Origin of the sequence: Paenarthrobacter sp. CAP02 (assembly GCF_040137855.1) — a bacterium.
Taxonomy (GTDB): domain Bacteria; phylum Actinomycetota; class Actinomycetes; order Actinomycetales; family Micrococcaceae; genus Arthrobacter.
This window is the reverse complement of record NZ_JBEEII010000001.1, coordinates 529,062-584,186: the sequence shown is the minus strand read 5'-3', so window position 1 is coordinate 584,186 and position 55,125 is coordinate 529,062. Positions and strand designations below refer to the sequence as shown.

Genomic DNA, 55,125 nt, shown 5'->3' with positions numbered 1-55,125 from the left:
GCCGGGCCGGTTCCGGGTGCTGCAGCGAGGGAGTCCATAATGCTTACCTTCCGAGTATGAGGCTCATGGCCTCGGCGCGGGTGGCCGGGTCATGGAGCTGACCGCGCACCGCGCTGGTGACGGTCTTCGCGCCGGGCTTGCGGATGCCGCGCATGGACATGCACATGTGCTCGCATTCGACGACGACAATCGCCCCGCGCGGGTTCAGGTGCGTGACAAGGGCCTCAACGATCTGAGTGGTGAGCCGCTCCTGCACCTGGGGACGCCGGGCATAGATATCCACCAACCGCGCCAACTTGCTAAGCCCAGTGACCTTGCCGTCATGTGACGGAATATAACCGACATGCGCGACGCCGTGGAAAGGCACCAGATGGTGTTCACACGTCGAGTAGAAGGGAATGTCCTTCACCAGGACAAGCTCTTCATGGTCGAGGTCGAAGGTGGTGGACAGGACCTCCTCCGGGTGCTGGTGGAGGCCCGCGAAAACCTCGGCGTAGGCCTTGGCCACCCGCTTTGGCGTGTCCTGCAGGCCGCCACGCTCGGGATCTTCCCCAATGGCAAGGAGAATCTCCCGGACCGCCGCTTCAATGCGCGGGCGATCCACTTTTTGGCCGTGCTTGGAGCCCGCGGCAGAACCGTGGGCGGCGGCGAGGTCGTCGTCGTCGTCGAAATGAGTCACAGCAGAAAGCTTAGCCGTGATGCGGGTGGTCGGGGCCGCCGTTGGGATTCGGGGCCTCGAAGGACTCCTGGCTGCTGACGCCCTGGGCATGCGGGGCCACGACGTCCAGGGGCTCGTCCAGGCGGGCCTTCTTGGCTTCCTCCTGGGCCTCGCGCTCAGCCTTCTCGGCACGGCTTTCGACCGGCGGGATCGACTGGACCGGGCGGGATTCCTTGGAAAGCCAGATCTCGCGGAAATCGCGTTTCCGGATGTCGTGGAAGATCTCCGCGATCTCAGCCTGGTTCAGGGTTTCCCGTTCCAGCAGTTCCAGCGCCAGGCGATCCAGGACATCGCGGTTCTCCGTGAGGATGGCGTAGGCCTCGTCGTGTGCCTGATCAATGAGCCGGCGCACTTCCTCATCCACAACGTAAGCGATCTGGTCCGAGAAGTTCCGTTCCTGGGCGGCGTCGCGGCCGAGGAACGGCTCACCGCCACCCTGGCCGAGCTTGACGGCTCCGACACGCTCGCTCATGCCGTATTGCGTGACCATCTTGCGGGCCGTGGAGGTGGCCTTCTCGATGTCGTTGGAAGCACCAGTGGAGGGATCGTGGAACACGATTTCCTCCGCCACACGACCGCCCATGGCGTACGCCATCTGGTCCAACAGTTCGTTGCGGGTCACCGAGTACTTGTCGTCCTCGGGGATCACCATGGTGTAACCCAGGGCGCGGCCACGGGGAAGGATGGTGATCTTGGTGACCGGGGCCGAGTTGCGCAGTGCCGCAGCAACCAGCGCGTGGCCGCCCTCGTGGTACGCGGTGATCTTGCGCTCAAGTTCCTTCATGACGCGGCTTCGCTTCTGCGGGCCGGCCATGACGCGGTCGATTGCCTCGTCCAAGGCGCGGTCGTCAATCAGGTTGGCGTTTGAACGCGCAGTCAGCAGTGCAGCCTCGTTGAGCACGTTGGCCAGGTCAGCACCGGTGTAGCCGGGGGTCTTCTTGGCAACAGCCCGGAGATCGATGCCCTGCGCCATCGGCTTTCCCTTGGCGTGCACATTGAGGATCTGTTCGCGGCCGATCATGTCCGGGGCTTCCACGGTGATCTGGCGGTCGAAACGGCCCGGGCGCAACAAGGCGGGGTCCAGGACGTCCGGACGGTTGGTGGCGGCGATCAGGATGACGTTGGTCTTGACGTCGAAGCCGTCCATCTCCACGAGGAGCTGGTTAAGCGTCTGCTCGCGCTCGTCATTACCGCCGCCGATACCGGCGCCACGGTGACGGCCCACGGCATCGATTTCATCGACGAAGATGATGGCCGGAGAGCTTGCCTTGGCCTGCTCGAAAAGGTCGCGGACACGGGAAGCACCAACACCGACGAACATTTCCACGAAGTCTGAGCCGGAAATGGAGAAGAAGGGAACACCGGCTTCGCCGGCAACAGCACGGGCCAGCAGGGTCTTACCTGTACCTGGAGGGCCGTAGAGCAGCACACCCTTGGGGATCTTGGCGCCAACTGCCTGGAACTTAGCGGGTTCCTGGAGGAATTCCTTGATTTCCTGGAGTTCCTCGACGGCCTCGTCTGCACCAGCAACGTCGGCGAAAGTCACCTGCGGCATGTCCTTGTTGACCAGTTTGGCCTTGGACTTACCGAACTGCATGACCTTGGAACCGCCACCCTGCATGCGCGAAAGCAGGAACCAGAACAGGACGCCCAGCAGCAGCACCGGGATGAGAAGCGAGAACAGCCCGGAGAACCAGTTGTTCTCGACCGGCTGGTCCGTGAAGCCCTTGTCCGGGTTGGCGTTGGTAACAGCCTTCACCACATCAGGACCGCGATCCGTGACATAGAAGAACTGGACATTCTTGCCCTTGTCCTGGCCATCCAGGTTCAGGTTGTCCTTGAGTACCAGGTCAACGCGATTCTCGGCGTCGAAAATCTTGGCCTGCTCAACCTTCCCGCTCTGGGAAAGGAGCTCGAGGCCTTCCTTGGTGTCAATGCGCGTTGAACCGCCCGGAGCCAGTGTCGCGAATGCCACCAGGAGCAAGCCAACAACGACAACAATCCAGATGCCCGGGCCCTTGAAGAAACTCTTAGCTTTCATCTGATCGGGGTTTTGCCCCGTCCCTCCTGGTAGTGCTGCAAGGCGCAACTTCTGCGCGCGAGTGGTGCTGCTTCAGTTTCAAGCTATACACCGTTCCCAGTAATTCACGCACTGGAAAGTCCAAAAGTTCCCTCTGGGCGTACACAGGATACTCGTGTCCAAGGCGGCGCGACAGGCTTTTTGGCTACCGCAGCACGGGGGCGGCCTGCGGGGCGCACCCTTTTGCGCCTCCCGCCCCCGTAACACCTGGGGCGCTGGGCGGAACGGGACGCGTCGTGAGCCACACTCGGGTGCGCAAGGCGCGAAGGGGTGCGTCGCCAAGCACCCGTCGTTATCCACATACGCGTTGTCGCCGCTCGTGGGTCCGTGGCTGCAATGAAAGCGTTGGGCTCATGGCAGCCTACGAGTTGATTCTCTCTTCAGATGTGGCGCGGATCGGACAGGACCCCCGGCTCCTCGCCAAGCGCTGCAAACGCGGCGAGGTGGTCCGCGTTCGCAGGGGCGCTTACGTTCCCGCTGCTTACTGGGCCGGCCTGAACAACCGCCAGCGCCACGGACTTCAAGCGGCAGCACTGGTCAATACAACATTGATGCCGCCCACCTTCAACCTGCAAACGGCCGCACTCCTCTGGGGGCTGGGCTTGGTGGGGACACCAAGCCGACTGTGCACCGTCACGCCGGACCCGAGGGGAGGACGATCGAAGCACGGCATCCAAAGAACCCTCGGATCCTTGGATGATGGGGTGACGCAGTTGGGTGGCTTTCGCGTCACGGATAAGGTCCGGACAACCGTTGAACTGGCGTCGAGATTGAACTTCGCTGAAGCCTTGGCGGTGGTGGACACCAGCCGACGGATACACACGACGGGGGACTCCGTGGACGCCGGCGACTGGGATAAGGACAAAGCATGGGGTCCAGCGTCAAGCGCAGAAGACTTGCGGGCCGCTGCTTCCGGGCTTGCTCACCGGACGGGACAACGACGTGTGGCCGGAGTTCTCGAACTATCAACAGACAAGTCCGAATCCGTGGGCGAATCCATCAGCCGGGCGCAGATGACTCTGCTCAACTTCCCCGAACCCAAACTCCAGGGCTCGTTCACGTTGAGGAACGGACGAACCGCGCGAACCGACTTTTGGTGGCCGGAACTCGACCTCGTGGGTGAGTTCGACGGTCAGGGAAAATACCTGCGCAGCAAGTTGCGGGGCCAACAAACCATTCAGCAAGCAGTGATGGCCGAAAAGGCCCGTGAGAACGCGCTGCGGGCCCTCGGCCTGACCGTCATTCGCTGGGACTGGACGGAAATGATGAATCCTCGAACCTTCGCCCGGATCTTGAATGATGGTGGGCTGAGATCCCGGCGGGCGGCGTAAGTGGCTCCCTAACCGCTGACGGCGCCAACCGGCAGCACCAGCAAGTAGCCCGTGGGCAACTGACTGCTCCAACGCCGGGGCTCACGGACCACGAACTGGGTGGCCAATTGCGCAGGACTGACCAGGCTATTGGGTTCCGGGGATGGCCCCCACTGACCGGAACCGTACGGATACAACGGATCCAGAACACGAACCCCCATGACCGAGAAGTCAGCGAAGACCCGAGGATCCCCCATGGATTCGAAACCGCTCATCACCCAGGCATGCCGGCCACTCCACATCACCAAGCCCACGGGTCGGCCGGTTTCGGTGATCGCCTTGGCCGCGGTCCGGAGTGCGTCATCGTAAAGGGCTACGCTCACCACTTTGTAAGGACCCATTCCAACCTCAGTGAGTACCTGCGCCCAGCCAAAGGGGTTGGCCCCGTTGAACGAATCCGATGATCTCGCCCTGGCCATTTCCCACAGCTCTCCTTGCTGCGCAGAAGCAGTCCATGCGCCACCGCCCGTGTCATCCACCAGGTTGTGAGCCATCTGGATGCTTGCTGCAACGCACCATTCGAACGTGTACTGCGGCACGAAATCGCCCTCCTGGTACAGGTTGAGGGCAAACGGCTGGGGTACGGCGGGCGGGGCCGGGGTTGCGGGCGGGGCCGGCGATGACGGTGCGGGCCCGGGCTGCGGCTGGGTTGTTGTCTGCGAATCGCCCGGGAGCGGCGATGACGGTGCGGGCCCGCCCTGCGGCTGGGTTGCCGTGATGGATGCCTGCGGCTGAGCGGAGACGATTTCCCCGGTACCGGAAGAAGGAGTGCATCCCGTAAGGATGGTCGCCACGACGACGAGCCAAAGGAATGGACGGGCGGGGGCACCGGTCATATTCCAGTTTAGCGCCGCGCAGCGCCGCAATCCGAGGGCGGAAACAGCTCAATCAAGCGCCCTTTGCCGCCCAGCGCACCCGTTAAGCGCACACGCCGCACCCTTTGCCGCCCAGCGCACCAGTGGTTGTGGGTGCGGAAAGCGGCAAGTGGAGCGGCGGTGAGAAGTGGTGCGGCGCGGTGTTGTCTACTCGTAGACGTGCGGGGCCAGCGTGCCGACGAAGTCCAGGTTGCGGTACTTTTCGGCGTAATCGAGGCCGTAGCCCACGACGAATTCGTTGGGGATGTCGTAGCCGACGTACTTGACGTCGATTTCCACCTTGGCGGCGGTCGGCTTGCGGAATGCCGTGCAGATCTCGACGCTGGCCGTGCCGCGGGATTCGAGGTTGGACTTGAGCCAGGAAAGGGTCAGGCCGGAATCGATGATGTCCTCGACGATCAGGACATCCTTGCCCATGAGGTCAGTGTCCAGGTCCTTGAGGATCCGGACCACGCCGGAGGACTGCGTTCCCGAACCGTACGAAGAGACGGCCATCCAGTCCATGCTGACGTGGCTGTGCAGCGCGCGTGCCAGGTCAGCCATGACCATCACCGCACCCTTGAGGACGCCGACGACGAGGATGTCGCGGCCTTCGTAGTCCTTGTCGATCTGCGCCGCGAGTTCCGCGATGCGTGTCTGGATCTGCTCTTTGGTGTAAAGAACGTGCTTGAGATCTGCCTGGACGTCGTTTGAATCCACCAATGGCTCCTGTTTTGATGCTCGGGTGCGGCTACTGTTGGGACGGTTTCTGATGCCGGAATACTAGCTTCCCACAGCGGGCGGCATCGCGGGGACCGGCTCCGGCCGAATCCGGGCCCGCGGAGGTGGTCGCGGCCCCCCGAGCGGCAGGCGCAGAACCTGGAAGATCCCGCCGCTCCTGTTCCAGATCGCTGAGGGATAAACGGAATACGCTGACGTGCCCGGGGAGTTCCACCGGACCGGCGGATCCCTTCCGACGAAGCAACGCTTCCGCGGCTTGGAGCCTTCCGTAGCCGGGTTGCTGGCCCCCGACGTCGGACGCAGCTTTGGCGACGACGCGGAACCTCAGGGCCGCCGGCAGTTCCCGGACGGCGTCCTCGGGTAACCACACGTCCCCATCCTCGCGCCGGACAAGTGAGAGATAGGTCTCGTTGGCCAGGTTCTCCAGGAAATCTGCGTCCTGCTGAAGGATAGCGGCCGTCCGGGCAAGGGACTCGGCCACTCCCGGCCCAAGTTTCTCTTCCAGGACAGGCATGACCTCCACCCGCGTGCGCGAACGGGCATAAGCGGGATCCGCATTGCTCGGATCATGCCAGGGGTCCAGTTCTTCGACCTCGCAGATCTCCAGTGTCTCTTCACGACGAAGGCCCAGGAAGGGCCGGAGCAGGCGGCCGCGGGAGGGCCGCATTCCTGCCAGGGAACGGGTTCCGGAACCCCGGGCCAGCCCCAGGAGCACCTGTTCTGCCTGGTCGTCCAAGGTGTGGCCCAGGAGGATTGCAGCACAACCGAGGTCGTCGGCGGCGGCGTCGAGGGCTGCGTGGCGGGCGTCCCGGGCAGCGGCCTCGGGCCCAAATCCGGTGGCAGCGACGTCCACCGTGCGCACTTCCACCGGCGCGAGCCCCAGCTCACGCAATACCGAGGCGGTCCGGGCAGCGACGTCAGCTGAGCCGGGCTGTAACTGGTGGTCGACCACCACGGCTGCTACGGATACCGGACGGCCATCCACATGTCCGCGCCGGGCAAAGTAGGCAGCGACCGCTGCGAGCGCGAGCGAATCCGGTCCGCCGCTGCATGCTACGAGCACACGCTCGGGGTAGCCTGCAGCGACGAGGGCGTTTTGCAACTGCTTCCGCGCCTTGCCGACGACGGGCGCCAGACGCCCTGGCCGCCGTCGCCCCCTACCAGGGCTGGCAACCGGAGGGTCGCCCGCCGTGTCAGCAGAGGCGGCCAATTCATGGGAAAAGCTCAAAGCCCCATCCGCTCCAGCCACAGCTTGGAGTTATGGATTTCCTCTTCGGTGGGAAGATGTTCGGCCGCGTCCCAGACCCTGTTGAAGCCCTCCATCCCGGCCACGGCAACAACTTCGCGGACGAACTTGGCGCCGTCCGTGTATTGCCGCATCTTGGCGTCCAGGCCGAGGAGGTTGCGGATGAACTTCTCCACCACGCCACGTTCCTTGCCGCGGTCGTTGAAGCGTTGGCGGATGGTCCGCACGGACGGAACGATGCTGGCGTCCACGGCGTCCATCACCACGTTGGCGTGACCCTCGAGGAGGCTCATCACGGCGGTGATGTGGGACAGGGAGGCCTTTTCCTCGGGGTTCTGGAGCAGGTCCAGGATGGCCCCACGGCCGGGCACTTTGTCTGAGGGACTGCGATCCTTAAGCGATTTGGCGATGGCCCCGGCCCGGTCCACCAGGGAGTCCATGTTCCCCAGCAGGTTGCCGCTGAGCTTTTCGATCTCATCCAGCATGTGATGCCTGAGCCACGGCGCCGCGGCAAACTGTACGCGGTGGGTTTGCTCATGGAGGCAAACCCAGAGCCGGAAATCGTCGGGGTGGATGTTGAGTTCGCGCTCCACGGAGATGATGTTGGGTGCCACCAACAGGAGCCGGCCGCCCGGAGGAACGTTGGCGCCCGGGGCAAGGGCCGCGAAGGGGTCGTATTGCCCCAGGACCTTGCTGGAGAGGAATGCGAGGACGGCCCCAAGCTGCGTGCCGGTGATGGCGCCACTGGCGGCTGCGGCTGCAGGGGTCATGGCCACGCTGCTGCGGCTCTCCAGCATCTTCTGCAGCGCGGGCTGGAGCATCACGGCGAAGCTCTGCGTGTTGGCCTTGGACCAAGAGGCACGGTCCACCACCAGGACGTGGGAGTCCCTCAGGTCCCTCGCAGCGTCCAGGCCGGTGATGTCGTGCACGTGGGGGACGGAGATGTCCGCGTTGAAACGCAGGTTATCCACCGCCTTGCCGATCTCCCCTGCGCTGAGCTCAGGACCTGGAGGGGCAAGCCGGCCAGCCGTAGAGGCGGCCAGGTCCCAGTTGATCAGGGACTGGGCCCCTGCTGACGAATCGCGGGCAGATGACACCATACGGACCATCACACCACACGCGGCTGACAATGGGCCCTTAAGTTCGCTGGACGCGGAGCTTCAGCCGCGGCAGCCGCACGAAGCCAGGCCTGACGCTGCCCGGTCCATGGCCACCTTGTTTCCGGCGGCACCCGGTTCGAGCCCGTTGCCGATGAACGAGAACACCAGCAGGCGCCCATCCGCATCCACCACGTACCCACTCAGGGCGATCACGGAATTCAGCGTCCCGGTCTTGGCACGGACCAGGCCAGCACCAACGGCCGTGCTGGCGTCCACGTACCTGTTATCCAGGGTTCCGGTCAGCCCTGCGATCGGGAAGCCGTCCAGTGCCGCCCTGAGGGAAAGGTTCGGGCCGCTGGTGATTGCACGGACGACCTGGACGAACTGCAGGGCGCTGACCTGGTTTTCCAGGGCAAGGCCGGATACGTCAGCCAACTGCATCGAATCCGTGGCGATTCCCAGCTCCGCCAGCCTTTGCCGCACGGCCGCCGTGGCGCCGTCGTACGTGGTTTCCTTGCCGGACGCGGCTGCGGTCATCCGACCCAAGGCTTCGGCGAGGAAATTATCCGAGGTCTCCAGCATGAGGTCCACCTGCTCGCTGACGGTGGCGGACTCAGCTTCAGCCAGCACCTTGGCAGGCAGGCCCTTGCCGCGTTCGACGCCGGGACTCACCGCGACGCCGGCAGCGGCCAGCTGCTCGGCGAAGGCCTGGGCGGTGGTGACAGCGGAATCCTGTGGACGGGGCCCGGTCATCACGGTTGGCGAGTATCGGCCCGAATTCAACGCGAGCGGAAAGAGGGGTGCGGTCTCGCCGGCGGCGACGTCGTCCAGGCTCCAGGCCGGGTTAAGGGGTGCGCCGCTGAACAGGGTGTCGTCCACCTGGACGGTGACGGGCCCCTTGACTCCGGCGGCCGTCAACGCGGTGGCCGTATCTGCGGCCAGGGATGCCAGGCCGGCCCGGCCCAACACGGCGTTGGGATCGGAGGCGGAAGCACCCAGCAGCACGTCCCCTCCCCCAGTCAGTACAACCGTGGAGGGATTTGCGGATCCCAGTACCCGCGTGGTGAAGCGCGTGTCCGGGCCGAGTGCTTTTAGTGCTGAGACGGCGGTCAGCAGCTTCATGTTCGACGCCGGGATCCGGTTGGCTGCCGCATCACGGTCAAAGAGGACTTTGCCGGTGGAAGCGTCCATGACCACCCCGCTGATGCTGCCCGCGCCGTCCGGTTTCAACGTTGCATCGAGGAGTGCCGTGACTTCGGCGGACGTCGGGAGCGGGGCGTTTGCGTCCAAGGGAAGGACCCCGCTGGCGTTGGAAAGATGGGCGGGTTCCAGCTGCCAGGCGGGTGTTGACGGCACCGGCTTGGACCCTGAAAGCAGCCCTGGCATCATTCCGGCCACCACAACGGCACCGAGGAACAGCAGGACTGAGGCCAAAAGCACCGGCCATTTCAAGCGCCCCCACGTCGCGGATAAGCCCGCGCGGGCATCCCCGTTTTTAACGCCCATCATGGAAGTTGCTTGATCCTGTCAGTCCTGAATTGTCCCCGCCGGTTCAAGAAACCCGGGCCTCTCGCTATATCCTCAATAGTAGTCGGCGGCACCGGCTGCAATTTTGCCTGCCGCCAGCCCCGGGCTGAGCAGCCTGCCTGAGGCACCGTCACCCGTGACGGCCGCTTCGGCGGAGCGACGCCCCACCCACACCCGTCAAGGAGCATTCCATGAAGCACGACGTGACCATCGAGATCCCCAAGGGATCGCGCGTCAAGTACGAAGTTGACCACGAAACCGGCCGTGTCCGCCTGGACCGCGTCCTGTTCACCTCCATGCAGTACCCCACGCACTACGGTTTCTTCGAGAACACCCTGGGCGAAGACGGCGATCCGTTGGACGCACTGGTGCTCCTGCAGGACTTCGACCTCCACCCGGGCGTCATCGTTGAGTCCCGCCCGATCGGCGTCTTCAACATGACCGACGACGGCGGCGGAGACGCCAAGGTCCTCTGCGTCCCGGTTGACGCACGCTTCGACCACATCCAGGAAGTCAGCGACGTCAGCGAGTTCCTGATCAAGGAAATCGAGCACTTCTTCACGCGCTACAAGGACCTGGAGCCCGGCAAGTGGGTCAAGGCCGAGGGCTGGGGCGACCGCGCCGCTGCCGAAGCCGAGCTGGAAGCTTCCATCAAGCGTTACGTTCCGGCTGCGGGACACTGATTTAGCGAACGACGGCGGTTGGTGCGGTTCCCCGTGAACCCCACCAGCCGCCGTCGTTCTTTAACGAATGGATGGGCACCGCTCCCCATCGCGACATGCCGTTGGTCCCTTTAGGCTGGGACGAGACTTTTCACTGCATGTAAACAGGGGGTTCCTCATGGCTGGGTTCTACGGTGCGGACATCGCACAGCTTCGCAGTCTGGCAGGCGTCATGGGCAAAGCTGCCGACGCCATCAGCCTGCAGGGCACGCAATTGTCCAATGCCATCAACTCCACGACGGCGTGGCAGGGCAGGGACGCCACAGTGTTCAAGGGCGAGTGGAACAGCCAGCACCGGCAGAGCCTGATGAAGGCCGCAAACATGCTGCGCGAAAACGCGAGCCAGCTGAAGAAGCACGCCAACCAGCAGGAATTCGCCAGCCACAACGACGGCTCCGGTACGTCTGTGGGAGTCCTGAAGGACGTCTACGACAGCGGCATGGGCGTCAAGGACCTGGCAGCCCAGCTCTGGACGGCCTACAAGTACGGCAAGCTGGGCCACGCGGAATGGGTCAAGACGCGCGAAGTCCTCACCAACTGGCGTGCCGGCGGAACTGTTGTCCGCGATGCCATGACGGCCTTGCGGAACGGTGAGAAAGTCACCGATGTCCTCACCGATCTCAAAGCCAACATCCCTTACAGCCAGGCGTTCCAGGACGCGAGCAAGTTCTCCAAAGGCCTTCGCGTGGCGGGCGCCCTGGCCGCACCGCTGAACATCGTGGGCGGCATCAGCGACATGATCAACCCCGAGCACGACGGCTGGCGCGGTACCGGCGACCGGGTAGCCGGAGGCCTGTCCGTGGTGGGCGGCGTGGGCAGCATCATGCTCATGACCGCCGGCGGTGCTGCGCTTCTTGGACCCATCGGTGCCCCGATCGTGATCGGGGCCGGAATCGTTGCCGGAGCCTGGGCGCTGGGCAACCTCGTAGCGGACAACTGGGACTCCATCTCCAACTTCGCGCGGAACCCCGGCAGCTACATAGCCGACGGCGCCAAGGAGGTGGCGGGTTTCGCCAAGGACGTAGGCAGTAAGGTGGCAGACGGGGTCGGTAATGCCGCCAAGTCAGTTGGAAACTTTGTCGGAGGGATATTCGGATGACCACCAGCACCATGAAATGGACCCAGCGGGACATTGAGGCCGCCGCCAAGGTACTGGCATCAGCCACTGCCACGGGAACGCCGCTGCCCACGTTGACCGACGAAGAAGTGGTGGCCCTGGACGGCGTTCAGCATGAGCAACTGGTGGCCACGCCCTGGCTCTCTGCCCAGGATGCCAACAAGGAACTGATGTGTGCCATCGCTTTGCGCGGGCTGCTGGCGAAGGAGCTCGTGTACCCGGTGATTTTTGAGGGTGAGACTGAGCCCTCCCGTCTCCATGCAACAGAGGACATCACCGGCGCCCTGACCCTGCGGCGCAGCGGCAGCAGCGTGATCTCCATTGAGCGCACCGTATCCACCGGCAAGCGCTGGCTGTACGGCTACCTCCATGACGACGGCGCCCTCCTCGAAGAAGTGGATGAAGGCGGACTCCACGGCTTCACCGCCGTGACCCGCGAACAGCTAGTGCCCCGGTTGGCCGAATTCGTGGACCCGGAGAAGGCAGCCCAGCGCGACACCGCCCCGACCGTGTACACGGAACCCCAGTTCGAGGAGCACGCGGCCACCGCACTTGCAGACACCCAGGCTGCCAGCAACGTGGTGGCATTCAACGCCGACACAGACGAGTTTCCCACCGTTACCGTCTACACGGGCCCGTCGGGCGTCCATGTCCTGACACCCCGGGTCACGGGCGAGACCGTCACCCTTGAGCTGAAGGAAACGTCCCAGGCATCCCTGGCCGGCGTCCTGGGCGGGCTCGCCGGACCGGCCTGACGATTCCTCCCCACGCTGCCTACCGCCGTCGAGCCGAAAGCCCCTCATGAGCAATCCGAAGTCCACCACCGCCACCGGACTGGTTGACGCCGCCAACGGCCGTGCCGTCCGGCGCCACACCGACACCGGGGCGTACTTCGTCAAAGCCTCGGGGACCGCGCATTTCTGGGGCCGGGTCCTGGATGCGGTCGTATTCCTGGTGGGGTACTCCGTGCTGGCGGTCATTGCTGCCGTAGTGCGTCAATCCATGATGAACAGCGGCTCCGCCCTGGGCTACAACGACGGCGCCTGGCTGACCATCTACGTGGTTCTGTGGTTCGTTGGCCTGTTCGTCTACGGCATGATCTGGGGCACCGTGGGAAGCGTCGGCGACGCCGCTGCGGGTATGCGCTCCGTCCGGATCAAGGACGGCACGACGGCGGGCGCCTGGTTGGGTGGTTGGCGGGCCATTTGCTGGTCCTTCTTCCCGTTCTTCGTGGTGATGGTCATCGCCGCAGCCTTCAGTGGCGGATCGGGCGACACCTGGGATCCCAAGTTCGCCGCCGTCGACCGCCGCTCCGGCCTGGCCCAAGGAATGCCGCCAATCCCGGACCCCAAAGCTGCCGCCGCCCAAAAAGCCGCAGCCGAGGAACAGGAAGGCCTCCCCAACCTTTACGGCCAGCGGCCGGATGCGCGGCCGTAACTGGCTGGTCCGCCGCGTTGAGCGGCGGCTGGAACCCCAGCTTGGGCGGCTCGGCTACGTAGCTTCTTCCCGGCGCATCTTCTGGAAGGTCCTTGTTCCCTGCCTGGTGGTGGGGTTCGTATTCGGGGCCATCGCTGAGTTCGTCAGCCCCATCCGCTCCACGCGGGAGGCCGGCCACTTCAACGATCCCCTCTTCTATGTCCTCACCAGCATCCTCACCGGGCTTGTGCTCTGGTCCATGACGTTCCTGGGCAGCTTCCGGAAGCTCCTGGTGTTCGACGGCGGGATAGTCGCCAAATACTCGCAAAAACACACCCTGCTGCTGTTCCCCTGGGCTGACATAGCTCCCGCGTCCCTCAAAGTGGTGACCACCCTGGACGGCACTGATCCGGAGCGGCGCCTGGTGGCGAAGCAGAAGGTTTCGCTGGGAGCCGGCGGAGTCAACGCATTGGTGTTCCGGGCGCGCGAAACCTTCTGGGTGTTCGCCACCAACGAAGACCTGGAAGCCATGGTGGGCGCGGTCCACACCTGTTTGCGCCAGGCCGGAATACCCGGCGCCGGCCTTGCAGCGGCGGGCGCGCTTCCCGCCGTCGTGCTGACCGAACGCACCGCACTGGGCTAGCCGGAAGCGCCGCTCCGGACAAAGTAACAGGCAAATTTTCCCCTTGCAGAGCCGCTACCAGCCGGTAGCATGTGATCCACTATGTTCACTCTCACCATCAACCAACGCGACAGCCGCCGCGACGGCGACCTTGTGCCCCAGTTGCTCAAGGACCTTCGCCACATTCCGGCGCGGTTGGATTTCGACCGTTCGGTGGAGGATGAAGTGCAGGGCATTGTCGAGTCCAGCCATCAGGCGGTGGAGACGGCGTTGATCGCCCTCCGGTCCAGCCAGTGGTACGTGGGGATCGGGGTGGGGCCGATCAACGAGCCTTTGCCCAACCTGGTCCGGGATGCTTCCGGGCATGGGCTCGTCTATGCCCGACGGGCTGTGGACCGTTTGCGTAACGGCAAGGAACGCATTCCGGTGGCGGTGGACGGCCCCCTCACGGCGCTGGCCTCCGAAGCCGAGGCTGTGCTGCGGCTCCTCGGACACATCGTGCAGCACCGAAGTGCCGCGGAATGGCGCGTGCTGGACCTGTTGACGCCCGGGGTGCGCGGCCAGCAGAAGACGGTTGCGCAGGAACTTGGCATCTCCACCCAGGCGGTCAGCAAGACGCTGGCCCGCGCGCAGTGGGCCGAAGAGCATGCAGCCCGCCCGGCCGCCGCACGTTTGCTGCAAATGATCCTGGAAGTGCGCTGACGCACCCCCTAAAGCAGAACTGAGTGACAGCTAACGCCCTTCAGAACGGTCAGAAGGGCGTTTGCTGTCACTCGCTTGGCTAAATCAGCGGACTACTGGTTGCTGATGTTGTCCTTTGCTGCGGTGGCGCGGTCCTGAACGTCGGCGGCCGCGGCCTGCCCTTCGTCCTTGACGTTTGCCGCTGCTTCGGTGGCGCTGTCCTTGACGTTCTGCATCGCGTCCTGGGCAGGTTCCTTGAGGTGCTCGGCCACTTCCTGCGCAGCGTGGCTCAATTCATCGGTGAGCGGCTGGGCCGCGTCCTTAAGGGCGTGGGCGGCTTCGCGTTCCTTCTCCGACGGCGGGAACAGCGCTGACACCAGGAGGCCTGCACCGAAGGCGATGAGCCCCGCGGCGATCGGGCTGCCTTGGGCCTTGCTCTTCAACACCTGCGGTGCGTCGCCCAGATCCGAGACGGCACCGGAGACATTGTCAGCGACGCCTGAAACGGCATCCCCGGCCCGGTGCGCGACGTTGCCTGCAGCATCAGAGACGTCGTCGCGGGCACCGAACACGGCCGTCTTCATCCTGTCCACCCGGCGGTTGACGATGTGCGACGGGGTGACCTTATCCGCCACGGCGTCAACGTTGGTGCTCAGCCGCCGGCGAGTTTCTTCGATATCGGCGCGCAGGGCGTCGGGGTTCTGCGTCATCGTGTCTCCTCAGTGTTCGGTTTCAAAGCGGGGGGTATTTCCTTGACGGTTTCGGCCGTACGCGGCATGCCGTTGATGGTCTTCAGTTCCTTGCGGCCCATGGAGGCCAGCACGGCAGCGACGATTCCCCAGATAACCGCCACAACAACGGCGGACCATCCGAGGCCAATGAGCTGGCCCAAAGCCCACCAGAGGGCAATGGACAGGAAAAGTACGGTGATGTGGCCGGCGTAAGCTGCACCGCCCAGCATTCCCGCGCCCTTGCCAGCCTTGGTGGCGGACTCCTTGAGTTCCGCCTTGGCCAGCTCCACTTCCTGGCGCATCAACGTGGAAACGTCGCGCGTCAGGTCGCTCAACAGCTCGCCCAGGGGAAGGGTTTCAGCCTTCTCGTGCGCGGTTGTTGTGGGAGGCAGGTCGGCAGGACTACTCATCGGTGACCTCCGTACTGGGGATCGTCGGGGCGCTCAAGGCCGTCGGGATCAAGGGGGCCAGCCAGCGGGTCGCCCTGCGCCTTGACGCCGCCGGCGTCGGTCTCCGGGTAGGGAAGCGTGGATCCGTCGTAGCCGCCCGTGGTTCCAGCGTCGTATCCGGTGGTTCCGGCGTCGTATCCGGTGGTGGTGGCCGAACCGTATCCCGCGGTGGTAGTGGTGGGTCCCGGCAGGTCAACAGCCGGCGGGGTAACGGCGCCGCCCTGGGAGGGCACGCCCTGGGTGGGGTAATACGCAGCCCGCGGCGTCCCGCCAGCAGCAGTGCCGCTGGTTGAGGCGGATTCGGTGGCGTCCCCTGCCATGCCACGACCCAGACGACCGGCGAGGACACCGGCTCCGGCGGCCAGCAAGAGGAAAGTTCCGGGCTTGCGGCGGGCGAAGCCCTTGACTTCGTCCAGCAGGGAACCGGGATCCCGGCTCTCCAGCCACTGCGCAATCGAGGACGAACGCTGGGCCGCCTGCTGGACCAAGTCCGTGGCGACACCACCGCTATTCGTCGAATTGGCCATGGTGGACAGTTCGTCGGAGATGGAGCGCAGGCCTTCGGCAACGCGCTGCTGCTGGGCCTGTGCTTGGTCGGTCAGCTCGCCCTTGGTCTGGGTGAGCAGTTGCCGGGCGTTAACCTTGACCTCCTGGGCCACGTGGCCAGCCTCGGTCTTGGCGGTATCGACCACTCCCCCGGCAGCGTCACCGACGGTGCTGGCCACTTCCGCAGCTTCCTGCTTTGCGGCGTCAACCTTGCCGGAGTTGTCACTTCCGGTTCCCGAAGCGGTTGTTCCTGCTGTGTCGAATTCCACGTCCGGCGAGTCCAGGTAGCTTCCGGTAAACGGTTCGGTACCTGCGGTGCCGCCGTTCCTTGGTGCCGCGAAGCTTCCGTCCTGCGGCGATTGGCTCTCAGTCATTGTCGCTCTCTTTCCACAGTTGGCAGGCTGCGGACAGCAGCCGGGATAGTAAGTATCGTTACTATCAAAGGGTTGTGTACCCGCTTGCCACTGTTCTAATCGCGCAATTTTGAAAAGATGGTCTCGCTACATGCAGCACGGTCCCGCTCGACACTTCCGGGAATACCTGCGAACGTTGGATCGATGAGCCCCATGCCCATCAGGCGGCGGCTGATTCCCGCGCTCCGGAAAACCATCACCAGACACCGGCTCCTGTTCGCCGCCAAGACAGCGTTGGCAGCAGGTCTTGCCTGGTGGCTTGCACCCTTCATGCCCGGTCCCGCCGCGGCCTACCCATACTATGCGCCGCTGGGTGCGCTGGTCAGCATGCACCCCACGGTGGCGGACTCGGCCAAGCACGGGCTGCAGAGCCTTGCCGGGCTGGTCCTTGGGATCGGGATGGCTTTTGTTGTCACTTCCTTTGCCGACCCAAATTCCTTCTCCGTTGCCCTGGTGGTTGGGCTGGGAGTGCTGATCGGCGGCCTGCCACGCCTTGGATCGGGGTCGGACTGGATCCCCATGGCTGCACTGTTCGTTCTGGTGCTGGGCGGCTCGAATGCAGAGGGGTTCTCCTTCGGGTACGTCCTCCAAATGGCCCTTGGAGTGACCGTGGGGTTTGCCGTGAACTGGCTTGTGATTCCGCCGCTGCACCTGGACGCGATCGACCCCGCCATCAGCGGGCACCAGGTCGCCCTCTCCCGGCAGCTCAAGGACATGGCCCGGGCCATGGAGGAATCGTGGCCACCCAACCATGAAGCGTGGGCCAGCAGGAGTGACGAGCTTTCCCTGACGGCCGCCGAAGTCCGGACTGCTGTCCACAAGGCCGAACTGAGTGCCAAGGCGAACCCACGCTCTCGCCGCTTGGCAACCCGTTTGCCTGGGGACCTGGCTGGTTTACGGACACTCGAACGGCTCACGTTCCACGTGCAGGACATCACCGACGTCCTTGCGAGCGCCATCTGGGAGAGGGACGCGGGGACGGTCATCCCCGACGCCGTGGTGGGCTACCTTTCGGACGCATTGGAGTCCACGGCCCTGGTCATTGACCATTGGCGGGACGGCGAATCGGATGAACTCGGCACTCTGTTGACGGAGGCGAAGGACTCGATATCCGCGCTGAGCGATGCAGTGGCCGAGGCCGCCGCGGGACAGTCACCGGTGAACGCACCGGCGTCGGTGGCCATGAGCCTGCGGCGGATCCTCACCGTGGTGTTGTCCGCCGAGTAAGTCAGCGGGGCTTGAGCGGCGGTGACGCTTTCCGACCCTTCCCCGTCCCCAGCCCGTCCAGCATTTCGGCCAGGGATTCCAGCGATGAATGCTTCGGCGACCAACCCAGCAGCCTGCGTGCGCGTCCGGTGTCCATGATGGGCGCGTTCGCGGCCATGTCCACCCAGCCGCCGTCGGTCGCCTGCAGGCGGAGCCGCCAACTGGCCTCGACGACGGCGCGCAGCACCGGAAGCGGGAACGGCAGCAGCCGCCGGGCGTTGAAGATCCATGCCAGGGCATTGGGGTCGATGACAGGCTCTGCGGCGATATTGAAGGCGCCCTCCGCCGTGCGCTCGAGGACGCGCCAATACGCGTCGGCGACATCGGACGCATGCACCGCCTGGAACACCAGTTCCTTGGGAAGGGCCAGCACGGGCAACCACGGTTTGGGCGGCACCAAGCGTGACAGGAGCCGTCCCAGGAAGTACCGCCCTACCTCGCTCCCCGCTCCTGCGCTGAACGTCAATGCCGGACGAAGCCGGGCCACCACAATCTCCGGATTGTCCTTGGCGAAATCGTCCAGCAGCCGCTCCTGCGCAGCCTTATCCACACTGTAGTGCGACTTCGGAATCCCCGCCGCGGGCCAGCCCTCCTGGGTTCGCTGGTCCTTGGGAGCAGGCGAGTAAGCGCCCACCGAGGACGCACAAACGACGTGCCGCACACCGGCTTTCCGTGCCGCAGCCAAGACATTGGCTGTTCCTTCAACGTTGGTTTGCCGGAGCATTTCCCGGTGGTGGTTCGGCTGGATCAGCCAGGCAAGGTGCACCACGGCATCCGCTCCGGACAGCGCAGCCTCCAAGGCCGGCTGGTCCACGCCTGCCCCGATGTCCAACGTGCGCCAGTCGACGCCACGGTACGGGGCAGCGTCCTGGTCAGGGTGGCGGCGGACCACGCCCACCAGTTCAAGATCGGCGCCTTCCTCGGAACGGGCCGCTTGCAGCCGCTTCAGGACCTCCGTACCGACGTGTCCGGTGGCTCCAGTGATCACAATGCGCATGGCGGAATTCCTCAGGGTTGCGGGTTGTCGCCCGTGGAGCGGATGCGTTCCAGTACGGCCGTGGTGGAGTGCTCGGGCACGTAGTCCAGGATGGTCACGGTGCCGCCGCAACGTTCCACAGCCGCGGTTTCTGCCAACATTTCCGGCGTGTAGTCACCGCCTTTGGCATAGACGTCCGGCCCGAGGAGCTCGATCAACGGAATGGGCGTTGGAGTGTCGAAGACCGTTACGTGGTCCACGCAGCTCAGGGCAGCAATCACTGCGGCCCGGTCGGCTTCATGGTTGACGGGCCGGTCCGGTCCCTTGAGCTGCCGCACGGATGAGTCACTGTTCAGGGCGACCACCAGCACGTCCCCTAGTTGCTTGGCCTGGTTGAGGTAGCGGGTGTGGCCCCGGTGCAGGACGTCGAAGCAGCCGTTGGTCAGCACGATCCTGCGGCCCTCACGGCGATGCTCTTCAACATGCCGGGCCAACTCCCCTGCCGTCAGCGCTGTATCAGCGAACCCGCTCAAGTGCCGCGTCAGTTCATCGGTGGTGCACACCGACGTCCCTGGCCGGTGGACCACGACGTCGGCAGCGGCCTGGGCAAGGTCGACACTGGTGGTCAGCGGCAAACCGGCCGCCCGGGCCAGGGTCAAGGCAGCCACGAAGGTATCGCCCGCACCGGAGGCCTGCTTCTCGGCTTGCGGACGGGCCCAGGTCCGGTGGGTGGCAACCTCGTCGGTGTCGGGGCCGGACTTCACCGTCAGCGTCCCCTCCCGGTCCAGTGTCACGACGACGGCGGACGCACCGGAGGCGCGCAGGAGCTTCTCCGCATGTGCCTCCACGAAGGGGCAACGCGCGGCACCTCCCGGGAATTCGACGCCGAGCAACCGCGAGGCCTCCTGGGCATTCGGGGTAGCGAGGTGGGGCTTCAACCCTGCCCAGGCACCGGGATCGTGGGCATCAACAACCACCAGCCTGTCCTGGCGCTTGGCGGGTGCCAGGCTGTCGAGGAGCGCCGAGCGGACGGGCCCTGCCAGGGCCCCCGCCCCGTAATCGCACAGCACCACAGCGGCAGCGCCTCCAGTGGCCTCGGGCACCAACGCGGCCATCACCTCGAGTCCCTCTGCCGGCAACCCGGTGGCTGTGTCATCCAGGCGCAGCATCACTTGTCCCCCGCTGCTGACCCTGTATTTGGTGGTGGTGACCATCTCCGGATGCGATACGACGTGGGAAACGTCAATACCGGCATCCTCCAGCTGCTCGAGGAGCTGGAGGCCCGCGGCGTCCTCCCCCACAACGGAGACGAACCGCACTTCCGCTCCCATCGCCGCCAGGTTCATGGCCGTGTTGGCGGCCCCTCCGGGCGCAAAGTCGCGGCGCTGCACTTGGACCACCGGGGCAGGCGCTTCGCGGCAGAACCGTTCAATGGTTCCATCCCACCAGCCGTCCAGGATGGAATCGCCGATGACTGTCACAACAGGACGTTCCTGGGCCAAGCGTGCTGGCAACCAGTCAGCCAGGCCTTCTTGATTGGAGAGGCGTGCCATGGGGTACCTTCCGGTTGGATGACAGTTTCCTGTTCCCGACAGGTACCCCGCGGCACGGGCTTTACACGCCGGCCCTGGAGTTTCCGCTATTGACGACGAAGGGAAGTTCTCATGGCCATGGCTCCCACACCCGGAATCGGACCGGTGTTGAAAAAATTCTGCGACGTCAGGCGGATCGCCGTCCTAAGGGGTGGGGGTTTGGGGGACCTGATATATACCTACCCGGCCCTGCATGCCCTGAAGATCGCCTACCCGGATGCCACCATCACACTCCTGGGGACACCTGTCCATGCCGCAGTGGCGGGCGCAACCACGGGGCCGGTGGACGACGTCGTGATGTTGCCTGTGGCGCGCGGCGTCCACGACGGTCCCCGCAACGGCGAGCGGTTCGACGACGACGCTGAGGACGTTGCCGCCCAGGAACAACTCTTTGAGGCAATGCGCGCAGAAGCGTTTGACCTGGCCGTCCAGATGCACGGAGGTGGACGGTTTTCCAATCCTTTCCTGCTCAAGCTGGGCGCGCGGCACACCGTCGGCACGCGCACCAAGGATGCCCAGCCCCTGGAGCGGAACCTCGATTACGTCTACTACCAGAACGAACCGGACCGATGGCTGGAAGTGGCGGGCCTCGCCGGGGCACCCACCGTGGTCCCACCGCTGCTGCAGCCGCACCCGGACCACCGGCAGGACGTTGCCGGCCTGCGGGACCCAGCCCGGAGTTCCTTGGTGGTTATCCACCCGGGTGCCACCGATCCCCGGCGTCGTTGGCCGGCGTCGAACTTTGCCGATGCCGCTGCCGCCTTGGCGGCCGAAGGTGCGCAGGTGCTGGTGGTGGGCGACCGCTCAGAGAAGGCTTTGGCCCAGGAAGTCGCGGAGCTGGCGGTTCGCCAACTCCCGGCGACGGACCGGCAGGCACTGCGGTCAGTGGCCGGCGAATTGGGCATCGGTGAATTGGCGGCGCTCCTGGCCGAAGCAACGGTGATGCTTGCCAGCGACAGCGGTCCGCGGCATCTGGCGCAGGCCGTGGGCACCCCGACCGTTGGCATCTATTGGGTGGGCAACGCGTTCAATGCCGCACCGCGGGGACGAGGCCTGCACCGCGTCCACATGTCGTGGGTGACCACCTGCCCACGCTGCGGCGCGGATGTAACGCAAGTGGGCTGGACCGCTCCGCACTGCGGCCACGACGACACCCTGATCAGGGGCGTCGCCGTGGCCGATGTTGTTCAGGACGTGTTGGACCTTACGGCCACGAGCCTTCTTCTGCGGGGGTAATCAGGAGTTCGCGGACCTCGCTGCCGAACGGCTGCGAGAGTGCGAAGACCACTGCTTGGGCCACGTTGGCGGGGTCGTTGAGCTTGGAGTCGTCCTGCGGCTTGTACTGTTCGTCCCGATCGTCGAAGAAGTGGGTCTTCATGCCGCCCGGGATGATGGTGGTGACGCCAATGACTCCACCGGTCTCCGCTGCGAGCGCCCGGCTGAAACCGATCACGCCGAACTTCGAAGCACAGTAGGCGGTGGCGTCCGGCAAGGCCCTGAGGCCCAGCGTCGACGCGATGGTGATTGCGCGGCCGCGGGATCCCTTGAGGTAAGGCAGGGCCGCACGGATGGTGGAAACGGTACCCAAGAGGTTCACTCCGATGACCTTTTCCCATTCCTCGGCAGCGACGTCGCCTAGCTTCCCGCAACGATCGATCCCTGCCGCGGTGACCACCCCGTCCAGGCCGCCCAGGCTGTCGGCGGCTTCCTTGACGGCAGCTTCCACTGCTTCGCGGTTGGAAACGTCCACTTCCAAGGCTTTGGCACCCGAGACGTTGCTGACGTCGCGGTCGAAGACGAACGGCGTACCGCCGGCGTCCCGGATGGCTTCCACGATTGCTGCTCCCAGGCCGGAGCCGCCTCCAGTGACGATGACGCGGCCAGGTGTTTGCGTGTTCATGCGGTTCCTTTCGTTGATTTCCAACTCGTGGGTCAGCTGACTTTGGCCAGTGCTGCAGCCAGGCCGCTGGTGGAGCGTGCCGGGTGGAAGGGCACAGTGACGCAGCGCCCTCCCCAGCCCGCGACAAGGCGGGCCTCCGGCAGTTCGTCGGGTTCGTAGTCGCCGCCCTTGACCCAGATGTCGGGCCGGATCCCCTGGAGGCAGGCCTCGGGGGTGTCTTCGTCGAAGACCACTACGGCGTCGACGCATTCAAGTGCAAGGAGCAACTCCGCGCGGTCCTCGACGCTGACGATGGGGCGGTGTGCGCCCTTGAGCCGGCTGACGGATTCGTCGGAGTTGAGGCAGACAATCAAGCAGTCGCCCATGTTCCGGGCGGCCGCCAGTGTTCGGGCGTGACCGGCGTGGAGCAGGTCGAAACAGCCGCCGGTTGCCACCACCGTTCCGCCCGCCTCCCGGATGGATTGGGCGAGTTTCACGCCGTCGCGGATGTGGATGTCAGGGCGGATCGGTTCGAGGTTGTTAAGTCCGACGGCGGGACTCACCGCCGGCGCTTCGGGCAGCGCCGCCGCGCCTCCCTTGGCCAGGAAGGCCGACGCATCCTCCACGGCCCTCGAGGCGGCTTCCTGCAGTTCGAGCCCCAGGCCCAGGTACACGGCCAGGCTTCCCGCGAGCCGGTCCCCTGCACCGCACGGATCGCTCACCGATGTCCTGGGCGCGGGGATGTCCACGGCTCCACCGGATGTTTCGACCAACACCGCCCCGTCTTCGCCCCTGGTCACCAACACGGCATTGCTCTGCCATTTTTCCCGCAGGTGCTCGGCGGCTTCGCCGGCACCGGTCCGTGAGGGTTTCAGTCCTCCCGCTTTGGCGGACGCGAGCGCTTCGGCCAGGTTCGGGGTCACAACGGCGACTCCGGGCACGGGTTCCGAACCGGCAGGATGCGGGTCCCACACCACCGGGAGGCGGCCGACAACCTCCGCCAAGGCCGCCCGAATCCCCGGGTTGGCGGTGATTCCACGGCCATAGTCGGCCACGACCACCGCATCGGCGGAAGTGATTGCCGCGAGCATTGCAGGGGTGCAGGACGGAACGGGGGCCGGCGCACACCCTTCGTCGAAACGGACCATCGGGTGGCTCCCGATCCGCACACGGGTCTTGGTGGGCGTAGGGGCCAGCGGGTCGCCGGCGAGCACCGACACACCGGCCAGTGCGCGCCTGAGGTGGCTTGCGCCGTCGTCGTCCGATACCGCGGTGACCAGCGTGACGTCGTGGCCATCCTGGGCAAGGACGGTGGCCACCAGGCCGGCTCCGCCCGCACGGCGCCGGATGCCTGCGACGTCCACCACGGGCACGGGGGCGTCGGGGCTGAGCCGGGTCGCGGCACCATTGATATCCACGTCAAGAAGGACGTCGCCCACCACCGTGATCCTCATGGCTGGCCGCCTGTGTAGGGACCGGACCGCCGTGCGATCTCAGCGTCGAAGGCCCGGCAGACGGCGTGCACCGCGATCAGGTGGCCTTCCTGCGCGTTCGCGGCGATCGCGTCCACGGTGATGGCCTGGTCGCAGGCGTCGGCCAGGGGGTTGGGACCGGTTCCGGTAAGGGCCCAGGTGGTGATACCGCGTTCCCGTGCGGCGCGCACTGCTTTGAGCAGGTTGGGGCTGCGGCCGCTGGTGGACAGGAGGACCAGGATGTCGCCCGAACGGCCGTGGGCCCTGACCTGGCGGGCGAACACTTCCTCGTAGCCGTAGTCGTTGGAGAGCGCGGTGACGGCAGAGGACTCGGCGTGGAGTGAGATGGCCGAGAAGGGAGCCCGCTCGTCGTCGAACCTGCCAACAAGCTCAGCTGTGAGGTGCTGCGCTTCGGCAGCTGATCCGCCGTTGCCCGCAGCCAGCAGCCGCTGGCCCGACAACAGCCGGATGGCGAGTTCGGTACCCCATTCGCACAACCGCCCTGATTGCGAGCGCAGGGATTCAAGCGCGGGCAGGACGTTGTCCAGATGCGTTGTCACCGCCTTTTGGTGCGTGGGCCCGCCGGTTTCGGGAGTCCACCGTGCCGGGGCTGCCACATGGCTGTTGATGGTCACAGGGCTTTTGATGGTCACAGTGCCGTTCCTTCCAGTGATTCCAGGCCATTGCCAGCCTGCCGGGAGAGACCGGCGGCCAGGACCGAGCGATAGGCCTTCTCGGTGTCCGCGGCGATCCTGTCCCAGGTGTAGCGTGAGCGGGCACGGCGCGCGCCGGCGCGGCCCATGTCGGCCCGCAGGGCGGGATCGGCGAGCAGCTTCCCCACAGCTTCGGCTATCGCTTCCGGGTCCTTTGGCGGGACATGCAGCCCCGTTTTCTGGTCGACGACGGTCGCCCGGAGTCCGCCCACGGCGGCCGCCACCACCGGCACCCCGCACGCCATGGCCTCGAGAGGCACGATCCCGAAAGGCTCATACCAGGGGGTGCACACCACGGCATCGGCGCTGCGGAAAATACCGGGCATCGCGTCCCTGGGAACCTGTCCGCGCATGGTCACTTTGTCTTCGACCCCAAGTTCCTTGGCCAGTGCATGGAGGCGCTGCGCTTCGGGGTCTTCCTCCAGGGTGAGGGCGTCACCGGAACCGCCCACAATCAGCAACTCCACATCGTTGAAGCCTGCGTCCGCCAGGAGAGGGAGTGCGCGGATGATCAGGTCCACCCCCTTGCGTTCCACGAGGCGTCCCACGCTCAGGATCCGATGCGTGCGCGAGGTGGGTTCGGCGTCGGACGTTCCGGGGAACAGCGTCAGGTCCACGCCGCAGGGGGCAATGGAGATTTTGGATCGGCTGATACCCAGGGCCTTGAGTTCGAAGACTTCATCGGGGCAAGTGGCGATGACCCAGTCTGCGGTGCGGCCCACCCACGGCTCCAACCAGGCCCGGGCCGGTGGGCTGGTGTCCGCGGAGCCCTGGTGGCGGCGCTTCACCGAACCAAGAGCGTGGAAGGTCTGGACCACGGGCACGGGATCGGCGGCTCCGGCACGTTTGGACGCCTGGATCGCGGCCAGTCCGGACATCCAGAAGTGCGCGTGCACGACATCCGGGAGGTCCTCGCCCCAGTCCGCACAAATCCCGTCCGCCAGCTCGCCCATGAACGGCAGGAGGTCGTCCTTGGGGATGCGCCGGGCGGGCCCCGCATCGACGTGCACCACAGTGAGTCCAGGCCCCACTTGCACCTTCGCCGGCAGATCGGGGTCATCACGCCGCGTGTAGACCGTGACGTGGTGGCCGCGGGCAGCCAGGCTGGACGAGAGCGCCGCTACGTGGACGTTCTGTCCACCGGCGTCGACGCCCCCCAAGGCGGCCAGCGGACTGGCGTGTTCGGAGACCATGGAGATTTTCATGGGTGCATCCTCTCGGTGTCATGGCTGGCCTGGGTGTGGTGGCTGAGCGGTATGAGCCCGGTTTGCGGGCGCTGTCCATGCTTGGCGGGAAGATCGGCGAGGAGCTCGTCCCAGGCCCGGAGGAACTTGCCCAGTCCGTAACGTTCCAGCGCTGCTTGGCGGGCCCTCAAACCGATCGCGTAGGCGTCGTCCGGGTCGTCCAGGAGGCGCTGGGCGAACTTTTGGAGATCGTCGACGTCATTGGACACCAGGCCGGTACCGTGCGGGACTGCCCGGGCTGCTTCGGTGGTGGCCAGCGCAACGACGGGCATGCCCAGGTGCATGGCCTCCAACAGGGCAAGTCCCAGCGAGGTCCAGCGCAGCGGGTGCAGGTAGAGACGGCATCTGGCCAGTTCCCGGTGGAGGCGGGCGGCAGGAACGTCACCCGAAATCCGGAGACGATCCCCGTCCAGGCCGTGGCTGCCCAGGTCCAAGGCAGACGGCAGAGCGTCCGTCCCCATTCCGAACACCCTCAGCGGTCCAACCCGGGCGAATCCGGGAAGCAAATCCGTGCCGGTGACCCGTCCACGCCGGACGGGCTCGTTGACCACCACGCCCATCTCCTCCTGGACACCGGTATAGAGGTGCCCTGGATCCGGAATCCCGTGCTCGATCACTGCAGTGGGGGCCGAGCCCGTGTCCCAGAAGAGCTGGTTGAAGTGGGTCACGTGGACCACCGGGATGCTGCGTTGGTCGGCAAGCGGATGGAGCGAAAAGGGGACATCGCCCTTGGGGGTGTTGTGTTCCAGGTAGACCGCAGGAACGTCCACTCCCGGGCGGCGGCCCAAAGCCTTGGTGACGGCTGCGATTTCCTCCGGCCGTTGCAGCACAACGGCGTCCACACTGTCCGGGTCCAGCGTGCCCAGGTCCACTTCCTTGGCGGCGACCGGCCAGTCACGACCCCCGCGCCCCAAACCCCAAGGGCCGCCGTCGGGCAATGTCGGCAGGAGGTATTCGTGCCGGCCCCGGACGAACGCTTCCATCCAGCCGCCGTGGACGTGCCACACCAGGATCCTCATGGTTTCCAGACCTTCCGTCGGGTGGACAGCGACGACACGCCACCCAGTAACCGTCCGACAGCTTCCACGACCTGCTCCGGCGTGACCGAGCTCAAGCACGGATGCCCCGGCACCGGACAGGTCCGGGCCCTGGTGTTCTTGCACGCTGCTTCCTGGTCGCCCAGCAACTCCATGGGTACGCCGTAGGGTGCCCAGCGGATCGCCGGAACCACTGGCGCGAACAGGCAAACCACCGGGGTGCCCACCGCGGCGGCCAGATGGGCGGGACCCGTATTGCCGGTAACCACGACGGCGGCGCCCGCGAGTACCGCTGCGAGCGTGCGCAGGTCGGTCGCGCCCCCGAGGTTCCTGGCCGAAGGTCCCGCAACAGTTGCCGCGAGCGATGCTTCGGCCGGTCCCCCGGTAACCACCACCCGGTGCCCGTAGGCCTGCAGGAGTTCCACGGTTGCTGCGTTGTGCAGTGCAGGCCAGGCCCGTGCGGGGGCCGTGGCGCCGGGGTGGACCACAATGTACGGGCCTTCGCTGGCCAGTTCCTGGGCTGTTTTGTCCGGATCCGGGCTGGGCGTGATCCGCAGTTTGCCGTCGTCACCGTTGGGCAGGACATACCCTCCGGCATCGGCGAGCGCCAGGGCACGGACGGCTTCAGGCTGGTCCTCCGGGAAGTCCTCGCCCGGCTTGAGCCGAACGTCCAGCAGCGAGCCGGCATAGTCCGTGGAGGCGCCCGTGATCTTCTTGACCCCAGCCAGACGGAGCAACAACGCCAGCGGGAGTGGTGATTGGTGGAAAGAGGTGAGGATCAGGGCTTCCTCAATGCGGGCACTGCGGACAAACTCGATCAATGCGCTGGTGCTGTCTTCAGTGACAGAGGGCGCGGGATTCACAATCCAGGGGCAGGCCCATGTGTGCACTTGGGTGACACCGGGCAGCATCCCGCCCGCGCTTGCGCCTTCAGGTCCGCACAACAGGACCACGTCATTGGGCCGGCTCCCATCGGGCCGGCTTCCGTTCGCCACAGCCCGCAGGGCAGGCCCGGCCAGGAGGACATCGCCCATGCTGTCCAGCCGGGCCACCAAGACCCGGCTCATACACGGGTGTCCTGTTCTTCAAGTGCCCCAGACAGTATGAGGTCCACTGCTTGGCCCAAGTCCTCGGCAACAAAGCGGGCGGCGGCGATTTCTTCGCGCCGGGTCACGTCCGTTGGCACCAACACACTCCGGGCACCCGCTGCGGCGGCCGCTTCCATGTCTGCACCGATGTCGCCAACGAAAGCGACTTCCTCCGGCAAGAGACCCAGCGTGCTGCAGGCTCCCAGAATCATGCCGGGGGCGGGCTTGCGGCAGTCGCATCCGTCCTTCGGGCCATGTGGGCAGATTTCCCACACATCGAACGGGCCCAGGAGTTGATCCACCCGCTGATTCACTGACATGACCTGGTCCAGGGTCACCAGTCCACGGGCCACGCCCGATTGGTTGGTTACCACTCCGGTGGCCAGTCCCGCCCGACGCACTCTCTCGAGGGCGGACACGGCACCATCCATGGGCTGCACCAGCTTCGGGTCGCCATTGTACGGCACGTCAACGACGAGTGTTCCATCGCGGTCAAACAGGACCGCCTTCAACGTTCCGGTTCCTCCCATACCCGCAACGTTCCCCAGTTCTCCGGACGCTAAACAGTGCGGCCGTGAGAAGTTTCATGCGGCTAGACTCCTAGCGGGAGGCCTCCATGGACACTGTCGATAGCACCGAACAACCCTTGCTGCTCGCCCTGCGCGCCCTGAAGCTTGGCGACCTCCTGGTCGCTGTTCCGGCACTCCGGGGACTGCGGAGGGCATTCCCCGACCACCGGATCCTGTACGCCGCGCCGGCCTGGATCGCTGAAGCTTTGGAGCTGGTTGGGGGCATCCACCACCTGCCCACGCCGGGGCTCGACGATCCCCTCACGGTCCCGCGGGGCGCGGTGGACATCGCCGTGAACCTGCATGGAAACGGGGCCGAGAGCCGCACGCGGATTGATGAGTTGCAGGCCCGGCGGGTGATCGCCCATGAATCGCCCGGCCTTGAGGGGCCTCCTTGGTCCACCGGGTTACCCGAGCGCGAGCGTTGGACCAGGCTGCTGAATTGGCATGGGATTGACGCCGACCCCTTGGACTTTCGGCTGCACCGCCCCGCCGTTCCTTCGCCAAGTCCCGGCGCCACAGTGATCCATGTGGGCGCTGCGTACGGCAGCAGGCTGTGGCCGGTGGAGCGATTCGCCGACGTCGCGGTCCAACTCGCCGCGGCAGGGCACCGGATTGTCCTCACGGGCGGCACGTCGGAGCGCGGGCGCGCCGAGGAGACGGCTGCCCTGGCCAAGCTCAAAGGAGCAAACCTCGACGACGGCCTGCTGGCTGGGCGGCAGGGGCTCGCAGAGTTTGCGGCCACCATCGCAGAGGCGCGCCTGGTGGTCTCCGCTGACACTGGGGCGGCACATCTTGCCTCTGCCTACGAGCGCCCGTCCGTCGTTCTGTTTGGTCCCGCGCCCGCGGAGGAATGGGGTCCGCCGCCGGGCCCGCACGTGGTGCTGACCGCCGTCGAACTTCGCCGCGGCGACGTCTTCTCCGCAGACCCGGACCCCGCACTCCTGGCGGTCAGCGTGCGCGATGTCCTGGACGCCGTGGAGCGCCTGGACTGCTAGCTGCCCGTGGCCGTGTGGCTAAAGGGCTGTTCCGTCCCGGAGCCGGACTTCGTCGTCCAAAAGTTTGGTCTGGAGCGAGACGAGGACCTTGGAAAGCTTGCGTGAAACCTGCATCTGGGACATTCCCAGGGCCTCAGCAATGGTGGACTGCGTCTCTTCGCGGTAGTAGCGCCGGTACAGCAGGTGGCGGTCCTCAGGCCTTAGGTCACGAATCGCATTCCGGAGAGCCAGCACATCCTCCAACCGGTCAGTGGGGCAGCCAAAAGCAGACAGGGAACCCTGCAACCCCTCACGGCCTTCCCCCGCGGGAGCGTCCAGGGAATCCGGACGCTTACTGGTGCCAGCCATCAGCGCTTCGCGCACCTGGCAGGGTTCCAGCCGGAGGTCCTCTGCGACTTCCTCCGGGGATGGCGTCCGTTGCAGCACCTGTGTCATTTCCTCCGTCCGGGCCAACACCTGGCGACGAACGTCCTGGATGGTGCGGGGCGGCCTGACAACCCAGCAATGGTCACGGAGGTACCGCTTGACCTCGCCGGCAATGGTGGGGGCGGCATAGGCCGGAAAACTGACGCCCTTGGACTCGTCGTAGCCTCGGGAGGCCTTGATGAGGCCCATGTAGGCGACCTGCCTGACATCATCCAAGTCGTGCGTATGGGCGGAATACCTGGCCGCAATGGATTTGGCCAGATTGAGATGGTCCAGGACCAGGCTGTCCTGGAAACTTTGGCGGATGCTTCCTTCAGGGGCAACCGGAGGCCTGGTACTTACGTCGAAAGGTCGGGTTTGACGCATGGGCTTCAATCCTTTGACCGGATGAGGGGTGAGCCCACGGCAAGACTCCTTAAAAAGAGAAGCACACTTACTATTGGCTTTCAACGGGTGCCGGAGGTTAGTCTCGAAAGGTAGCCACCGCCACGGATCGGAGATACACATGGAAGACCCACAGCTCCTCGAGCCGAATTCCGTGGTGGCTGAGGTTCAGGACTTGCTGCTCGCCACTCCTGACGTCGAGGACTTTCTCCATGAGTTGGCCCGGCACTCAGCTGCCATGTTCAGCACTCCCGAAAAGGATGTGTATTGCGGCATCACCCTGATGCGGCAGCGCAACGCCGGCACCGTCGCCAGCAGCAGTGAACGCGCGCGCCAGCTCGACGAGATCCAATACTCCTTCGCGGACGGGCCCTGTCTTCACGCCTGCCGCGAGGCCACGCAAGTCCACATCCCGGATTTCGAGAAGGACAACACCTGGCCCGAGTACAACAAGGCCATCACAGACCACGGTGTCCGCGCCGTCCTGGCTGTTCCATTCCCCCTGTCCGAGGGGGTCGCCATGGCTGGCCTTAACCTCTATTCAGACCGGCCCCACGCCTTCGACCAAGCCGCCGTGCAGCGTGCCAACGACTACGTTCAACAGGCATCCAAGGGCCTCCAGCTCGCCGTGCTGATCGCGCAACACAGCCAAACCGCCGCCAACCTGAGGGCCGCCATGGAATCCCGGACGGTGATCGACGTGGCGACGGGCATCATCATCGCCCAGAACCGCTGCACACAGGTCGAGGCCATGGAACTCATCAAGAAAGCCTCCAGCAACCGGAACGTCAAGCTCCGTGTAGTGGCGCAGGCCATCGTTGATTCAGCCGGGGGCGGACCGATCCAGACCGTGTTCAAGTAGGCTCCGGGCTTTCTGGCGCGGGCCACGCCCACCCCTGGTCCCGGCCTTCTTCGCCACGCCCACCGTTCAACGGCGTGCCCGACCAACAAGGCCGGGAGGCCCACGCCCCCACCAGTCCTCCCCAGCTCCTGTTTTGCACATAGGGACATCAGGGCGGCCGGATGAGTCGCTTTCTGCCTCAGTGTTCTCGTATGGACATTCCTTCCGGGCTCATCGAGACACCCGCAATCCTCCGCTCCGGAGGCAGAACCGACGCCGTGCACAGCAGCTTCATGGCCGGCAATCTTGTGAGGATCCGGCGCGGGTTCTACGTACCAACTTCCCAGTGGGTCGAGGCCAAGCCTTGGGACCGGTTCGCATGGACCCTGGCGGCCGCCACCCGAGCTATACCTGGCCTCGTTCTTTGCCGCGAAACCGCAGCATTCGCCGCAGGGTTACCAATACTTCAGACGCCATCCCATGTGGAATGCTTGACGCCCCATCCGAGCCGATCCGGTAGCCGACGCCCCACTTTCTTAGCCCACCAAGCCGCTGATCATGATGGTCGCGTCGTAAGGGAAACTGGTTACCCGTTGCGGTATCACCTTGGCCAGGAAGGACATCGGGAAACCCACGGAGAATTTACCTGCACTGGACTTCTGCGAACAGTCCTTGATGTGGCCTTCTCCTCCAAACTGAGCCAGTCATTGGTAGTCACCGATGGCGCAGCCCGGAAGCTGTGGCTCCGCGGAGAATTGGAGCCCGGCGTCAGCTTCCTGGAGCACCAGGAGCTCGCCGCTGCCGTTCGCTCACACCCGCACGCGGCGGCCCGGCATCGTGCCGAACTCGCACTGGCCCTTTCGAACCCCTTGGTTGAGTCCGCCGGGGAGTCCTACAGCCGTGCAGCCTTTCACTATCTGGGTTTTGAACAGCCCGAACTGCAGCACGGCTTCAGCGATCTTGATGGCTTCATAGGCCGGAGTGACTTCTGGTGGCCTGGTCAGGACGGAAGGAAGGGTGTAGTCGGGGAGTTCGATGGCAAGGGCAAATACACGGACGCCATGTTGAGAAGAGGTGGCAGTCCGGAGGAGACCCTCTACCAGGAAAAGATCCGCGAAGACCGTATCCGGGCACTGGGCTTTGCCTTCGTCCGATGGGGATGGTCGCATGTCCGGGATCCGGAACGGCTGCGCAGGAAACTCATCGCGGCCGGGTTGTCTCCCGCGGGAAAGTCCGCGCTACTGAGAACCGTTTCCACATGAACTGGCGCCCAATCCGGCCCTTGTTGGCCTGCCGGCTCGTACTCCGGCGGGATATTCGTACATGTCCGGGATCCGGAGCCTGGAACGAGTCGGCGAGCACAAAAAAGAAGGGAAATATTCCCTTCCATATTCAATGTATAACCCACACGGGGGCTTGCGGCAAGGCCCCCTGCATGCCGAACAATGGGTCGACGTACCCCCATCACCACAGAAAAAGGGAGTCGTGGGATGCCCGAAACCAGCCCTCTGAAATCCATTGCTTTCGCCCTGCCCGAGCACCTTGACCGCAAAGCCAACCCCAAGCTGATTGGCAGCGATGAGCAACACTTTGAGGCACTTGCTGAGACCCTCGCGGAGTCCATCGCCGATTTGTCCGACCGTCTGGAGGAGACCCGCAAGCAACCAGCCGGTCGCGGCCAACGCGCGTTGGACCGCGACCAGGAGATCCACCGCCTGACTGCCCGCCTCCGTGCGCTCCGCCGCTTTGGGCTGGATCTTTGCTTGGGCCGGATGGTCCCAGAAGACACTCAGGAGCCGGTGTACGTTGGCCGTTTGGGCCTGAGCGACAAGCGTGGACGCCGTCTCCTTGTCGACTGGCGTTCGCCGGCTGCAGAGCCGTTTTTTGGTGCAACACATGCCAATTCCATGGGCTTGGTGAGCCGTCGCAGATACCGCTGGACCCGGGGCAGGATCAGCGATTACTGGGACGAGGTGTTTACGGCCGACGGGATGGAGGGAAACGAGGCCCTCGATGACCAGTCCGCGTTCATAGCCAGCCTGGGCACCAGCCGCTCCCCACGGATGCGGGATGTGCTGGGGACGATCCAGGCTGATCAGGACGCGATTATCCGGGCCGGCTCACGGGGTGCCCTGGTGGTGGATGGAGGTCCAGGCACTGGCAAGACGGTGGTTGCACTCCACCGCACGGCCTATCTGCTGTATTCGGATCCCCGCCTGGGCCATCGGAGCAACCACCGGAAAAGCGATGTCCTTTTCGTCGGCCCGCACCAGGCCTACCTGGCGTACGTCGCCGATGTCCTCCCCAGCCTGGGAGAAGAGGGAGTGCAGACGTGCACACTCAAGGACCTCGTCCCGGAAGGAGCCGGCGCCGGGGATGAACAGGATCCGGAGGTGGCGCGGCTCAAGTCGTCCGTGAAAATGGTGAAAGCGATCGAGTCGGCGGTCCGGTTTTACGAGGAGCCGCCATCGAAGGGGCTGACGGTCGAAACTCCGTACGCGGACATCCGGGTGAGGGCTGAGGACTGGGCGGAGGCTTTCGATGCCGCCGAACCCGGTACGCCACACAACGAGTCCCGCGACGAAGTGTGGGAGGCGCTGCTCGCTATCCTCATCGACAAAATGGAGGATCACGACATTCCTGAGGACATCCTGCGCCAAGCCTTCTCGCAGAATGCAGAACTGCGCAATGCCTTCAACCGGGCGTGGCCGCTGCTGGACTACAAGGGCCTGGTGGGAGACCTCTGGAGCGTTCCCGCCTACCTGCGCTTGTCGGCACCGTGGCTGAATGCCGAGGAAATCGCCGCCTTGCAACGCGACGAGCCGGCCGCGTGGACCACCTCCGACCTCCCCCTGCTGGATGCAGCCAGACTGCGGCTGGGTGACCCTGAATCGTCGCAACGCAGACGACGGCGGCAGCTCGCCTTGGCTGCCGAGCGGCAACTGATGGACCGGGTAGTCGATGACCTGATTGCGGCCGACGACTCCGAACTCATGGAGATGTACATGCTGCGCGGGGACGACATGCGGGAGAAGCTCGTGGACGAGGATGGCCTGGAGGCGGCCGATCCCGATCTTCTCGCCGGTCCATTCGCGCACATTGTGGTTGATGAGGCGCAGGAGCTGACCGATGCGGAATGGCGGATGCTGCTGCTTCGCTGCCCTTCGCGAAGCTTCACTGTGGTGGGCGATCGCGCCCAGGCCCGGCACGGATTCACCGAATCATGGGAGGAACGCCTGAAGCGCGTGGGAATGGGAACCGTGCAGATGGCCACACTCAGCATCAACTATCGGACGCCGGAGGAGGTCATGGCAGAAGCGGAGCCCGTGATCAAGGCAGTCCTCCCTGACGCAAACGTGCCTGTTTCGGTCCGCAGCACGGGGATTCCCGTGCTGCACCAGCACGCGGACACGCTCCATCTGGTCCTGGACACCTGGCTCGAGACGAACGCTGAAGGAACAGCGTGCGTCATCAGCAAACAAAGGCACTCCTACGCCGGTCCTGACGAGGGCCGCGTCTACTGGCTCACTCCGGAATTGGCGAAGGGGCTGGAGTTCGACCTCGTCGTCCTGGTCGACCCGGAAGAGTTCGGCGATGGAGGCGCGGGCCACGGCATGGAAGGCGCGGTGGACCAGTATGTGGCGATGACCAGGGCAACCCGGCAGTTGGTAGTCCTCCGAAGCACCCACAATGTTCCGTGATGACCGTTCAGTGATGACTGTTCACGGTCCGTTAATCCCGTGCTGTGGCGCCGGTCCTAGTTCAGTGTCGGGGATGTCTGCTGTACTGGAAGCATGACTATTCTGACTGATACTCCAGTTGCTGGCATCGATGACCAGCTCAACAACAACAACAAACTCATGATCGCTTTGGACGTCGACGGCACACTCGTCGATCACGACGGCCACATGTCCCCGGCTGTCCGATCCGCTGCACAGGCCGTTGTGGCCAGCGGGCATGACGTCATGATCGCTACGGGCCGCTCACTCAATGCCACGCTTCCCATCATCGAACAGATCGGCCTGGAGCGGGGTTACGCGGTCTGCTGCAACGGCGGCGTAACGCTCCGGCTGGACCCCGCAGTGGAGTCCGGCTACGAGATCATCCACAAGGCCACGTTTGATCCCGCTCCGGCACTGCAGGCACTGCGGAAACGGCTGCCTAACGCCAAGTACGCGCTCGAGGATGAGGACGGAAACTTCCTTTCCACCGAACGCTTCCAGGATGCCAGCTTCGGCGTGGAGTCCATCGGCGTCGACTTCCAAACGATGCTGGATGCTACCGCGGTCCGCGTGGTGGTTTTCAGCACCGACAACACCTCGGAAGAGTTCAACGAGGCAATCCGGCACATTGGGCTGTCCGGAGTGACCTACTCCGTGGGCTGGACGGCCTGGTTGGATATCGCTGCTGAGGGCGTCACGAAGGCCAGCGCACTGGAAGCGCTGCGGCAGAAGCTCGGCACGGACCAGGCCAACACAGTGGCCGTGGGCGACGGCCGCAACGACATCGAGATGCTCACGTGGGCCGGCCGCGGCGTTGCCATGGGCCAGGCTCCCGATGAGGTTCTCGCCGTTGCTGATGAGGTCACCGCGTCAGTGCTCGACGACGGCGCAGCCTTGGTTTTGCGCGGCCTGCTGTAGCTGCCACTCAACAGCTAAACCCGCCCTTGTTGGCCTCACAAGCCGCACAAGGGCGGGCTTAGCGAACAAGTGCGGGTCCGTAGCTGCCGCGAATGAAAACCCTAGAGAACGGGCAGGACCTCGAGTCCGCCAAGGTACTTTTGCAGCGCCTTGGGAACATTGACCGAGCCGTCCGGGTTCTGGTGGTGCTCAAGGATGGCCACGATCCAACGCGTAGTGGCCAACGTACCGTTCAACGTGGCCACAGCACGGGTGCCCTTGGCGACACCTTCGTCGTTGATCACGCGTTCACGGATGTTGAGCCGGCGCGCTTGGAACGTGGTGCAGTTGGACGTTGAGGTGAGCTCGCGGTAGGCGTTCTGCGTGGGGACCCAGGCTTCGCAGTCGAACTTGCGGGCTGCGGACATGCCCAGGTCTCCGGCTGCGGTGTCGATCACGCGGTAGGGAAGCTCGCACTTGGCCAGCATTTCCTCTTCCCAAGCCAGCAGGCGCTCGTGTTCCGCTGCCGCCTCTTCAACGGTGGTGTAGATGAACATCTCCACCTTGTTGAACTGGTGCACGCGGATGATGCCCCGGGTGTCCTTGCCGTGCGAACCGGCCTCGCGGCGGTAGCAGGAGCTTTGGCCCGCGTAGCGGATGGGGCCTGCGGAGAGGTCCAGGATCTCGTCTGCGTGGTAGCCGGCGAGGGCCACTTCCGAGGTTCCCACAAGGTAAAGGTCGTCTTCAGCGAGACGGTAGATCTCGGCGTCGTGCTTTACATCGAAACCGGTGCCCTGCATGGTCTCCGGACGCACCAAAGTGGGGGTGATCATGGGGACGAAGCCCGCGTCGATTGCCTGTTCCATGGCCATCTGCAGCAACGCCATTTCCAGCCGGGCGCCAACGCCGCGGAGGAAGTAGAAGCGCGAGCCGGAGACCTTGGCGCCGCGTTCCATGTCGATCGCGCCGATCAGTTCGCCGATTTCCAGGTGGTCCTTCGGCTCGAAATCGGTGAATTCACGGGGAGTGCCGACGGTCTTGACCACGACGTAGTCGTCTTCGCCGCCCTCGGGCACGCCGTCCACAACGAGGTTGGGGATGACACGCAGGAGCTCCTCCTGCTTGGCCTGGGCTGCGGCGGCTTCAGCGGAAGCGGCCTTGACCGAGTTGGCGAGCTCCTTGACCTCGGCCAGCAGGGCCTGCTTTTCCTCACCCTTGGCCTGGGCCACCTTCTTGCCGAAAGCATTCTGCTCGGCGCGGAGTGTTTCGTGGCGGATCAGTGCTGCACGGCGATCGGCGTCAGCGGAGATGATCGCGTCCACAACGGACTCATCGGCACCACGGGCGCGCTGGCTGGCACGGAACTTGTCCGGATTTTCGCTGAGGTCTTTTACGTCGATCACCACACAAGACTATCGAACCGGCCGCGATTTCCCGGTGCGCCGGCGTCCAAACCCCGGACTGTCCACGATCCGGCGAAACAGGGCAGCCCAGCGGGATAGTGTTGGAGCACCATGAGCGACTGGATCCTGTACGTGATTCTCGCTGGGGGCGTGGCGTTTGCCGTCTCCAGTTGGTGGGGTGTGCGCCGGTTGAAAGCCCGCCACATCAGGAGCGCCGTTCGGGAGGATGCGCACAAGCCGAACCCCGGCGACCAGAAGGTTGCCGTGATCCTGAACCCGGTAAAGAACAACGCCGAGGTTGCCCGCCAGGCCATCATCGATGCGTGCGAGCTCGCCGGCTGGGACGCGCCCCGGTTCTATGAAACGACGGTGGAAGACCCCGGTTACGGCCAGTCACGCCAAGCGCTGGCCGACCGTGCCGACGTCATCCTGGCGTGTGGTGGCGACGGAACAGTCCGCGTGGTGGCCGAGTGCCTGGCCCACAAGAATGTGGCGATGGGCCTCATTCCCGTGGGCACCGGAAACCTGCTGGCACGCAATGTCGATCTGGATGTCACCGACATGGAGGGCTGCATCCAGACGGCACTGTTCGGCCACCAGCGCTACATCGACACCGCCACCATGGCCATCAGCAATAGCATCAGCGGCCACGCATCCACGCACACGTTCCTGGTGATCGCGGGCATGGGCCTGGACGCCGAGGTTGTCGGGGATACCCGGGAAGACCTCAAGAAGACCGTCGGCTGGCTTGCCTACACCGAAGCCGGCGTGCGCCACCTGCCGGGCCGGCGGAAGCGCGTCAGCATCACCATGGATGACGAGCCCGAACAGGCACGCAAGATCCGCAGCGTGCTGTTCGCCAACTGTGGACTGATCCCGGGCGGCATCGACTTCATTCCGCAGGCCATGATTGACGACGGCATGCTGGACATCGTGGTGATGAGTCCGCGCAGCGCGTTTGGCTGGATCGCCATGTACACAAAGATCCTCTTCAAGCACAAGCACAACCTGCCCATGATGAACTTCTACCGCTCGGGCAAGGTGACCATCCGCAGCCAAGAGCCAATGGCCACACAGCTCGACGGCGACCCTTCCGGTGAGGCCACGAAGGTCACCGTACAGGTTGAACCAGCTTCCCTGCTGGTGCGCGTACCGAAGGCGACGACCGCCTAGACAGCCCCGGCGTCAGGCTGGGCCGCGTTCCGCTCGGCTTCTTCGGCCGCTGCTTTCGCGGCAGCCCGGGCTTCGGACTGCTCCTTGATCATGGCCTGTTCTTCTTCAAAACGCAGGCGATCCGCACGATCCGCTTCGTCGCCGTCCCAGTCATCATTGTTCTCACGTGAGGGCTTGGGATTGACGATCATGCCCTGGCCGTCGTTGTCGTCGCTGTGGACAGTCATGACCGCTCCCTTCGTTGGTAATTCATCCACCGTTTATGGATCAGGCAAGCATACGCACACTTGGATCACTTCGAAAGGGCATCGGCTGTGCCCTGTGGACAGCGCCTACGAGCCCTTGAGCAGCGAGTCCACCCACGCGTGGGCGGAGGCAAAAGCCGCGTCGGACGTGTGCGGAGCCACAACGGCTGCCTGCCGGTCCGCGCGGGCGTAGGAGCCAAGGAACCGGGTTGCCGGGCTGATTCTGTGCAGGCCCGCCAACGCATCCGCTACCCGCGAATCCGCGGCGTGGCCATCGGCGTCGATACTGAAGAAGTAGTGGCCCAGATACTGTCCGGTGGGCCGCGATTCGATCCTGCTGAGGTTCACGCCGCGGGACGCGAACTGGTCCAGGATGTCCATGAGGGCGCCGGGGTGGTCCTCGGGAAGCGGGACCACGATGGTGGTCTTGTCGGCTCCGGTCCGTTCAGGAAGCGGGCCGGGGCGGCTCACCAGGATGAAACGGGTGACGGCATCCGGGTTGTCTCCAATGTTCGCTGCCAGGACGTTCAGCCCGGGCTGTTCGGCTGCGATCAGCGGGGCGCAGATTGCCGCGTCATAGGGTGCGTCGTCCGCCAACAGGCCCATGGCCGCGGCCGCCGTCGAGGAACCCGGAACGTAGTCTGCGTTCGGAAGGTGTTCATCCACCCACAGACGGCATTGGGCCCAGGCGTGGCCGTGCGTCGAGATCCTCTTGATGTCGAAAAGCGCGACGCCGGGCCTCGCCACCAGCACGAAGGTGATGGGAACCAGGGCCTCACGGATAATCCGTAGCTCCTGGCCCGTGGCGATCGCATCCAGGGTTGCAGTGACCCCGCCTTCAACCGAGTTCTCGATGGGGACCATGGCCGCATCGGCTTCGCCTGCCCGGACCCGGTCCAGGGCGGTGTTGACGTTGGTGCAGGGAATGCGGGTGGCATCAGCAGCGCCCGGCACCTGCATGAGGGCGGCCTCGGTGAATGTGCCCTCGGGGCCGAGGAACGTGTAGGTGACTGCCGACATTAAATATTCCTTGCTGGTTAAATGCGCTGGTTACAGAACTACCGGCTTGAGCCCGTTGTCTGAAACCATCGGCTTTCCTGCTTCCAGCCACATGTCCATTCCACCGGCAACGTTCACCGCGGAGTAGCCCTGGCCGACCAGCCACTGAACTGCCCGGAAAGATCGGCCGCCGGTGCGGCAGATGACGAAGAGGTCGTCGTCCGGGTCAAGCTCGTCCAGGCGCGCCGGCAGCTGGTCCATGGGGATGTGGCGTGCACCTTCGGCGTGCCCTGCCACCCATTCGTAGTCTTCGCGGACGTCCAGGATGCTGGCATCAGCCGGAATGTCGCCAACAGGCACAGTGTCGAAGTCGCTCATTGGGGTCCCTTCCCATCGATTTAAGTCCAGCATCCAGCCTAGTCCTCGCAGCCCGGAGCAGTAACCTGGACCCGCAGGCGGTTGCTTACGGGAGCGCGGGCGTTAAGACTGGACCCGAAGCAATCCATCGAAACCGTGAGGAGCACCCCGTGCCTGCTGGGCAACCCACCATCCTGGCGACGTCCGGCGGATACAAGCCGGGCGAACGCACCAGGATCGAGTTCAACCACTTGATGCACTACGCCGTGGAGCTCTCCGGCGTGACGGGCCGCGCGCCGCGGGTGACGCACATCGGCACGGCGTCCGGCGATCAACGCTGGTGGGCCGCCGAGATGGACCAGGCCGCCAGGATTGCGGGTTTCGATTTCAGCCACCTCAACCTTTTCACCATGCCGAACATCGCTGACCCGGAAGCGCATCTCCTGGAACAGGACGTGGTGTGGGTCAACGGAGGTTCGGTGGTGAACCTGCTGGCGGTGTGGCGCGCGCATGGGCTGGACCGGGCCCTCCGGAAGGCCTGGGAGGGCGGCGTGGTGCTTGCCGGCGTTTCCGCCGGTTCGATCTGCTGGTACCAGGGCGGCGTGACCGACTCCTTCGGTCCGGAACTGCGCCCAGTCACAGACGCCCTCGGCTTCCTGCCCTACGCCAGCGGCGTGCACTACGACTCCGAACCCCGCCGCGCCCCGGCCATCCACGCGTTGGTGGCCAACGGCACGCTGGGCGAAACCCACTGCACGGACGACGGCGTCGGGCTGGTTTACCGGGGCACGGAACTGGTGGAGGTGGTCTCCGAGGTGAAGAACAAGGCGGCCTTCCGGGTGACGGCCGGTGCGGGCGAGAGTGTGGACGCCGTGGCTGTGGAGGAACGGTTGGAGTCGCGTTTCCTTGGCTGATCCTTCATCCCGGGCCCTGGCCGGCCTGACCGCCGTAGGACTCCGTGATGCCTTGGCTTCCGGTGATCTGTCTGCCCGCGAGGCCTCCCAACACTCCCTCTCCGTCATCGAGGAGCGGAACAAGCACCTCGGCGCGTTCATCACGGTTATCCAGGAACAAGCCCTGGCCGCAGCCAACACCGCCGACCAGCTGCACGCCCGCCTCTCGCGCCAGGGCCGGCTGGAGGAACTTCCCCTGCTTCACGGGATGCCCACGGCGTTCAAGGACCTCACCGACGTCGCGGGGGTTCCCACCACGCACGGCAGCGCGGCCCTGGACCACAAGCCAGCGTCCGAGGACGGCGCGTTGGCGGCGCACTTGAGGCGTCACGGCGTCATCCCACTGGGTAAGACGCAGGTTCCGGAGTTTGGACTGACGGCCTACAGCGAAAACCGCGTGGCACCGCCGTCGCGCAATCCGCACTCACCGGGGCGAAGCTCCGGCGGCTCCTCGGGCGGCAGCGCTGCCGCAGTGGCCGCAGGGCTGGTGCCGTTCGCGCCGGGGACCGACGGCGGCGGGTCCATCCGGATTCCGGCCGGTGCCTGCGGACTGGTGGGCCTGAAGCCCGGGCGGGGCACTGTGCCCGTGGGCACCAGCCCCGGCGATACGGCGCAGTTGGTGGTCACCGGCCCGCTCGCCCGGACAGCCGCCGATGCCGCGTTGCTCATGGACGCCCTGGTCCCCCGGGACCAGGCGCCCGACGGCGGATACCTCGCCAACGTGGGTCGGGCGCCTGAGCCCCTGAAGATTGGCGTGAGCCTGGCGAGCCCTTGGGCCGGTATCTATCCGTTCGAGATTGAACCTGAAGCAATGGAGGCCCTGGCGAAGGGTCTGGAACTGTTGGAAAAGGCCGGCCACCGCGTTAGCGAAGCGGAGATCCGGTACGACAACCGCTATCCGGAAGCGTTCACCGCAGCCTGGACCGCCGGCGTCGGAAGCGCCCGGATAGCACCCCGACGGGAGGCGCTGCTGACCCCGCTGACCCGGACGTTCCGGCGGCGGGCGCAGCAGCGGAGCTCATCCAAGGTCAACGAAGCGCTGGGTTTCCTCCGGCAGTTCCAGCACGACACGATTGCGCAGTACTCTCCGTGGGACCTGATCCTCATGCCCACCCTGGCGCAGACGCCTCGGCCCATCGGCTGGTTCACCGGCGGTGGGCACAGCGGCGAGCGCTGGCCGAGCGAGTGGTCCGGCGACGCCGACGACGACTACAGAAGGCAGTGCGAGTATGCACCATGGTCCTCCATGGTGAACGTGTGCGGACTGCCGGCCATCAGCATCCCGGTTCACACAACTGTTGGTGGCTTGCCGATGGGGATCCAACTTATTGGCCGGATGGGGTCTGAGCTGCAGCTTCTCCAAGTGGCAGCATCCCTGGAGGCTCATTACTGACCGCGTGCACGCGTGTCTAGCATATGGAAAGTGCTTGCCTTGAGCATCTATCGATGTGACAATGCCCGCGGTCAGTGCCAGCATTGAGAAAATGAGCACTCCACAAACCACGGCTGAGCCTGCCAAGGCTTCGGGCGATACGTCATTCTTCGGCCATCCCAAAATGCTGGCCAGCCTCTTCTCCGTGGAGATGTGGGAGCGATTCTCCTTCTACGGCATGCAGGGCATCCTGCTCTACTACATGTACTTCACCGCCGAACAGGGCGGCCTCTCCATTGACCAGGGCCTCGCGGCCAGCCTGGTGGGCGCCTACGGTGGAGGCGTCTACTTGTCGACGATCCTCGGCGCCTGGCTCGCCGACCGTCTGTTCGGCTCGGAGAAGGTCCTCTTCGGCTCCGCAATCATGATCATGGGCGGCCACATCGCCCTGGCACTGATTCCGGGGATTCCGGGCCTCATTGCCGGTTTGGTACTGGTGGGCGTCGGCTCCGGTGGCCTGAAAGCCAACGCCACGGCCTTGGTTGGCACCTTGTACGGCGAGAAGGATGAGCGCCGCGATGCAGGGTTCTCCATCTTCTACATGGGCATCAACATCGGCGGACTCATTGGCCCGTTGGTTACCGGTTGGCTGCAGACGAGCTTCGGCTTCCATATCGGCTTCGCTGCGGCAGCCGTGGGCATGGCTATCGGCCTGGTTATTTACGCGCTCGGCCGCAAGCGCCTGCCCGAGGAAGCACACCGTGTCCCCAACCCGCTCCCGGCGAAGGACCGCACAAAGTATGGGCTGATCTTCCTGGGCATCCTTGTGGTGATAGGCGTCCTGTTGGGAACGGGGCTCGTCAACGCCAACAACCTGGCCCGCAGCATGGCGTACGCCGCCATCGGAGCTTCTGTGATCTACCTGTTCCTGATCTTCCGCAGCCCCTTGGTCTCCGGGCTGGAGCGCAAGCGCGTGGTGGCCTTCATCCCGCTCTACATCGCATCCGCCGCGTTCTGGGCACTCTTCCAGCAGCAGTTCACGTTCATTGCCGTCTACTCGCAGGAGAAGCTGGACCGCAATCTCTTCGGCTGGGAAATGCCGGCCGCGTGGGTCCAATCGATCAACCCGGTATTCATCATCATCTTTGCCGGCGTCATGGCTGCCCTCTGGACCAAACTGGGCCCCAAGCAGCCCAGCTCGCCGCTGAAATTCTCTGCGGGCCTGTTCATCATGGGCATTGCTTTCCTGGCCTTCATCCCTTTGGCGGGCGACGGCAAGACCCCGCTGCTGGCACTGGTGGGAATCCTGTTCCTGTTCACGCTGGCGGAGCTGTTCCTCTCCCCCATCGGCCTGTCCGTCAGCACCAAGCTCGCCCCGAAGGCGTTCCACACCCAGATGGTGGCCCTGTTCTTCCTGTCCGTCTCCCTCGGCACCACCCTGGCCGGCATCCTGGCCGGTCTTTACAACCCGCACGACGAGCTCCCGTACTTCCTGGGCATCGGCGGCGTGGCAGTGGTGCTCGCCGTGGGCCTGGCTTCGGCAACTCCCGCGATCAAGAAGTTGATGGGCGGGGTTCGCTGACAACCGACACAGCCGGACGTTGACCAACGACGGCGACCCTTGCGCCTGGTGGGATTCCCACCTGACGCAAGGGTCGCCGTCGTTCGCTTTTGCTTAGTAGTTGTACCGGCTGGTGGAGGCCCCGATCGCGGCAAAGAAGATGATGCCGAAGATTACGGTCAGTGCAATGCCGATGTAGCCCATTACCAGGCCTGCAATGGCCATGCCTTTGCCCGCTGGTTCCCGCTTGAGCGCGATGTGGCCAAGGATCACCGCTGCGATCTGCGGCAGGATGAAGAAGCCGAAGCCCACAAAGATGGCGATGCCGCAGCACATGCTGGCGATGCTCAGGCCTTTGGGCTCGGCCTGCATGGCGTAGTACGCGGGCTGGCCGTACGGTGACTGCGTCTGGCCGTAGGGCTGCTGGCCAAATGCCTGCTGCTGGTACGGGCTGGGCGGCTGGCCGTACGGCGACGGCGGCTGCTGGCTGTAGTCGCCCGGCGAGTAAGCGCTCTGGCTCGGGGGCTGCGGCTGGGTGTAGAAGTCGTTCTGGCCCTGGGCGTTTTGTGTATAGGCGCTTTGCTCATGCGGCGGGATCGGCTGGGTGGCGTTGGCCCCCTGGTCCGGCGCGCTGTAATCCGGCGTGGCGGGCTGCGGCGCGCTGGCCTCCGGTGCGCTGAACTGTGCGGGCGGAACGTACTGCGGCGGTTGGTAGCCCGCAGGCTTGTCCTCGTTGTCCTTGGATGGCTGATCTGACATAGGAATCCCCCTGCTATCTGGTCTTTGATCCCAACACTACCGCCGTCGGGGGCGGTGCATAAGTAGGACACATGTGACGGGATTCATGCATATGCATGGAATATGACCGGGAAGCAAAGGGTTGTCACTAATAGCGACGTAAGCAGCGCTAACTACGAAATCTGCGGGATTCGTCCCGCGAAGGAGGAATCATGGGTAACTTCGAAGGCAAAACCGCGCTCGTCACCGGCGGCGGTTCAGGGCTCGGCGAAGCGATCAGCAAGGACCTCGCCAGGAACGGCGTCAACGTGGTTGTCACCGACGTCAATCTCGACGCCGCCACCCGCGTAGCCGACGAGATCACCGCCGCAGGCGGGAAAGCCGTACCCTTCCAGGGCAACACAGCAGTTGCCGAGGACAGCAAGAAAGCCGTCGACTTCGCCGTCGAGACCTATGGTGCCCTTAACTACGCCGTCAACAACGCCGGAATCGGCGGAGCCAACGCCCCCATTGGCGAAGTCGACATCGATGACTGGGACCGCGTTATTGGAATCAACCTGAGCGGCGTCCTGTATGGAATGCGCTACCAGATCCCGGCCATCCTCGCAGCAGGCGCTTCGGAAGGCGCAATCGTCAACATGGCATCGATCCACGGTGCCGTCGCCGCACCCGGCAATGCCGCCTACACCGCAGCCAAGCACGGCGTCGTCGGCCTGACCAAAAACGCAGCCGCCGAATACGGCGCCCAGGGCTTGCGCGTCAACGCCATCGGCCCGGGCTACATCGACACCCCGCTCCTGGCCAGCGCCCCGAAGGAAGTCATCAGCGGCCTCGAAGCCAAGCACTCGCTCGGCCGCCTAGGCAAGGCGGAAGAGATCGCGAACGTCACCACGTTCCTCCTTTCTGACAAGGCCAGCTTCATGACCGGTTCGTACGTACTCGTCGACGGCGGCTACACGGCTGTCTAGCGGCGCCTCCTCACTGACACCCCGCTCCGCCCCGGTTCCTTGGACCGGGGCGGAGCGTTCTTTTGGCTAGCAGCCGTTCTTGAACAAGAGGTTAATCTTCATCCAAGGGCGGCTGCCTTGGGTGCCATTCGGCGTCACAGGGACCGGATCCCGGACATTTCCTGTCGGCAGGCCCCGAGGTCTGGCATGCTGGACCCCATGGCTAGCCGAGCGGGCACAGTTGCCCTTCCCCAAGACCTTGTAGACATCACAGCCCTGCTGGACGCGTACTTCGACGTCGCGCCTGACCTGGGTGACCCCGCGCAGCGTGTGGCGTTTGGAACGTCTGGACACCGCGGATCCAGCTTGAAGGCGTCGTTCAACGAACCGCATATCCTCGCGATCACGCAGGCGATCGTCGAATACCGCGGTCGCCAGGGCATCACCGGGCCGCTGTTCATAGGACGGGACACCCACGCCCTCAGCGAACCGGCACAGAACTCCGCGCTTGAAGTTCTGGCCGCCAACGGAGTCACTGTGCTGGTTGACGCACGGCACGCCTACACACCCACGCCCGCGCTGAGCCACGCCATCCTGAAGTACAACCGCGAAGCAGCCCCGGGCACGCCCCAGGCCGACGGAATCGTGGTCACCCCCAGCCACAACCCGCCCGGTGACGGCGGCTTCAAATACAACCCGCCCCATGGCGGTCCGGCTGACACTGACGCCACAGGCTGGATCGCCGACCGCGCCAACCAACTGCTGGAGAACCGCCTCCGTGGGGTCAAGCGCATCCCCCTGAACGATGCCTTGAACGCGGAAACCACCGGCAAGTTCGACTTCCTGAGCAGCTACGTGGACGACCTCCCCTCAGTGCTCAACCTCGACGCGATCCGTGAGGCAGGCGTCCGCATCGGCGCAGATCCCATGGGCGGAGCATCCGTGGACTACTGGGGCGAAATCGGCGAGCGCCACCAGTTGAACCTCACGGTGGTTAATCCCACGGTCGATCCGCAGTGGGCTTTCATGACCCTGGACTGGGACGAGAAGATCCGTATGGATTGCTCGTCGCCGTCGGCCATGGCCTCCCTGATCAAGCGAATGTCAGTGGGTGCGGACGGTACAGCCGCCTACGACATCGCTACCGGTAACGACGCCGACGCCGACCGCCACGGCATCGTCACCCCTGACGGCGGCCTCATGAACCCCAACCACTACCTCGCCGTCGTCATCGACTACCTTTATCGGAACCGCAGTGGCTGGAACCCCGAATCGGTGGTGGGCAAGACCCTGGTTTCCTCCTCGATCATCGACCGCGTTGCTTCCGGGCTCGGACGCAAGCTGGTTGAGGTGCCGGTCGGTTTCAAGTGGTTCGTCCCTGGCCTGCTCTCCGGCGAAGGCGCATTCGGTGGCGAGGAATCAGCCGGAGCATCCTTCAACAAGCTCGACGGCAGCGTCTGGACCACCGACAAGGACGGCATCCTGCTGGCTCTTCTGGCTTCGGAAATCACGGCCGTCACCGGCTCCTCCCCCTCGCAGCTCTACAAGGGCCTCACCGACCAGTTCGGTGCGCCGGTATACGCGCGCATCGATGCAGCCGCCACACGTGAGCAGAAGTCCAAGCTGGGCAAGCTCTCCGCTGCCGACGTCACGGCAACTTCCTTGGCTGGCGAAGAGATCACCGCAAAGCTCACTGAGGCACCTGGCAATGGCGCTTCGATTGGTGGCTTGAAGGTTGTTACGGAGAACGCCTGGTTCGCGGCACGCCCTTCCGGCACCGAGGACGTCTACAAGATCTACGCTGAGTCCTTCAAGGGCGCCGACCACCTGGCCCTGGTGCAGGAAGAAGCCAAGGCCTTGGTGGACGGGGTCATCTCGTAGGTGAGAGAGCGTCCGCCCCAAACAGGCGGGACGTGAGCGAGCGTCGGTAGGTCCCAACGCTCTCTCACGAAACCGACGGGATTCCCCAACGCTCACTCACGAAACAGACGGGATTTCCCAACGCTCACTCACATCCCGGCCTCATGGAGCACCGCTGGCCCTTAAACAGGAACCGCCGCTTAAAACGAGAACCGCCCGCTCACCTCAAGTGAGCGGGCGGTTCTGTGTTCGAAATACTAGACGGTGCGGACCACGTCGTCGTACGAGAACTTCGGCTTGGCTGCGCCCCAGGCGTCCGGGCCGGGCTGGCCGATGTTGACCACGAGGAAGCTCTTCTGGTCACCGTTCGGGAAGAATTCGGCGTCGATCGCGGCGAAGTCGGCTCCGGTCATCGGTCCTGCGGCGAAGCCGAGCGAGCGGACGGCCAGAATGAAGTAGCCAGCCTGCAGGTGGGCGTTGTTGTTGCCCGTGGCCGCAGCAAGTTCCGCGTTGTCGTCGTACATGGCCTTGGGCGCACCGTACTCAGGAAGGAACTTGTCCCACTGACCCTGCCAGTTGGTGTCGTAGGACAGGAGCGCGACCAGGGGTGCGGATGCGGTCTTCGCCTGGTTGCCGCGGGACAGGTGGTCCACCAGCTTGGCGCGGGCTTCGTCCGAGCGGACGTACGTCACGCGGAGCGGCTGGGAGTTGAAAGCCGTCGGGCCGAACTTGGTGAGCTCGTAGATGGCGCGGGCCTGCTCTTCGGTAACCTCACCGGCAAAGCTGTTGGCGGTACGGGCTTCGGCAAAAATGGCGTCGACTGCTGCGGCGTCAATGACTGCTTCTTCGTGTGCAATCGTCATGGATGAACCTTTCGCTTGGCCAGACCTTGTAGGCGGCCGGGCACTTCTGCTTTCCATGGTTGCAACTTCAACTTTGCTTGTCCTCTTCCCGTGACAGCGCGTGACGTTGCGCACAAAGCATGACTCCGCGTGTCGCTTCTTGCGTTGCTGGGCCCGCCATGCGTGCCAGATCCAGCGCGAAGCGCGTAGAGCAGGCCCCGCAATGGCGGTAATGTTGCACCGAATCCCAACACTCTTCTGAGGAAGGCCTGCCATGAGCATGCTCGGCACCAAATGGAAGCTCCACGGCAACGGCAAGTCCATCCGGCCCGGCCACGTGGTGGCGCCGGATGAGCGGCTCGCGTGGCCGTTGACCATCGGCATCGGCATGCAGCATGTTGTGGCCATGTTCGGCGCGACCTTCCTGGTCCCCATCATCACCGGCATGCCGCCGGCCACCACCTTGTTCTTCTCAGGCATCGGGACGCTGCTGTTCCTCGTCATCACCAAGGGGCGCGTCCCCAGCTACCTCGGTTCGAGCTTCGCGTTCATCGCCCCGATCATGGCGTCCCAACAGCAGTACGGCGTCAGCGGCGCCTTGGGCGGCGTGGTGCTGGCCGGCGTCGTACTGGCCCTTATTGGTGCCGTCGTGCAGAAGTTCGGTGCCGACTGGATCAATCGGCTCATGCCGCCGATCGTTACCGGCGCGATCGTCGCGCTGATCGGCCTCAACCTGGCTCCTGCCGCGAAGAACAACTTCGACGCCGCCCCCGTCACCGCCCTGGTCACCTTGGTGACGATCATCCTGGTGTCCGTCCTGTTCCGCGGGATCCTGGGACGCCTGAGCATCCTGGTTGGCGTAGTGGTGGGGTACCTCGTGGCCATGATGCGCGGCGAGGTCAGCTACGAAAAAATGGACGCCGCAGCCTGGGTTGGCCTCCCGTTCTTCCAGACGCCCGAGTTCCACATTGGGGTTGTGGGACTGTTCGTTCCCGTGGTGCTGGTGCTGGTGGCTGAAAACGTCGGCCACGTGAAGTCGGTAGCCGCCATGACCGGCCAAAACCTCGACGGCGTCTCCGGCCGCGCGCTGATGGCCGACGGCGCCGCGACGGTACTTGCCGGGTTCGGCGGCGGTTCGGGTACAACCACTTACGCAGAAAACATCGGCGTCATGGCCGCCACCAAGGTCTATTCGACGGCGGCCTACTGGGTGGCCGGTATCTTCGCCATCCTGCTGAGCTTCTCCCCGAAATTCGGCGAACTGATCGCTACAGTTCCCGCTGGTGTCCTGGGTGGCGCCGCGACGATGCTCTACGGCATGATCGGCGTCCTTGGCGTGAAGATCTGGGTGCAGAACAAGGTCAATTTCTCCAACCCGATCAACCTGACCACCGCTGCCGTGGCTTTGATCATTGGCATCGCGGACTACACGTGGACCATTGGCGAGCTGAAGTTCACGGGCATCGCCCTCGGCTCAGCTGCAGCGCTGGTGATCTACCACGGCATGAAGGGACTCGCCCGTTGGCGAGGGACCGTGGCTGAACCGGAAACCGAGACGGCGGGACTGCCGCCTGCAGTGAAGTCGGCGATGAACGCCGCCGCCAAGCGAACGGGACGCAAGGGGAAGTAGGCCCGCTACTTGCTCCCGAACCTGGCGTTGTAGCGGCTCATGAACGCGGCCATGGCGTCGCGGGCGACCGGCTCGAGGGGACGGTAGGTCCTGGTTCCGTTCGCCTCGGCCCAGCCGGTACTGATGCCGCTGGCCGCCAACCAGGTGATCTGCTTGTAGAACGGGTTGTTCGTAGCAACATCAGCGAACGGTGACTTCGCGGGCGGGGTGTAGGCGGGCGAGCCAGCCAGTCGGTACATGAACGCGGCCATGGCATCACGTGCAACGGGCGCGAGGGGGCGGTAGGTCTTGGTCCCGTTGGCCTCGCTCCAGCCCGTGCTGATGCCCTTGCTGGCGAGCCAGGTGATCTGCTTGTAGAACGGGTTGTTCGTGGCTACATCAGCGAACGGCGACTTGGCCGGCGGGGTGAAGGAAGGCGATCCGGCCAAGCGGTACATGAACGCGGCCATGGCATCACGCGCAACGGGCGCGAGTGGCCGGTACGTCCTGGCGCCGTTCGATTCTGTCCAGCCAGTCGAGATGCCGCGCGACCCGAGCCAGTTAATCTCGGTGGTGAACTGGCCACCGGAGATATCAGAGAAGATCGGTCCGGGATTGGTTGCAAAGGACTTCAGCTGAGTCAGCGTTCCGTTGTAGACGTTCTGGTCGCCGGGGAAGACACCCGAGTCGGCGTGCTGCCACAGGGTGTAGGTCTTCCAGCCGGCGGGAAGTGCTCCGGGCGTGGATGCCCATCGAGCGATGTGGAGCGGGTGGTTCCCAAAGCCACTGGCCTTGCCGGTGCACCTGTTCCACCAGTCGGTAGTCGTGTAGATGGCTGGAAGACGCCCGGTCCGGGCCAGGATGGTGGTGGAGAAGTCGGAAATCCACGCCACCATTTGACCAGGGGTCATTCCGTAGCAGGCGCCGTCGCCATAGGGGCTGTACTCCAGGTCCAGCAAAGCGGGAAGCGTCCTGCCGTCCGGTTTCCACGCCGCACCACTCTGAAGGAAGTAGTTTGCTTGCGCTGCACCGGACGAAGCGTTGGGAAGGGCGAAGTGATACGCGCCGCGGAGCATCCCGGCAGCAGCAGCCCCCGCATACTGTGCAGAGAAATAGGGGTTGCTGTACCCGGTCCCTTCGCTGGCCTTGACGTAGGCGAACTTCGCCCCGTTCGCTGCGGCCTTGGACCAGTCAACCCCGCCCTGGTGGCTGCTCACGTCCATTCCACGCACGCCTTGCGGCACTGCCAAGGGCGAAGCGTCCTGGATGGTTGCCAAATCCTGGCCCTCGCTTTCGTTGTCACGAAGAGTGGATCCCATGGCGTGGTCCCCTTGGCCTGGTTCTTCGGCGGCGGTGGCTGCCTCTGCCCCTGAGGCGGCGAGGGTTGCGGCGGCCAAAAGAAACGCAGCCACCTTGGCTCCGAGTGAGAATCGGGACGGCGTCTTGGCGGGCGTGAGCGTTCTGAACATGGGGTGAGTCCTCCGGGGTGCGGGAGGAACCGGCGCCCCCACGTCATGCGACTCAGCCTACTATCCGGTAGCCACGCGCCGGTGCAGGCCCGGGCGAAAGCCACTTGGAAAAGCAGCGCTGCCCGACGGAACAAATAATCAGCTTGCTTACTATGGCTGGGTTCCCTAGGCTGGAACAGGTCAGACAAACAACTCTCGCAGCAACGGCATGTGCCCAAAAGGCAGCCGAACAAGAGGAGGAACAATGTCAGAACACAACATCTCGGGCAAGAAGGTCGCATTCCTGCTGACGGACGGCGTGGAGCAGGTGGAACTCACCAGCCCATGGCAAGCAGTGAAGGACGCGGGCGGCGAACCTACGCTTATCGCCCCCGAAAAGGGCACCATCCAGGGCTACAACGGCACCGAGCCAGGTGACACCTTCGATGCAACCCTCGCGGTGTCAGACGCCAATGCATCCGACTTCGACGCCCTGGTACTCCCGGGCGGCGTCGTGAACGCGGACAACCTCCGCGTCGACAAGGACGCCCAGAACTTCACGCGAGCCTTCTTCGAGCAGCACAAGCCCGTGGCATCGATCTGCCACGGCCCTTGGCTCCTCATCGAGGCCGGCGTCATCAAGGGCCGCAACGTCACCTCGTACCACACGCTCCAGACGGACCTGAAGAATGCGGGCGCCAACTGGACCGACGAGGAAGTCGTCGTGGACCAGGGCCTGGTCACCAGCCGTAAACCGGACGACCTGCCCGCCTTCAACGCCAAGGTCGTAGAGGAAATCTCCGAAGGCCAGCACGCCGGCCAGACCGCCTAGCGGCCAGCCGAGCCACATAAGGCGAGTGCCGCCGTCGTACTTTCACGAGAAGTACGACGGTGGCACTCGCCTTTTCGTCGGAGTGCTGCGCACGTCACACTCGCCACATACGCTGGGGGCGCTGCAGCGTGGCAGCAACGATGAAAGGCAGTACATTGACCAGCGAGAAGCTTTCCGTAGTTGTTCGCGTCGACGTTGACGGCGAACAGATCCAGATCGCAGCAACCGGTCACGTGACCGCACAGAGCCTGCAGGGGCTGTATCCGGTGATTCAGCGGACCAGGAGCCTGGGCGGCGGTCTCGGCGTCGAGATGGACCTGACGGACGCGATGGTGGATCCCGAAGCCCTGGATCAGCTCAAGGTTTATGCTGAGCTCCATGAAATGCCGGTCAAACTCAACCCTGCCCCCGGCAATGTGACTGCCCTTCCGTCCCACGAATTCCAAACAGCAAGCCGAGCAGCCTAAGAGGAGACCGAGATGCGTAAAGTCACCGCCGGACTGTTCCACTCCGTGGATGGCGTGGTCCAGGACCCGTTCAAGTTCCAGTTCGATAGCTTTGACGAGGACCTGGGCAAGGGCCTGACCAAAATGATCAACACGGTGGACACCGTGGTTCTTGGGCGTGTCAGCTACCAGGAATGGGCCCAGTATTGGCCGAACGCGACGCAGGACGACGACTTCGCCAAATTCATTAACCCCGTCGAGAAGTTCGTCGCATCCCGAACGCTGACCGAACCGCTGGAATGGGAAAACTCGCACCTGATTGAGGGCGACGTGGAGCAGTTCGTTACGGACCTCAAAAACCGCGACGGCGGCGAGATCGCCGTCTGCGGCAGTATCTCCCTGGTCCGGCAACTGCTGTTCGCAGGCGTGCTGGATGAGCTGACGCTCATGACCCACCCGGTGATTGCCGGTACCGGCCGTCGACTCTTCGAGGACGGCGACCCGCTGAACCGCCTGGTGCTGGAGGACCAGTACGCCACAAGCAAGGGCAACGTGGTGACCACCTACAGCGTTCGCAAGGACTGAAAGCTACTTCTTCCCGGCCTTCAGATCCGCCACCACCTTGGCGACCCTTCGCGCCCGGGTCTCAGGCGTCTTGGCGTCCCCAATCGGCTCCACGTACCTTCGTTGGGCGCTGTAGTTCAGGGTGCCGTAAAAGGCTTTGGCCTCGGGCTCCGCATCGAGTGCGGCGGCCAAATCGTTCGGAACCTCGACCACCTTCGGCTCGGTGTCCACCTCAAGCCCGACCTCCACCGTGTCCCCGGCGGCGGCACCGGTCAGCTCCCGGTTCGCCGCACTGACGCCCACCATGTATTTGCCGCCCATCACCGCAACGCTGCTGCGATAGCTCTGACCGTTGATGGTCACCACCACCGGGGGGCGCTTTCCTGCGGCCAGTCCGTCCACAATCTCGTCAGGAACCTCGATGCCAGCCTTGTTGCCATCGCCCACGATGGTCGTAGTGAATTTCATGACCCAAGTATGCCGTCGGGTGAGAGTAGACGCACCCCTTCGGCTGGGCTACGTTCGAACGTAAGCGTCCCACCACAAAGGAGACAGAGCATGGATAACCAGGACCTGCTGGAACGTATTCAGTCGTTGGTCGAGGAGGAGCACCGCCTCCGCGACTCCTCAAACTCGGAGGACGATACCGACAACCGGGCACGCCTGGCCCAGCTCGAGGCACAGCTGGACCAGTGCTGGGACCTGCTGCGCCAACGTCGCGCCAAGAAACACGCCGGCGAGAACCCCGATGACGCCGAGCCCCGGCCGGTCAACGAGGTTGAGGGCTACCGCCAGTAGGCGCTACGCCCCTTCAAGCACCTGGCTGGTCGCCCACGCCAGGTACTTGGCCGCATTAGCCACGGCATCGGCGACGTCGGGAACACCATCCTTGCGCTGCGCAACGTCCAACAGCTGCGCGGCGGCCACGATGCCGTGCTTCGCAAGGTCTTCGGGCGTCACCGTGATGCGCCCCGCCACGGCCACCACGGGGATGCCGTGGACGCTGGCGGCATCGGCGAGTGCGATCGGCGCCTTGCCCGTGAGCGACTGCTCGTCCATGGACCCCTCACCGGTGATGACCAGGTCGGCCTCGCCCAGGTGCTGGGCCAGGCCCGTGAGGCCTGCGACCAACGCGAAGCCGCCTTCCAGCGCAGCGTCAGAAAAGGCCAGGAACGACGCCGGGAATCCACCCGCCGCTCCGGCTCCCGGCACGTTGACGTCGCGGCCGGTAGTTTCCCGAAGGAGCGACGCCCAGTTGCGGAGGCCGGCGTCGAGCTTCTCTACGGCGTCCTCATCGGCGCCTTTCTGCGGGCCGAAAACATGCGCGGCACCATCAGGACCGTACAGCGGGTTCTGGACGTCGACGGCGATGCGGAACCTCACGGCCGAAAGCCGCGGATCCAGCCCGGAGACGTCCACGGCGACGACGTCGGCCAGCGAACCGCCGCCGAGGGGCACCACGTTCCCCGCGGCATCGAGGGGCTTGAGCCCCAACGCACGCAAGGCTCCGCTGCCGCCGTCGGACATTGCCGATCCACCCAAGCCCAAAACAATTTCCGTGGCCCCGGCTTCAAGCGCGGCTGCAATCAGCTGGCCGCAGCCGTAGCTGTGGGCGCGGAGCGAGTTCTCGGGAGTCGGCTCCATGTGCGCCAGGCCGGATGCTTGCGCGGTTTCGATCACGGCAGTGGCGCCGCCAAATGCGTCCTTGCGGATCGCCCAGGAAGCGCCAACAGGCTTGAGGATGGGCCCAACCACGGCGTTGTTCCGCTCTTCGTAGCCCGCTGCGATGGCGGCATCCAGCGTGCCTTCGCCGCCGTCGGCAACCGGGAATTGGGTGGTCACAGCATCCGGGTAGACGCGGAGGGCGCCTTCGGCCATGGCTGACGCGGCTTCGGCGGCGGTCAGGGATCCCTTGAACTTATCGGGGGCGATGAGGATACGCATGGATCCATCTTGCCAGCTTTGCTGGGAAAGCGCTTGCCAGGGCGTAACCTTCGCCTTGGCGCACCCCTTAACGCCCTACGCCCCCGTGACGACAGGGGCGCAGGGCGGAAAAGGGCGCGATGGCCGCCAAACTAGCCGTTCAACACTCGAACCGGAGCGTCCGCAAGCCAGGCTTTCACGTCCTCGAACGCACCCCCATAGAACTGCCGGTAACTCTCACGCGTCACGTAGCCGATGTGCGGCGAAAGCACCGTCCGGGGAGAGTGCAACAATGCATGCCCGGAAGGAAGCGGTTCCTCGTCGAAGACGTCCAAGGCAGCACCCCTGATCCAGCCTTCCTCCAAAGCCTGCACGAGTGCCGCCTCGTCCACCAGCGGACCCCGGGCCGTGTTCAC

At 64.8% G+C, this 55,125-nt stretch carries 56 protein-coding genes (2 of these 56 running past the window's edge); 25 read left to right on the top strand and 31 right to left on the bottom strand.

Translation table 11 applies throughout. The features are described 5' to 3' along the window. The 3 genes in view from folP to ftsH are tightly spaced (at most 10 nt apart) and all read right to left on the bottom strand, a layout consistent with a single transcriptional unit that may run on beyond the window. Positions 1-38, bottom strand: partial view of a dihydropteroate synthase gene (folP, locus tag ABHM97_RS02925; protein ID WP_235517966.1) — the beginning only. Its footprint begins 868 nt before the window's first position; only the first 38 of its 906 coding nucleotides appear in the window; it begins with the start codon at positions 36-38; its stop codon lies beyond the left edge, outside the window. Positions 39-43: 5 nt separating this feature from the next. Next, the gene (gene folE / locus ABHM97_RS02920; protein ID WP_349469522.1) at positions 44-679 is read right to left on the bottom strand and encodes a GTP cyclohydrolase I FolE; all 636 of its coding nucleotides are present in this window, start codon (positions 677-679) and stop codon (positions 44-46) included. A 10-nt stretch (positions 680-689) separates the two neighbouring features. After that, positions 690-2,759, bottom strand: a complete 2,070-nt coding sequence (gene ftsH / locus ABHM97_RS02915; protein WP_235517968.1) for an ATP-dependent zinc metalloprotease FtsH — start codon at positions 2,757-2,759, stop codon at positions 690-692. 392 nt (positions 2,760-3,151) lie between these two features. On the opposite strand from ftsH, the gene ABHM97_RS02910 reads away from it, so the two are divergent. Then, on the top strand, positions 3,152-4,129 hold the full coding sequence (locus ABHM97_RS02910) for a type IV toxin-antitoxin system AbiEi family antitoxin domain-containing protein (protein ID WP_349469521.1): 978 nt from the start codon (positions 3,152-3,154) through the stop codon (positions 4,127-4,129). 8 nt (positions 4,130-4,137) lie between these two features. Here ABHM97_RS02910 and ABHM97_RS02905 read toward each other — a convergent pair whose 3' ends face one another. The 5 genes from ABHM97_RS02905 to dacB form a co-directional block, all read right to left on the bottom strand. Beyond that, on the bottom strand, positions 4,138-5,004 hold the full coding sequence (locus tag ABHM97_RS02905; protein ID WP_349469519.1) for a hypothetical protein: 867 nt from the start codon (positions 5,002-5,004) through the stop codon (positions 4,138-4,140). A 186-nt stretch (positions 5,005-5,190) separates the two neighbouring features. After that, positions 5,191-5,742 (bottom strand): hypoxanthine phosphoribosyltransferase, encoded by a 552-nt coding sequence (gene hpt, locus ABHM97_RS02900; RefSeq protein WP_026540856.1) that lies wholly within the window; start codon positions 5,740-5,742, stop codon positions 5,191-5,193. A 31-nt stretch (positions 5,743-5,773) separates the two neighbouring features. Next, positions 5,774-6,865 (bottom strand): tRNA lysidine(34) synthetase TilS, encoded by a 1,092-nt coding sequence (gene tilS, locus ABHM97_RS02895; RefSeq protein WP_349469518.1) that lies wholly within the window; start codon positions 6,863-6,865, stop codon positions 5,774-5,776. A gap of 122 nt (positions 6,866-6,987) precedes the next feature. Then, the gene (locus ABHM97_RS02890) at positions 6,988-8,109 is read right to left on the bottom strand and encodes an Rv3626c family coenzyme F420 biosynthesis-associated protein (RefSeq protein ID WP_349469517.1); all 1,122 of its coding nucleotides are present in this window, start codon (positions 8,107-8,109) and stop codon (positions 6,988-6,990) included. A gap of 60 nt (positions 8,110-8,169) precedes the next feature. Then, positions 8,170-9,615, bottom strand: coding sequence for a D-alanyl-D-alanine carboxypeptidase/D-alanyl-D-alanine endopeptidase (gene dacB / locus ABHM97_RS02885; RefSeq protein ID WP_349469538.1), 1,446 nt, complete (start codon positions 9,613-9,615; stop codon positions 8,170-8,172). Between the two features lie 212 nt (positions 9,616-9,827). Between dacB and ABHM97_RS02880 the strand changes: the two genes are divergently transcribed. The 6 genes from ABHM97_RS02880 (at position 9,828) to ABHM97_RS02855 (ending at position 14,215) form a co-directional block, all read left to right on the top strand. Beyond that, positions 9,828-10,319 (top strand): inorganic diphosphatase, encoded by a 492-nt coding sequence (locus ABHM97_RS02880; RefSeq protein ID WP_039239147.1) that lies wholly within the window; start codon positions 9,828-9,830, stop codon positions 10,317-10,319. A 157-nt stretch (positions 10,320-10,476) separates the two neighbouring features. After that, entirely contained in the window at positions 10,477-11,457 is a 981-nt protein-coding gene (locus ABHM97_RS02875) for a hypothetical protein (protein ID WP_284987210.1), read from the top strand. Continuing rightward, the gene (locus tag ABHM97_RS02870) at positions 11,454-12,230 is read left to right on the top strand and encodes a hypothetical protein (RefSeq protein WP_349469515.1); all 777 of its coding nucleotides are present in this window, start codon (positions 11,454-11,456) and stop codon (positions 12,228-12,230) included. The genes ABHM97_RS02875 and ABHM97_RS02870 overlap by 4 nt, the downstream gene beginning before the upstream one ends. A gap of 46 nt (positions 12,231-12,276) precedes the next feature. Next, a complete protein-coding gene (locus ABHM97_RS02865; RefSeq protein WP_349469514.1) occupies positions 12,277-12,912 on the top strand; it encodes a hypothetical protein in 636 nt (211 codons plus the stop codon). Continuing rightward, positions 12,899-13,534: a hypothetical protein gene (locus ABHM97_RS02860; protein ID WP_349469513.1), complete on the top strand. Its 636-nt coding sequence runs from the start codon at positions 12,899-12,901 to the stop codon at positions 13,532-13,534. Before ABHM97_RS02865 ends, ABHM97_RS02860 begins: the two co-directional genes overlap by 14 nt. A gap of 81 nt (positions 13,535-13,615) precedes the next feature. After that, positions 13,616-14,215: a hypothetical protein gene (locus ABHM97_RS02855; RefSeq protein ID WP_211710431.1), complete on the top strand. Its 600-nt coding sequence runs from the start codon at positions 13,616-13,618 to the stop codon at positions 14,213-14,215. A gap of 92 nt (positions 14,216-14,307) precedes the next feature. Here the strand turns inward: ABHM97_RS02855 and ABHM97_RS02850 are convergent, their stop codons facing one another. From ABHM97_RS02850 to ABHM97_RS02840, 3 genes are read right to left on the bottom strand one after another with little or no spacing between them, the layout of a single operon-like run. Then, positions 14,308-14,904: a DUF3618 domain-containing protein gene (locus ABHM97_RS02850; RefSeq protein ID WP_284987207.1), complete on the bottom strand. Its 597-nt coding sequence runs from the start codon at positions 14,902-14,904 to the stop codon at positions 14,308-14,310. Further along, on the bottom strand, positions 14,901-15,335 hold the full coding sequence (locus tag ABHM97_RS02845; protein WP_257370053.1) for a phage holin family protein: 435 nt from the start codon (positions 15,333-15,335) through the stop codon (positions 14,901-14,903). The genes ABHM97_RS02850 and ABHM97_RS02845 overlap by 4 nt, the downstream gene beginning before the upstream one ends. Continuing rightward, positions 15,332-16,294 (bottom strand): hypothetical protein, encoded by a 963-nt coding sequence (locus tag ABHM97_RS02840; protein WP_349469511.1) that lies wholly within the window; start codon positions 16,292-16,294, stop codon positions 15,332-15,334. The genes ABHM97_RS02845 and ABHM97_RS02840 overlap by 4 nt, the downstream gene beginning before the upstream one ends. Before the next feature lie 183 nt (positions 16,295-16,477). On the opposite strand from ABHM97_RS02840, the gene ABHM97_RS02835 reads away from it, so the two are divergent. After that, positions 16,478-17,560 (top strand): FUSC family protein, encoded by a 1,083-nt coding sequence (locus tag ABHM97_RS02835; RefSeq protein ID WP_349469510.1) that lies wholly within the window; start codon positions 16,478-16,480, stop codon positions 17,558-17,560. A 1-nt stretch (position 17,561) separates the two neighbouring features. On the opposite strand, the gene ABHM97_RS02830 is transcribed toward ABHM97_RS02835, so the two are convergent. Both ABHM97_RS02830 and rfaE2 read right to left on the bottom strand, forming a co-directional pair. Continuing rightward, positions 17,562-18,596 (bottom strand): NAD-dependent epimerase/dehydratase family protein, encoded by a 1,035-nt coding sequence (locus tag ABHM97_RS02830; protein WP_349469509.1) that lies wholly within the window; start codon positions 18,594-18,596, stop codon positions 17,562-17,564. 11 nt (positions 18,597-18,607) lie between these two features. Beyond that, complete coding sequence (rfaE2, locus tag ABHM97_RS02825; protein WP_349469508.1) at positions 18,608-20,128, bottom strand: D-glycero-beta-D-manno-heptose 1-phosphate adenylyltransferase; 1,521 nt, start codon at positions 20,126-20,128, stop codon at positions 18,608-18,610. 111 nt (positions 20,129-20,239) lie between these two features. On the opposite strand from rfaE2, the gene ABHM97_RS02820 reads away from it, so the two are divergent. Continuing rightward, positions 20,240-21,403: a glycosyltransferase family 9 protein gene (locus ABHM97_RS02820; protein WP_349469507.1), complete on the top strand. Its 1,164-nt coding sequence runs from the start codon at positions 20,240-20,242 to the stop codon at positions 21,401-21,403. Here ABHM97_RS02820 and ABHM97_RS02815 read toward each other — a convergent pair. Genes ABHM97_RS02815 through ABHM97_RS02785 form a run of 7 tightly spaced genes read right to left on the bottom strand, consistent with a single transcriptional unit; the run spans position 21,372 to position 28,130 of the window. Next, a complete protein-coding gene (locus ABHM97_RS02815) occupies positions 21,372-22,067 on the bottom strand; it encodes an SDR family oxidoreductase (RefSeq protein ID WP_235517991.1) in 696 nt (231 codons plus the stop codon). The two genes, ABHM97_RS02820 and ABHM97_RS02815, sit on opposite strands and share 32 nt — an antisense overlap. A gap of 32 nt (positions 22,068-22,099) precedes the next feature. Then, a complete protein-coding gene (locus tag ABHM97_RS02810; RefSeq protein ID WP_349469506.1) occupies positions 22,100-23,500 on the bottom strand; it encodes a PfkB family carbohydrate kinase in 1,401 nt (466 codons plus the stop codon). Beyond that, complete coding sequence (locus tag ABHM97_RS02805) at positions 23,497-24,171, bottom strand: D-sedoheptulose-7-phosphate isomerase (RefSeq protein WP_502921245.1); 675 nt, start codon at positions 24,169-24,171, stop codon at positions 23,497-23,499. Before ABHM97_RS02805 ends, ABHM97_RS02810 begins: the two co-directional genes overlap by 4 nt. Next, positions 24,168-25,436 carry a glycosyltransferase gene (locus tag ABHM97_RS02800; protein ID WP_349469505.1) on the bottom strand — a complete coding sequence of 423 codons (1,269 nt, stop codon included), beginning with the start codon at positions 25,434-25,436 and terminating at the stop codon, positions 24,168-24,170. Before ABHM97_RS02800 ends, ABHM97_RS02805 begins: the two co-directional genes overlap by 4 nt. After that, positions 25,433-26,494 (bottom strand): glycosyltransferase, encoded by a 1,062-nt coding sequence (locus tag ABHM97_RS02795; protein WP_349469503.1) that lies wholly within the window; start codon positions 26,492-26,494, stop codon positions 25,433-25,435. The genes ABHM97_RS02800 and ABHM97_RS02795 overlap by 4 nt, the downstream gene beginning before the upstream one ends. Then, the gene (locus ABHM97_RS02790; protein ID WP_349469501.1) at positions 26,491-27,579 is read right to left on the bottom strand and encodes a glycosyltransferase family 9 protein; all 1,089 of its coding nucleotides are present in this window, start codon (positions 27,577-27,579) and stop codon (positions 26,491-26,493) included. The genes ABHM97_RS02795 and ABHM97_RS02790 overlap by 4 nt, the downstream gene beginning before the upstream one ends. Then, a complete protein-coding gene (locus tag ABHM97_RS02785) occupies positions 27,576-28,130 on the bottom strand; it encodes a D-glycero-alpha-D-manno-heptose-1,7-bisphosphate 7-phosphatase (protein WP_235517998.1) in 555 nt (184 codons plus the stop codon). The genes ABHM97_RS02790 and ABHM97_RS02785 overlap by 4 nt, the downstream gene beginning before the upstream one ends. A gap of 86 nt (positions 28,131-28,216) precedes the next feature. Between ABHM97_RS02785 and ABHM97_RS02780 the strand changes: the two genes are divergently transcribed. Then, positions 28,217-29,167 (top strand): glycosyltransferase family 9 protein, encoded by a 951-nt coding sequence (locus ABHM97_RS02780; RefSeq protein ID WP_235518001.1) that lies wholly within the window; start codon positions 28,217-28,219, stop codon positions 29,165-29,167. Between the two features lie 18 nt (positions 29,168-29,185). Here ABHM97_RS02780 and ABHM97_RS02775 read toward each other — a convergent pair whose 3' ends face one another. Continuing rightward, entirely contained in the window at positions 29,186-29,959 is a 774-nt protein-coding gene (locus ABHM97_RS02775; protein WP_257370041.1) for a sigma-70 family RNA polymerase sigma factor, read from the bottom strand. A gap of 139 nt (positions 29,960-30,098) precedes the next feature. Here ABHM97_RS02775 and ABHM97_RS02770 point away from each other — a divergent pair, with 139 nt between their 5' ends. The 4 genes from ABHM97_RS02770 to ABHM97_RS02755 all read left to right on the top strand — a co-directional run bounded on the left by ABHM97_RS02770 (position 30,099) and on the right by ABHM97_RS02755 (position 35,458). After that, on the top strand, positions 30,099-30,839 hold the full coding sequence (locus ABHM97_RS02770; RefSeq protein ID WP_349469500.1) for an ANTAR domain-containing protein: 741 nt from the start codon (positions 30,099-30,101) through the stop codon (positions 30,837-30,839). 656 nt (positions 30,840-31,495) lie between these two features. After that, positions 31,496-32,080 carry a hypothetical protein gene (locus ABHM97_RS02765; RefSeq protein WP_349469499.1) on the top strand — a complete coding sequence of 195 codons (585 nt, stop codon included), beginning with the start codon at positions 31,496-31,498 and terminating at the stop codon, positions 32,078-32,080. 228 nt (positions 32,081-32,308) lie between these two features. Next, positions 32,309-34,519 (top strand): RNA polymerase recycling motor ATPase HelR, encoded by a 2,211-nt coding sequence (gene helR / locus ABHM97_RS02760; RefSeq protein WP_349469498.1) that lies wholly within the window; start codon positions 32,309-32,311, stop codon positions 34,517-34,519. A gap of 93 nt (positions 34,520-34,612) precedes the next feature. Beyond that, positions 34,613-35,458, top strand: coding sequence for an HAD family hydrolase (locus tag ABHM97_RS02755; RefSeq protein ID WP_235518007.1), 846 nt, complete (start codon positions 34,613-34,615; stop codon positions 35,456-35,458). Positions 35,459-35,559: 101 nt separating this feature from the next. Here ABHM97_RS02755 and serS read toward each other — a convergent pair whose 3' ends face one another. Then, positions 35,560-36,840, bottom strand: a complete 1,281-nt coding sequence (gene serS, locus ABHM97_RS02750; protein WP_211710411.1) for a serine--tRNA ligase — start codon at positions 36,838-36,840, stop codon at positions 35,560-35,562. Positions 36,841-36,951: 111 nt separating this feature from the next. On the opposite strand from serS, the gene ABHM97_RS02745 reads away from it, so the two are divergent. Continuing rightward, complete coding sequence (locus tag ABHM97_RS02745) at positions 36,952-38,013, top strand: diacylglycerol/lipid kinase family protein (protein WP_349469497.1); 1,062 nt, start codon at positions 36,952-36,954, stop codon at positions 38,011-38,013. On the opposite strand, the gene ABHM97_RS02740 is transcribed toward ABHM97_RS02745, so the two are convergent. The 3 genes from ABHM97_RS02740 to ABHM97_RS02730 form a co-directional block, all read right to left on the bottom strand. After that, a complete protein-coding gene (locus ABHM97_RS02740; protein WP_235518009.1) occupies positions 38,010-38,240 on the bottom strand; it encodes a hypothetical protein in 231 nt (76 codons plus the stop codon). The two genes, ABHM97_RS02745 and ABHM97_RS02740, sit on opposite strands and share 4 nt — an antisense overlap. A 105-nt stretch (positions 38,241-38,345) precedes the next feature. Further along, entirely contained in the window at positions 38,346-39,278 is a 933-nt protein-coding gene (gene pheA, locus ABHM97_RS02735; RefSeq protein WP_349469495.1) for a prephenate dehydratase, read from the bottom strand. 30 nt (positions 39,279-39,308) lie between these two features. Further along, on the bottom strand, positions 39,309-39,635 hold the full coding sequence (locus ABHM97_RS02730; RefSeq protein ID WP_235518011.1) for a rhodanese-like domain-containing protein: 327 nt from the start codon (positions 39,633-39,635) through the stop codon (positions 39,309-39,311). Between the two features lie 149 nt (positions 39,636-39,784). On the opposite strand from ABHM97_RS02730, the gene ABHM97_RS02725 reads away from it, so the two are divergent. The 3 genes from ABHM97_RS02725 to ABHM97_RS02715 all read left to right on the top strand — a co-directional run bounded on the left by ABHM97_RS02725 (position 39,785) and on the right by ABHM97_RS02715 (position 43,521). Continuing rightward, the gene (locus tag ABHM97_RS02725; protein WP_284987190.1) at positions 39,785-40,528 is read left to right on the top strand and encodes a Type 1 glutamine amidotransferase-like domain-containing protein; all 744 of its coding nucleotides are present in this window, start codon (positions 39,785-39,787) and stop codon (positions 40,526-40,528) included. Continuing rightward, on the top strand, positions 40,521-41,960 hold the full coding sequence (locus ABHM97_RS02720; protein WP_349469494.1) for an amidase: 1,440 nt from the start codon (positions 40,521-40,523) through the stop codon (positions 41,958-41,960). Before ABHM97_RS02725 ends, ABHM97_RS02720 begins: the two co-directional genes overlap by 8 nt. A 61-nt stretch (positions 41,961-42,021) precedes the next feature. Then, the gene (locus ABHM97_RS02715) at positions 42,022-43,521 is read left to right on the top strand and encodes a peptide MFS transporter (RefSeq protein ID WP_349469492.1); all 1,500 of its coding nucleotides are present in this window, start codon (positions 42,022-42,024) and stop codon (positions 43,519-43,521) included. Positions 43,522-43,614: 93 nt separating this feature from the next. On the opposite strand, the gene ABHM97_RS02710 is transcribed toward ABHM97_RS02715, so the two are convergent. Beyond that, complete coding sequence (locus ABHM97_RS02710) at positions 43,615-44,259, bottom strand: DUF4190 domain-containing protein (RefSeq protein ID WP_349469491.1); 645 nt, start codon at positions 44,257-44,259, stop codon at positions 43,615-43,617. Between the two features lie 191 nt (positions 44,260-44,450). On the opposite strand from ABHM97_RS02710, the gene ABHM97_RS02705 reads away from it, so the two are divergent. After that, the gene (locus tag ABHM97_RS02705; RefSeq protein WP_235518016.1) at positions 44,451-45,206 is read left to right on the top strand and encodes an SDR family NAD(P)-dependent oxidoreductase; all 756 of its coding nucleotides are present in this window, start codon (positions 44,451-44,453) and stop codon (positions 45,204-45,206) included. Between the two features lie 198 nt (positions 45,207-45,404). After that, complete coding sequence (gene pgm, locus ABHM97_RS02700; RefSeq protein WP_349469489.1) at positions 45,405-47,066, top strand: phosphoglucomutase (alpha-D-glucose-1,6-bisphosphate-dependent); 1,662 nt, start codon at positions 45,405-45,407, stop codon at positions 47,064-47,066. A gap of 236 nt (positions 47,067-47,302) precedes the next feature. Here pgm and ABHM97_RS02695 read toward each other — a convergent pair whose 3' ends face one another. Then, positions 47,303-47,908, bottom strand: a complete 606-nt coding sequence (locus ABHM97_RS02695; protein ID WP_257370027.1) for a malonic semialdehyde reductase — start codon at positions 47,906-47,908, stop codon at positions 47,303-47,305. Positions 47,909-48,161: 253 nt separating this feature from the next. Here ABHM97_RS02695 and ABHM97_RS02690 point away from each other — a divergent pair, with 253 nt between their 5' ends. Beyond that, a complete protein-coding gene (locus tag ABHM97_RS02690; RefSeq protein WP_349469488.1) occupies positions 48,162-49,517 on the top strand; it encodes a uracil-xanthine permease family protein in 1,356 nt (451 codons plus the stop codon). A gap of 5 nt (positions 49,518-49,522) precedes the next feature. On the opposite strand, the gene ABHM97_RS02685 is transcribed toward ABHM97_RS02690, so the two are convergent. Further along, positions 49,523-50,965, bottom strand: coding sequence for a lysozyme (locus tag ABHM97_RS02685; RefSeq protein WP_349469487.1), 1,443 nt, complete (start codon positions 50,963-50,965; stop codon positions 49,523-49,525). Between the two features lie 244 nt (positions 50,966-51,209). Between ABHM97_RS02685 and ABHM97_RS02680 the strand changes: the two genes are divergently transcribed. From ABHM97_RS02680 to ABHM97_RS02670, 3 genes are all read left to right on the top strand, one after another. Then, positions 51,210-51,776 (top strand): type 1 glutamine amidotransferase domain-containing protein, encoded by a 567-nt coding sequence (locus ABHM97_RS02680; protein WP_284987184.1) that lies wholly within the window; start codon positions 51,210-51,212, stop codon positions 51,774-51,776. A 140-nt stretch (positions 51,777-51,916) separates the two neighbouring features. Continuing rightward, positions 51,917-52,243, top strand: coding sequence for a hypothetical protein (locus ABHM97_RS02675; RefSeq protein ID WP_349469485.1), 327 nt, complete (start codon positions 51,917-51,919; stop codon positions 52,241-52,243). Between the two features lie 12 nt (positions 52,244-52,255). Continuing rightward, positions 52,256-52,807 carry a dihydrofolate reductase family protein gene (locus tag ABHM97_RS02670; protein ID WP_349469484.1) on the top strand — a complete coding sequence of 184 codons (552 nt, stop codon included), beginning with the start codon at positions 52,256-52,258 and terminating at the stop codon, positions 52,805-52,807. 3 nt (positions 52,808-52,810) lie between these two features. Here ABHM97_RS02670 and ABHM97_RS02665 read toward each other — a convergent pair whose 3' ends face one another. Beyond that, on the bottom strand, positions 52,811-53,254 hold the full coding sequence (locus tag ABHM97_RS02665; protein ID WP_349469483.1) for a YdeI/OmpD-associated family protein: 444 nt from the start codon (positions 53,252-53,254) through the stop codon (positions 52,811-52,813). 90 nt (positions 53,255-53,344) lie between these two features. Here ABHM97_RS02665 and ABHM97_RS02660 point away from each other — a divergent pair, with 90 nt between their 5' ends. Continuing rightward, positions 53,345-53,584, top strand: a complete 240-nt coding sequence (locus ABHM97_RS02660; protein WP_349469482.1) for a DUF2630 family protein — start codon at positions 53,345-53,347, stop codon at positions 53,582-53,584. Between the two features lie 3 nt (positions 53,585-53,587). On the opposite strand, the gene ABHM97_RS02655 is transcribed toward ABHM97_RS02660, so the two are convergent. Together ABHM97_RS02655 and ABHM97_RS02650 are read right to left on the bottom strand one after the other, a co-directional pair. Further along, complete coding sequence (locus tag ABHM97_RS02655) at positions 53,588-54,730, bottom strand: glycerate kinase (protein ID WP_349469480.1); 1,143 nt, start codon at positions 54,728-54,730, stop codon at positions 53,588-53,590. Between the two features lie 131 nt (positions 54,731-54,861). Continuing rightward, a protein-coding gene (locus ABHM97_RS02650; RefSeq protein ID WP_349469479.1) for a D-2-hydroxyacid dehydrogenase family protein crosses the window boundary here: on the bottom strand, positions 54,862-55,125 show its final stretch. The gene runs 741 nt beyond the window's last position; 264 of the gene's 1,005 nt are visible here — the last part of the coding sequence; its start codon lies off the right edge, out of view; its stop codon occupies positions 54,862-54,864.

Coding starts and splice junctions, on each gene's coding strand:
- ABHM97_RS02835 (WP_349469510.1), top strand. CDS start 16,478: ATGAGCCCCATGCCCATCAGGCGGCGGCTGATTCCCGCGCTCCGGAAA.
- ftsH (WP_235517968.1), bottom strand. CDS start 2,759: ATGAAAGCTAAGAGTTTCTTCAAGGGCCCGGGCATCTGGATTGTTGTC.
- ABHM97_RS02910 (WP_349469521.1), top strand. CDS start 3,152: ATGGCAGCCTACGAGTTGATTCTCTCTTCAGATGTGGCGCGGATCGGA.
- ABHM97_RS02665 (WP_349469483.1), bottom strand. CDS start 53,254: ATGAAATTCACTACGACCATCGTGGGCGATGGCAACAAGGCTGGCATC.
- ABHM97_RS02745 (WP_349469497.1), top strand. CDS start 36,952: ATGAGCGACTGGATCCTGTACGTGATTCTCGCTGGGGGCGTGGCGTTT.
- ABHM97_RS02860 (WP_349469513.1), top strand. CDS start 12,899: ATGCGCGGCCGTAACTGGCTGGTCCGCCGCGTTGAGCGGCGGCTGGAA.
- ABHM97_RS02870 (WP_349469515.1), top strand. CDS start 11,454: ATGACCACCAGCACCATGAAATGGACCCAGCGGGACATTGAGGCCGCC.
- ABHM97_RS02755 (WP_235518007.1), top strand. CDS start 34,613: ATGACTATTCTGACTGATACTCCAGTTGCTGGCATCGATGACCAGCTC.
- ABHM97_RS02795 (WP_349469503.1), bottom strand. CDS start 26,494: ATGAGGATCCTGGTGTGGCACGTCCACGGCGGCTGGATGGAAGCGTTC.
- helR (WP_349469498.1), top strand. CDS start 32,309: ATGCCCGAAACCAGCCCTCTGAAATCCATTGCTTTCGCCCTGCCCGAG.
- ABHM97_RS02785 (WP_235517998.1), bottom strand. CDS start 28,130: ATGGGAGGAACCGGAACGTTGAAGGCGGTCCTGTTTGACCGCGATGGA.
- ABHM97_RS02840 (WP_349469511.1), bottom strand. CDS start 16,294: ATGACTGAGAGCCAATCGCCGCAGGACGGAAGCTTCGCGGCACCAAGG.
- ABHM97_RS02855 (WP_211710431.1), top strand. CDS start 13,616: ATGTTCACTCTCACCATCAACCAACGCGACAGCCGCCGCGACGGCGAC.
- pgm (WP_349469489.1), top strand. CDS start 45,405: ATGGCTAGCCGAGCGGGCACAGTTGCCCTTCCCCAAGACCTTGTAGAC.
- ABHM97_RS02800 (WP_349469505.1), bottom strand. CDS start 25,436: ATGAAAATCTCCATGGTCTCCGAACACGCCAGTCCGCTGGCCGCCTTG.
- ABHM97_RS02730 (WP_235518011.1), bottom strand. CDS start 39,635: ATGAGCGACTTCGACACTGTGCCTGTTGGCGACATTCCGGCTGATGCC.
- ABHM97_RS02830 (WP_349469509.1), bottom strand. CDS start 18,596: ATGCGCATTGTGATCACTGGAGCCACCGGACACGTCGGTACGGAGGTC.
- ABHM97_RS02905 (WP_349469519.1), bottom strand. CDS start 5,004: ATGACCGGTGCCCCCGCCCGTCCATTCCTTTGGCTCGTCGTCGTGGCG.
- ABHM97_RS02790 (WP_349469501.1), bottom strand. CDS start 27,579: ATGAGCCGGGTCTTGGTGGCCCGGCTGGACAGCATGGGCGATGTCCTC.
- ABHM97_RS02680 (WP_284987184.1), top strand. CDS start 51,210: ATGTCAGAACACAACATCTCGGGCAAGAAGGTCGCATTCCTGCTGACG.
- ABHM97_RS02775 (WP_257370041.1), bottom strand. CDS start 29,959: ATGCGTCAAACCCGACCTTTCGACGTAAGTACCAGGCCTCCGGTTGCC.
- ABHM97_RS02670 (WP_349469484.1), top strand. CDS start 52,256: ATGCGTAAAGTCACCGCCGGACTGTTCCACTCCGTGGATGGCGTGGTC.
- dacB (WP_349469538.1), bottom strand. CDS start 9,615: ATGGGCGTTAAAAACGGGGATGCCCGCGCGGGCTTATCCGCGACGTGG.
- ABHM97_RS02715 (WP_349469492.1), top strand. CDS start 42,022: ATGCCCGCGGTCAGTGCCAGCATTGAGAAAATGAGCACTCCACAAACC.
- ABHM97_RS02655 (WP_349469480.1), bottom strand. CDS start 54,730: ATGCGTATCCTCATCGCCCCCGATAAGTTCAAGGGATCCCTGACCGCC.
- ABHM97_RS02770 (WP_349469500.1), top strand. CDS start 30,099: ATGGAAGACCCACAGCTCCTCGAGCCGAATTCCGTGGTGGCTGAGGTT.
- ABHM97_RS02880 (WP_039239147.1), top strand. CDS start 9,828: ATGAAGCACGACGTGACCATCGAGATCCCCAAGGGATCGCGCGTCAAG.
- pheA (WP_349469495.1), bottom strand. CDS start 39,278: ATGTCGGCAGTCACCTACACGTTCCTCGGCCCCGAGGGCACATTCACC.
- ABHM97_RS02820 (WP_349469507.1), top strand. CDS start 20,240: ATGGCCATGGCTCCCACACCCGGAATCGGACCGGTGTTGAAAAAATTC.
- ABHM97_RS02710 (WP_349469491.1), bottom strand. CDS start 44,259: ATGTCAGATCAGCCATCCAAGGACAACGAGGACAAGCCTGCGGGCTAC.
- ABHM97_RS02780 (WP_235518001.1), top strand. CDS start 28,217: ATGGACACTGTCGATAGCACCGAACAACCCTTGCTGCTCGCCCTGCGC.
- ABHM97_RS02695 (WP_257370027.1), bottom strand. CDS start 47,908: ATGACGATTGCACACGAAGAAGCAGTCATTGACGCCGCAGCAGTCGAC.
- ABHM97_RS02705 (WP_235518016.1), top strand. CDS start 44,451: ATGGGTAACTTCGAAGGCAAAACCGCGCTCGTCACCGGCGGCGGTTCA.
- ABHM97_RS02660 (WP_349469482.1), top strand. CDS start 53,345: ATGGATAACCAGGACCTGCTGGAACGTATTCAGTCGTTGGTCGAGGAG.
- ABHM97_RS02690 (WP_349469488.1), top strand. CDS start 48,162: ATGAGCATGCTCGGCACCAAATGGAAGCTCCACGGCAACGGCAAGTCC.
- ABHM97_RS02685 (WP_349469487.1), bottom strand. CDS start 50,965: ATGTTCAGAACGCTCACGCCCGCCAAGACGCCGTCCCGATTCTCACTC.
- rfaE2 (WP_349469508.1), bottom strand. CDS start 20,128: ATGGCACGCCTCTCCAATCAAGAAGGCCTGGCTGACTGGTTGCCAGCA.
- ABHM97_RS02675 (WP_349469485.1), top strand. CDS start 51,917: ATGAAAGGCAGTACATTGACCAGCGAGAAGCTTTCCGTAGTTGTTCGC.
- ABHM97_RS02850 (WP_284987207.1), bottom strand. CDS start 14,904: ATGACGCAGAACCCCGACGCCCTGCGCGCCGATATCGAAGAAACTCGC.
- ABHM97_RS02810 (WP_349469506.1), bottom strand. CDS start 23,500: ATGAGGATCACGGTGGTGGGCGACGTCCTTCTTGACGTGGATATCAAT.
- ABHM97_RS02865 (WP_349469514.1), top strand. CDS start 12,277: ATGAGCAATCCGAAGTCCACCACCGCCACCGGACTGGTTGACGCCGCC.
- ABHM97_RS02815 (WP_235517991.1), bottom strand. CDS start 22,067: ATGAACACGCAAACACCTGGCCGCGTCATCGTCACTGGAGGCGGCTCC.
- ABHM97_RS02890 (WP_349469517.1), bottom strand. CDS start 8,109: ATGGTGTCATCTGCCCGCGATTCGTCAGCAGGGGCCCAGTCCCTGATC.
- ABHM97_RS02875 (WP_284987210.1), top strand. CDS start 10,477: ATGGCTGGGTTCTACGGTGCGGACATCGCACAGCTTCGCAGTCTGGCA.
- ABHM97_RS02845 (WP_257370053.1), bottom strand. CDS start 15,335: ATGAGTAGTCCTGCCGACCTGCCTCCCACAACAACCGCGCACGAGAAG.
- ABHM97_RS02740 (WP_235518009.1), bottom strand. CDS start 38,240: ATGACTGTCCACAGCGACGACAACGACGGCCAGGGCATGATCGTCAAT.